Here is a 57,182-nt window from a genome sequence, read left to right as displayed (position 1 = left end):
CGGAACCCCTCCGGCGTCGCGGCCTGCCCGTTGTGGGGAACCTGCGGGGGCAGCAGCGAGACGGTGCCGAGCGGCGTCCCGTGCTCGTGCCGCTCCAGGTCGTAGCGGACGGCGCCCTCGTCGACGATGAGCAGCGTCCAGGTGTCGTGCACGTGCATCGGGTAGGCGTGCCGCGTGAAGTGGGCGTGGAAGACCTCCGTGACGCCCGGTACGCGGGGCCGCCACGCGGTGATCTCCTCGCCCGCAGGACCGCCGACTGCCATGCAAAAAACGTACAAGACCAGGTGGGGAAACGGGCGGCAGTCTCAAGGCATGAGCACCGAGACCACCACCACTCCCGCCCCCGCCCCCGTCCGCTTCGACACGAAGATCGCCGTGCTGCTCCGGGACGACCTGGAGACCTGGCAGCGCCTGAATGTCACGGCGTTCCTGGTCAGCGGCCTCGGCACGCAGCTGCCCGAGGTGATCGGCAAACCGTACGAGGACGCGGACGGCACCCCGTACCTGCCGATGCTGCGGCAGCCGGTGCTGGTCTTCGAGGGCGGCAAGGAACTCCTGAAGACCGCCCACGAACGCGCACTGCGCCGCGCCCTGCCCCGCGCCGTCTTCACGTCCGACCTGTTCGCGACCGGCAACGACACGGACAACAGGGCGGCCGTACGAGCCGTGGGAACGGCCGACCTCGACCTGGTGGGCCTCGCCGTGTACGGCGCGCGCAACGCGGTGGACAAGGTGCTGAAGGGTGCCCGGATGCACCCGTGAGGATCGACGGGACATGGGGCGGGGAGTTCGGAGACGGCCTGGACGGGGTTACGGAAGCCCCGCCAGCCGCAGCAGCCCCGTGACCGCCGCCGCCCCCACGACCACCACCGCGAACGGCGCCCGCCGCCACGCGAGCACCCCACCCACCAGTACGCCGGCGGGCCGCGCCCATCCGGCGAACTCGTGCCCCTCCATCAGGGCGCCGGTGGCGAGCAGCGCGACGAGCAGGACCGTCGCGCCGTCGGTCAGCAACTTCTGTACGCGTACGGGGAGTTGGACCCGGCCGTGCAACAGTGGCCCGGCCAGCCGGAAGACGTAGGTTCCCGCCGCGAGCGCGAGTACGGCGATGAGCTGGGCGTTCACACGGGCCTCCCGGCGGGCTCCCCGGCGGTCTCCGCAGGTGACAGCGTGCACAGCAGCCCGGCGAGGGCGAGCAGCACCGGCACCCCCGCCGGCAGTAACGGTGTGGCGGCGACCGCGAGCACGGCGCCCGCCGCCGCGGCCCGCCGCACCCCGCGCCCGTCCCGCAGCGCGGGCAGCACCAGGGCGAGCAGCACCGCGGGGAACGCGGCGTCGAGCCCGAACCGGTTGGTGTCCCCGAGGGCGGATCCGGCGACGGCGCCGAGCGCGACACTCACGTTCCAGGCGACGAAGAGGCCGACGCCCGAGACCCAGAAGGCGGTGCGCCGGCGGGCCGGATCCTTCTCCGCCATCACGAACGCGGCCGTCTCGTCGGTCACCAGGTGTGCCCCCACGAGCCGCGCGAACCAGGACGTGCCGAGCGCGTCGGCGATCGCGAGGCTGAAGGCGGCGTTGCGGGTGTTGAGCACCAGCCCGGTGACGGCCGCGGCGAAGGGCCCGCCCCCTGCGGCGAACACTCCTACGGCGCTGAACTGCGCGGATCCCGCGAACACGAGCAGCGACATCGCCACGGGCACCCACACGGGCAGCCCGCTCGCGACCGCCACCGCGCCGAACGACAGCCCGACGACGGTGTCGGCGAGCCATACGAGGGCGCAGTCACGGAGCAGTCGGGGCTCGATGGAGAGTGTTCGGAGTGGCGGACTGAATGTTCGGTCTGGCGAACGCATGACAGGAGGATGCGCGCGCCCGTGGGCGTTCGTCAAGCCGAACGATAGGCTCGCTACAGCGAACGCCGCGACCGACCGAGGACAGGAGTACTCATGGGCAAACAGAATGAAGCCCCAAATCCAGCCCCGCCGGCGTTTGAGGCGCGGGGTCCGGGGCGGAGCCCCGAGACGTCAACCACGACCCGCCTACCACTCGACCGCATCGCCGCGGCCCTCCGCCGCGAACGCACCCGCGCCGGCCTCTCCCTCTCCGAGCTGGCCAAACGCGCCGGCATCGCCAAGTCCACGCTGTCCCAGCTGGAGGCCGCGAACGGCAAACCGGGCCTGGAGACCTTGTGGGCGCTGAGCGTCGCCCTGGACGTTCCGCCGAGTGTCCTGCTCGACCCGCCGCGCGCCACCGTCCACGTCATCCGCGCGGGCCAGGGTCCGGCCGTCCCCTCCGAAGTGGCCAACTACAGCGCCGCGTTGCTCTCCGCGAGTCCGCCGGGCGCCCGCCGCGACCTGTACTTCCTCCAGGTGGAGCCGGGCAGTCCGCGCGACTCGGACGCGCATTCGCCCGGCACCACGGAACACCTGATCGTCGCGACGGGCCGGGTCCTCGCCGGCCCGACGGAGGACCCCGTCGAACTCGCCCCCGGCGACTACCTCTCGTACCCCGGTGACGCACCCCACACCTGCCGGGCCCTGGAGCCGGGCACGACCTGCGTACTGGTGATGCAGCACACGTAGTTGGACCTGGGAGGCGCACGTAGTGGGATCCAGAAGGCCTACTTCTTCTTCGGCCGCAGCAACTGCTCCCGCAACACCGTGAGCTGGTGCGACGTCGCCACGGCGCGCGCCTCGTCCAGCGTCGTCATCGCCAGCAGCAGCGCGTCCGCCACCACCAGCGCCGTCAGCGCCTCCGTGGTGATCCCCGTGGGTGTGTGCGGGGCGGTGAGCACCGCGTCGACCTGATCCCCGTACCGCTCGGCCAGCTCGTCCGTGACCAGGACGACCCGCGCGCCCACCGCCCGCGCCCGGTCGATCAGCACCGTCAACTCGGGCAGATCGCGGCCCGGTTGGAAGATGACGACCGCGTCCCCCTGGCGCAGCCGCAGCAGGTGGTCCGCGAGCGCGAAGCCCGTGGCCCCGACGTACTGCGCCCTGCGGCCGACCCTGCCGAGCGCCAACGCCAGGTGTCGCGCCGCGAGTTCGGACGCCGCCACCCCGTAGCAGTGGATCTCGCCGGCCTCGGCCAGGGCCCCGACAGCGTCCCGTAGCGCCTCGCCGGGCGTCAGCCGCCGAGCGTGGTCGATGCGCTCGGCGGCCTCGTCGAACACCTCGCCCCAGATGCCGTCCAGGTCTCGGCCGACATGGTCGATGCGCTGCTTGAGCCGCACCTCGGGGGCCACCGCGGAGGTGAGGTCCGAGGCCAACTCCCGCTTGAGCGCGGGCAGTCCCGCGTACCCGAGCCGCTGGAGTGTCCGGACCACGCTCGCGTTGCTGGTGCCGCTCGCCGTTCCCAGCTCCTGCGCGGAGGCGAAAAGGAGGGATTCGGCCGGGGCGCTGACCAGGTACTGGGCCACCGCCCGCTCGGACGCGGACAGCTCGTCCCAGTGCTCGCGCACGGCGTCCCGCAGTCGGGCTGCCCCATCGGTAATTTCCATTACAGCTATTGACTCTCGTGTGACGGCCGTTACTCTCCTGGGCAACGCATTCCAAGTGGAGAGCATCTCGTAATCGACGTTACAGCACGGTTTCGGGAGACGGACCCTCTCCGTGGCGAGGAGAACAATGGCACCCCGCACCATGGCACCCCGGACCCTCCCGGTCATCGGCATCAGCGGCACCCCCCTGGAGCGCGGCCGCCAGTACGGCGAGGCCGTCAGGCCCCAACTGGACGCCGCCATCGGCTACTACGAGCAGGCCTTCGGCCAGTCGGCCGGCCTGACCTGGGACCGGGTCACCGCCCGCGCGGCCCGCTGGCTGGAGCCGGTGCGCTCGTACGCCCCCGAGCTCCTCGACGAGATGCGGGGGATCGCCGACGGCGCGGGCGTCGACGTCCTGGACGTCCTCGCGCTCAACGCCCGCGGCGAGGTCATCTACGACCGCTCGTTCAAGGACATGGCCGCCGCCAAGGAGGAACCGGAAGAGCCCGCCGAGGGCTGCACCTCCTTCGCCGCGTACGGCGAGGCCAGCGGCGACGGCCACGTCTGGGCCGGGCAGAACTGGGACTGGCGGGCAGGCGTCGCCGACACCGTCGTCATGATCCGGATCGAGCAGCCGCCCAAGCCCACCGTGATCATGCAGGTGGAGGCGGGCCAGATCGGCCGCCAGGGCGCCAACTCCGCCGGAATCGCGCTCAACGCCAACGGCCTCGGCGGCCGGTTCAGCGAGGCGATCGGCCTCCCGCAGACCGTCATCCGCCGCAGCGTCCTCGACACCCACACCGTCACCGACGCCCTCGACATCCTGTGCCGCACCCGCGCCCACATCGCCAGCAACGCCCTGCTGACCTGCCGCGAGGGCTTCGCGATCGACCTGGAGACGACCCCGGCGGGCATCGGCTGGCTGCACCCGACGAACGGCCTGCTCGTGCACGGCAACCACTACCAGGCGGGCGTCCCCGCGGCCCTCGCCGCCGACTACCGCCCGATGTCCTCCGACTCCCTGGTCCGCGTCCCCCGCGCCGAACAAGGCCTCGCCGCGCTGCGGGAGTCCGGCGGCCCCGACGAGTCCCGCAAGCTGATCAAGCAGGCGATGTCGGACCACCTGGGCCTGCCCGAATCCCTGTGCACCCACCCCGACGCCCGAAAGCCCGAGGTCAAGCACTGGATGACGCTCGTCTCCTCCTGCGTCGACCTGACGACCGGCGACTACCACGTCACCGCCGGCACCCCCTGCGACCGCGACTACCAGCACCTGCCCTGGAACCTCTACGACGGCCCGTACGGAGACGCCCGATGACGACGAAGCCCCGAAGAGCGCGGCCCGCAAAAGTGGCAGCGGCCCTGCTCGCCACGGCCGCCCTCCTCGCCACCACCGGCTGCGCGGGCGCCGACCGCCCCGAGGGCGAAGCCGGTGGCACGCCCGCCGCCGACCTCAAGCTCGACGCCACCACTCCCGCCGCCAACAGCCCCGTAAAGAAGGCGAATTGGCTCCTGGAGGACGAGCCCGACTCCCTCGACCTCGACGCGCAGGGCACCAGCGCGGGCCGCGTCGTCCTCACCAACGTCTGCGAGCGCCTCTACCAGCTCCAGCCCGACATGACGACGAAGCCGCAGCTCGCCGAGAAGACCGAAACCTCCGACGGCGGACGGAAGATGACCTTCACCGTCCGCGACGGCGTCACGTTCCACGACGGCACGAAGCTGACCGCAGACGACGTGCTCTGGTCGCTGAAGCGGCACGCCTCCAAGGACATGGAACAGTCCGACGAGTTCGGCAACGTCACCTCGATGAAGAAGACGGGCGCGCACCGCGTCACCGTCACCTTCAAGGAACCCGACGCCATGTTCCTCAAGGCCATGGCCGGCGACGCGGGCATCGTCTGGAACAAGAAGCAAGTCACCAAGGCGGGCACGGAGTTCGGCACGCCGGGACACCCGGACGCCTGCTCGGGACCCTACGAACTCGCCCGCTGGAAGTCCGGTGACTCGATCACGATCCGCGCCTACGACGACTACTGGGGCAAGAAGCCCCTCACCCGCGAGGTCGTCTTCCGCTGGGCCTCCGACAGCGCGCTGGTCAACGCGCTCAAGACGGGCGCTGCCGACGGCGCGTACGCGGAGGCCCCGAACACGGCGGCGGCGCTGCGCGCGGACAAGGACCTGGGGCAGTACTACGGCCCCTCGACCGCGTCCCTCGCCCTCATCCCCACCGACCGCGGCGGCCTCACGGACCCGAAGATCCGCCGCGCCCTCTCGCTCTCCCTCGACCGCAGGGGCATAGCCGACTCCGGCTACGGCGGCCTGGTGCAGCCGTGGGCGTCACCGGTCGGCTCGGGCGCCTGGGGCTACGAGAAGGGTGAATTCGCCGCCGCGCAGAAGAAGTTGAACCGCCTCGCGCCCGCCTCGCCCACCGCCTCCGACATCGCCCGCGCCAAGAAGCTCGTCAAGGAGGCCGGCGCCCCCACCGGCCCCGTCGTCATCGGCACCGACGCGAGCCAGGGCCGCACCGTCGTCGCGAACGCCACCCGCGCCGCCCTCCAGCGCGTCGGAATCCGCGCGGAGATCAAGACGGTGCCGACGGCCCAGTTCGAGGAGTTCTACAGCGACCCGACGGCCCGCGCCGACATCGACGTGCTCGTGGGCGACTGGTACATCTCCAAGGCCGACCCGATGGGCTTCTACGACAACGGGCTCTCCGACTCCCCGAACAACTGGGTCGGCTTCAAGGACGCCACGTACGACCGGCAGGTCAAGCAGGCGCTCGGCACCCTCGACGACGCGGCCCGCGCGAAGCTCGCCGTCGACGTCCAGCACACCTTCGTCGCATCCGCGGTGTGGGTCCCGGTCGCGCAGGTGCCCACGATCCTCGTCCTCGACAAGAAGCTGACCGGCCCGACCGCCTCCCAGGCGTACCTCTACTACCCGTGGGCCGCCCAACTCGGCGCGCGGAAGGGGTGATCGGCGTCATGAAGCTGCTTCCCACGCCCCTGAGTTCGCTTCCCCTGCGTGCGCTGACGCACCTCTCACGCCGCCTGGCCGGTCTTGTCGCGACGCTCGTCGCCGCGTCGTTCGTCATCTTCGCCGCCGTGTACGCGGCGCCCGGCGACCCCGCGGTCTTCCTCGCGGGCGGCCGCGACAAGCTGACCCCCGAACGTCTCGCCCAGGTCCGCGCCCAGTACCACCTCGACGAACCGCTCGTCGTCCAGTACGGCCGCTGGCTGTGGGACACCGTCCACCTCGACCTCGGCCGCTCCTTCAAATACGGCGACCAGGTCGCGGACCTGATCTCCTCCCGCCTCGCCACCACCCTCGAACTCGTCGCGTACGCAACGGTGTTGTACGTGATCCTCGGGGTCGGCGCCGGGATTCTCGCGGCGGTGCGGCGCTCCACATGGGTCGACTCGGCGGTGGTCGGCGGCACGACGCTCGCCGCGTCCGTGCCCTCGTTCGTGGCCGCGATCGCGCTGGTCTCGCTGTTCGGCGTGCAGCTCGGCTGGTTCCCGGTGACGGGCTCCGGTGATGGCTTGGCGGGCACGCTCCACCACCTCACGCTGCCCGCGGTCTCCCTCGCACTCGGCGCGCTCGCCATCATCAGCCGCGTCACCCGGCAGGCCATGGCGGACGCCGCCGCGTCCGACCACGTCGAGGCGGCCCGCGCCTCCGGCGTCCCCGAGCGCGAGATCGTCCGACGGCACGTCCTGCGCAACGCGCTCGGGCCCATCGTCACCATGTGCGGCCTGGTCATGGCGGGCATGCTCGCCGGCACGGTCGTCGTCGAGACGGCCTTCGGCATCAGCGGCATCGGCTCGCTGCTCGTGGGCGCGATCAACACCCACGACTTCCCGGTCGCCCAGGCCGTCCTGCTGCTGATGGTCACCGGATACGTGGTCGTGACGACGCTCGTCGACCTCGTGCACCCCCTCCTGGACCCGAGAGTGAAGGAGGCCCACGCATGACGGCGGCCCTCACGCTGACCCCGGTCGGCACCAAGCGGCGCCCCCTCGGCGTCACGCTCGCCGGAGCGGTGCTCGCGCTCGTCGTGCTCGCGGCGCTCGCCGCGCCCCTGCTCGCGCCCTACGCACCCGACACCATCGACCTCTCCGCCTCCCTCGTCGGCACCGGCGCCGAGCACCTCCTCGGCACCGACTCCTCCGGCCAGGACCTGCTCTCCCGCGTGCTCTACGGCGCCCGGTCCAGCCTCGTCGCACCGGTCGCGCTGCTCGCGGTGGCGGCGGCGCTCGGCGTCACGCTCGGGGTGCTCGCCGCGTGGCGCGGCGGCTGGGTGGACACGCTCGTCTCCCGTCTCACGGACGTGATGTACGCGTTCCCCGGCCTGCTCTTCACCGTCCTGATCATCGCGGTGTTCGGCGCCGGCATGACGACGGCGATCCTCGCCCTCGGCCTCGCCTTCACCCCGACCATCGCCAAGTACACGCGCTCCCTCGCGCTGTCCGAGGCCCGCAAGCCGTACGTCGACGCGTACCGGATCCAGGGCATGGGCGGCGCCCGGATCTGCGCGCTGCACCTGGTCCCGAACCTCGGCCGGTCGATCCTCGGCTACCTGGTCGTCCTCTTCGGCGAGGCCCTGATGTCGCTCGCGACCCTCTCCTACCTGGGCTTCGGCGCCCAACCGCCGTCCTCCGACTGGGGGTTGATGGTCCAGGAGGGCCAGGCGGCGATCGTGCAGGGCGCGCTCCTCCCCGCCATGGTCCCCGGCACGGCCATCGCCCTGGTCGTCGTCTCCTTCAACGTCGTCGGTGTGTGGGCCGCCGACCGCCTCGGAAAGCAGGACCGATGACGAAACTGCTCTCGATCGAGGACCTCACGGTCACGGTCCCCGGCGCCGCCCGCCCCCTCCTCGACTCGGTCTCCCTGAACGTCGCCGAGGGCGAAGTCGTCGGCCTGGTGGGGGAGTCGGGCTCGGGCAAGTCGACGACGGCGAAGGCGGCGCTCGGGCTGCTGCCGGAGGGGTCGACCACCACGGGGACGGTGCGGGTCGACGGCGCGGACGTGCTGTCGCTGAGCGGTGAGGAGTTGCGGCGGCACAGGTCGGCCACGGTCGCGATGATCCACCAGGACCCCCGCGCCGCCCTGAACCCGGTCCGCCGCATCGGCGACTTCCTGACGGAACGCGGCGCGACGAAGGAAGCGGCGCTGGACCTGCTCGCGGCAGTCGGCCTGCCCGACCCCGCCCGACACCTGCGCCAACGCCCGCACGAACTCTCGGGCGGGATGCTCCAACGTGTCGTCATCGCGGGCGCGTTGGCGGCCCGGCCCCGGCTCCTCCTCGCCGACGAGGCGACGAGCGCGCTCGACGTCACGACCCAGGCGGAGATCCTCACGCAGCTCCGCAAGGCCCGGGAGTCCCGGGGCGCCGGCCTCCTCTTCATCACGCACGACCTGCATCTGGCGGCGGCCTACTGCGACCGGGTCCACGTCATGTACGCGGGCCGCGTGGTGGAACACCGGACGGCGAACGCCCTGTTCACGGCTCCGGCCCACCCGTACACCCGGGGTCTCCTGGCCTGCTCCCCGACGCTGGACGAGCCCGGCCCCCTGTCCCCGATCCCGGGCCGCCCACCGTCCCTTTCGGACACGTTCGCGGGTTGCCCCTTCGTTGACCGGTGCGGTGAGGCGGACGACGCGTGCGCCACGTGGCACCCGGCTCCACGTCCTCTGCCGGATGGCGGCTCAGCCACGTGCCGCCGCACCGCGCCTCAATCGCCGGCGGGGCTTGATCTGGTGCCGCGCAACGACAACGAGGGGACGGGCCCCAAGTGACCACGCAAGCACCGCTCCTGGAGGTCACGGACCTCCGTAAGACGTACCCGCTACCCGGTGGCGGCAGCCACATCGCCGCGGAGGGGATCACGTTCGACCTCACCCCCGGCGGGGCGATGGGAATCGTCGGCGAGTCCGGTTCCGGGAAGACCACCGTCGCCCGCATGCTCGTCGGCCTCGTCCGCCCGGACCACGGCACGATCAAGGTCGACGGCACCCCACGCACCGGCAAACAACCCCGCGGCAAGGCGCCCCGCCTCGCCCGAGCCCGCCAGATCCAGATGGTGTTCCAGGACCCCTACGTCTCCCTGGACCCCCGCCTCACCGCGGAACAATGCCTCCGCTCGGCCCTCCACCTGCACGGCCGCGACGAATCCACCGCCGCGGAACTCCTCGACCAGGTGGGCCTGGGGGAGCGGGAGGCCGCGGCCCGCCCCCGCCACCTCTCCGGCGGCCAGCGCCAACGCCTCGCCATCGCCCGCGCCCTCGCCGTCGACCCCCGCGTCCTCGTCCTCGACGAGGCCGTCGCCGCGCTCGACGTCTCCATCCAGGCGCAGATCCTGCGGCTCCTCGACGAGATCCGCCGGGACACCGGAGTGGCCCTGGTCTTCGTCAGCCACGACCTGGCCGTCGTCCAGCACGTCACGGACGAGGTCCTGGTGATGCGGCGCGGCAAGGTGGTCGAACGGGGGCCCACGCACCGCGTCCTGAGCGAGCCCACCGACCCGTACACAAGGCTGCTGCTCGCCTCGGTGCCGGGTCGTGGCTGGGATCCGGCGGACGCGGTCGCCACCCGCGCCGCACTCGCGTAAAAAGGCAGGAGCCCCGCTGCCATAAGGCGCGGGGCTCCTTGGGTACTGCGCTAGGTTCCGGATCAGATCACGGCAACTACCACCGTGTGATCGCGAACGATCAGACGGGGGTGACGTTCTCCGCCTGCGGGCCCTTCGGGCCCTGCGTGACGTCGAAGCTCACGGCCTGGTTCTCCTCGAGGGAGCGGAAGCCGCTTGCGTTGATCGCGGAGTAGTGGACGAACACGTCCGGGCCGCCGCCTTCCTGGGCAATGAAGCCAAAGCCCTTTTCAGCGTTGAACCACTTCACGGTTCCGGTAGCCATAAGCCCTCCTATGGGCCATAGGGTCGCCCTGCTCCAGAACCTGCAAATGCACTTGCGAACAACTGCAAAAGTCTGAAAACGACGAGAGCCCGCGGTCACATGCTCCGCAGGCTCTGTACTGCAAGGGAAACCAAACTGCAACTTGCGGCGAGCCTAGCACGCAGGCAGCCGAATGCAATAGAGGGCAAGATCACGTCACCCGCAGGTTTGAAGGGGTCCCGGTGAGGGTTGACCCGAGGACGTGGCTGACCCGGATCCTGCACCGTACCGCATGGGGTTTAGTGTCGCGATGTGGACAATTCTCCCGAGACCATGAAGGCCGCGCGGCGCACCCGTCCGCGAGTGGGCCACATCCAGTTCCTGAACTGCATGCCCCTGTACTGGGGGCTTGCCAGGACGGGCTCGCTCCTGGACTTCGAGCTGACGAAGGACACGCCGGAGAAGCTGAGCGAGCAGCTGGTGAACGGTGACCTCGACATCGGTCCCATCACCCTCGTCGAGTTCCTCAAGGCGGCCGACGACCTCGTCGCGTTCCCGAATCTCGCCGTGGGCTGCGACGGCCCCGTGATGTCCTGCGTGATCGTCTCGCAGGTCCCCCTCGACCAGCTCGACGGCCGGCGCGTGGCCCTCGGGTCCACCTCCCGTACGTCGGTCAGGCTGGCGCAGCTGCTGCTGGCCGAGCGCTTCGGCGTACAGCCCGACTACTACACGTGCCCGCCCGACCTGGGCCTGATGATGCAGGACGCGGAGGCGGCCGTGCTCATCGGGGACGCGGCGCTGCGGGCCAATCTGCACGACGCCCCGCGGCTCGGCCTCCAGGTGCACGACCTGGGCGCGCTGTGGAAGGAGTGGACGGGGCTGCCGTTCGTCTTCGCGGTGTGGGCGGGGCGCAAGGAGTACGTGGAGCGCGAGCCGGAGATCACCCAGAAGGTGCACGAGGCGTTCCTGGCCTCGCGCGACCTCTCCCTGGAGGAGGTCACCAAGGTCGCCGAGCAGGCGGCGCGCTGGGAGGTCTTCGACGAGAAGATCCTCGAGGAGTACTTCACGACGCTCGACTTCCGCTTCGGGCCCGCGCAGCTGGAAGGCGTCACGGAGTTCGCGCGGCGGGTCGGCCCCACGACGGGATTTCCCGCGGATGTACGGGTCGAGCTGCTGACGCCGTGAATTCCGGCGCGGGATTCCCGGAACCTTGTACGGGAATTCCGCGCCGGTGGGTGAATTCGGTATGAATTCACGGTGATCGGCCCTGTGGTCCCGATGTGTTCCGGATGTGTTCCGGTGCGTTCCGGTGCGTTCCGGTGCGTTCGAGAGGCGTGTGCGCGGGTGATGCGCGGGGCTACGCTGCTGGTGCGTGCGTGCACATTGGGGGAGGTCCGCATCATGCAGCCGCTTCAGACCGGCGAACCCACGGCTGTGGGGCCCTACCGGTTGCTCGGCAGGATCGGTTCGGGCGGCATGGGCCGGGTGTATCTGGGCCGCAGCGCCGGAGGGCGCACCGTCGCCGTGAAGATCGTGCACCCGCACTTCGCGCTCGACGACGAATTCCGGGCGCGCTTCAAGCGTGAGGTGCAGGCGGCCCGCAAGGTGGGCGGCGCCTGGACGGCGCCGGTGCTCGACGCCGACCCGGACGCCGAGGTGCCGTGGGTCGCGACGGGATACGTCGCGGGCCCCTCGCTCACCCAGGCCGCGGGCGACGGCGTGGGCCTGCCCGAGCACTCCGTACGGGTCCTGGGGGCCGGCCTCGCCGAGGCGCTCGCGGCGGTGCACGGCCTGGGGCTCGTGCACCGCGACGTAAAACCCTCGAACGTGCTGCTGACCCTGGACGGGCCGCGGCTCATCGACTTCGGCATCGCCCGCGCCACCGACGGGACGGCCTCGCTCACCTCCACCGGCGTCTCCATCGGCTCGCCCGGCTACATGTCGCCCGAGCAGATCCTCGGCAAGGCCGTCACGGGCGCCGCGGACGTCTTCTCGCTCGGCGCGGTCCTCGTGTACGCGGCGTCGGGGTCGTCCCCCTTTCCCGGTGACTCGTCGGCCGCGCTCCTCTACAAGGTCGTCCACGAGCAGCCCGAACTGGGCTCGCTGGCCGGGGAGCTGCGCGAGGTCGCCGCGGCCTGCCTCTCGAAGGACCCGGCCGCGCGACCCACCCCCGAGGAGGTCGCCCGGCGCCTCGCCCCGGAGGGCGCGGCGCGTCTCGTGCAGGCGGGGTGGCTGCCGGGCCCGATGGTGGAGGAGGTCTCGCGCGGCGCGGTACGGCTCCTGGACCTGGAGGGCACACCGGCCGACGTCCCGCACTCGGGTCCGACGGAGTTCAGCAGCCCTGCGGTGTCCGGGAATTCGGGTCCCGCAGGTGTCTTCGGGCCGCCGGATCCCGCGTACGCGTCCGTGCCCACGCCTCGTACGGAGGGGGCACCCACCGAGGGGGCGCCGCGGGACGCCGTGCCGGGGCGTCTGTCGATGTCCGTGACGGCGACCTCGTCCCCCGACAAGCCGAACGGCCGGGGCCGCCGGGTCAGTTGCACGCTGGCGCTCTCCGTGGCGGGCGCGCTGGCGGCGGTGACCGTCGGCGGCGTCGTCCTGCTCAACGTGCTGCCGGGCGACGGCGGCGGTGACCAGGGCAGCGCGAGCGACGCCAGGCCCACCGCGTCCGCCGCGTCGAAGGCACCGGGTGTCCCGAAGTTCTACGTGGGGTCGTGGAACGGGCCGGCGAAACAGGCGGGGGTCTCCTTCGGCACGTTCCGCGTCGACCTGAAGCAGGCCCGGGCCGGCAAGCAGGTCGGCAGGGTGACGTCGACGGACCCACTGGGCATCCAGTGCGTCGACGTACTCACCCTGACGTCCGCCGACGACAGGGCACTGGTCGCCGACGGCAAGGCCGCACCCGGCAACCCGGGCACCTGCGCGACCGGCCCGCACACCGTGCGCCTCACCCGGCACGGCGCGTCCCTCGAGTACACCTCGCAGTACCCGGCCGCCGGGAATCCCACGGCGGACCTCGACCGGGTCAAGAGCGGCTGAGACGGCGCGGGGGACAGGGGACAGGGGAACGTGGTGCAGGGGGACGTACTGATCGCCACCGAGGCCGGTGCTCCGGTCGTGCTGGTCGCGCTCGCCGCACTGTGGGGCGCGGCCTGCGGGCTGCTCCTGCCGCGGCCCGCGTACCGGCTGTCCGTCGAACCGGGGGAGCCGTGGCGCCCGGCCCGCGGCTGGCTGGGGGCCCTGCCGGGGCCGAGCGCGCCCGGGCTCGCCGTCGTCACCGCGCTCGTCTGCGCGCTGCTCGCCGTCGCCACCGGCACCCGCCCCGAACTCGGCGCGTGGCTGCTGCTCGCGCCGCTCGGCGTGCTCCTGGCCACCGTCGACTTCGCGGTGAAGCGGCTGCCGGACGTGCTCACGCTGCCGCTCGCCGGGCTCACCCTGCTCGCGCTCGGCGGGGCGGCGCTGCTGCCGGAGGCCGGCGGATCGTTCAGCGGCGCGCTGTGGGGCGCGCTCGGGCTCGGCGGCGGATATCTGCTGCTTCTGCTCGCCTACCCGAAGGGGATGGGCTTCGGGGACGTGAAGCTGGCGGTGGGGCTCGGCGCGGCGCTCGGCTGGTACGGGTGGGGCGTGCTGTTCCTGGGGGCGTTCGCCGGGGTGCTGTTCAACGGCCTGTACGCCCTGGTGCTCGTCGTCGCGCGGCGGGCGGGGCGCAAGAGCGAGATCCCTTTCGGCCCCTTCATGATTCTGGGCGCCCTCGCGGGGGTTCTGCTGGGTGGCCTGGGGGCCTGACGTACGCTGAGATTTCAGCTCAGACTCGTCGAGATTCCGGCTCGGACTCGGCAGAATCCTCCGAAAGGGGCTCGCCCGGTGACCGAGAAGGCCGCGCTTCAGTCCGTCCTCGACCGCGCCGCCGACGGTGGGCGGATCACCCCCGAGGAGGCCGTCGCCCTCTACCGCGACGCCCCGCTGCACGCGCTCGGCGCCGCCGCCGACGCGATCCGCCGCCGTAAGTACGCGGGCATCGAGCACATCGCCACGTACATCATCGAGCGGAACATCAACTACACGAACGTGTGCGTCACGGCGTGCAAGTTCTGCGCCTTCTACGCGGCGCCCAAGGACACCAAGAAGGGCTGGAGCCGCGACCTCGACGACATCCTGCGCCGCTGCGCCGAGACCATCGAGCTCGGTGGCACGCAGATCATGTTCCAGGGCGGGCACCACCCGGACTACGGGGTCGAGTACTACGAGAAGCACTTCGGTGCCATCAAGAAGGAGTACCCGGAGCTCGTCATCCACAGCCTGGGTGCTTCCGAGGTCGAGCACATGGCGCGGATCAGTGGCGTGTCGGTCGAGGAGGCCATCACGCGCATCCACGCCGCCGGGCTCGACTCCTTCGCGGGCGCCGGCGCGGAGCTGCTGCCCGCGCGGCCGCGCAAGGCGATCGCCCCGCTGAAGGAGTCCGGCGAGCGCTGGCTGGAGATCATGGAGACCGCGCACCGCCTCGGTGTCGAGTCCACCTCCACCATGCTCATGGGCACCGGCGAGACGAATGCCGAGCGCATCGAGCACCTGCGCATGATCCGCGACACCCAGGACAAGACGGGTGGCTTCCGCGCCTTCATCCCGTACACGTACCAGCCGGAGAACAACCACCTGAAGGGCCGCACGCAGGCGACGCTCTTCGAGTACCTGCGGATGATCGCGATCGCCCGGATCTTCCTGGACAACGTCCAGCACATCCAGGGTTCGTGGCTGACCACCGGCAAGGAGGTCGGCCAGCTGTCGCTGCACTACGGAGCCGACGACCTCGGCTCGATCATGCTGGAGGAGAACGTCGTGTCCTCCGCCGGTGCCAAGCACCGCTCCAACCGCATGGAGATCATCGAGCTGATCCGCAAGGCGGGCCGCGTCCCCGCGCAGCGCGCCACGACCTACGAGCACCTCGTCGTGCACGACGACCCGGCGAACGACCCGGTCGACGACCGCGTCACCTCGCACATCTCGTCGACGGCGATCGACGGCGGGACGGCTCACCCCGAGCTGAAGCTCGTCTCCACCAACTGAGCGCGTCTTGCTGACACTTCACGTCGACGGCGACGGGTTCTCCGTTCTCGTCGAGGGCGAGTCCGTCAAGGCGCTCGGACCGTACGAGGAGCTGGCCGACGCGCTTCCCCAAGCTCTCGGCTCCGCTCGAGCAGGGGAGACCCCATTGCAGGCGCGGGTGCGGCGCTGGCCCGGCATCCTGACGCCGGGTCTCCTCAACCCGTACGGTCCCGAGATCCTCGAGCACACGTACCACCCGGATCCGCGTGAGGCGGACACGTACGGGACGGTGCCGATCGGGGGCGAACGGGCGCGGGAGATCTTCCGCGCCGATCCGTCCCGGCTGGGTGCGAGTGCCCGGCGGGGCGTGCAGCGGCTGTTCGCGCACGGGACGGTGGCCCTCGCGGGCGAGCTGCGCTCCAAGGCGGTCCTCGAGGTGGCCCGGCGCTCCGGGCTCGCGTTCGGCGGCCGGCCCGAGCGGCTGCCGGGGCCGGTGTCCCTGTCCCCGAGGCCGATGGTGCTGTTGCCTGCGCTGGCGGTGGGCGGGGCGGCGCGCTTCGCGGTCTTCGACGTCGCGGACCGCGCGGAGCTCGTGGCCAAGGGGGCGTCCACGTGCGTGGCGACGGTGGTCGCGGGCCGCTTGGTGTACCGGGTCCGGTAGCCGGGCCACGGGGCGCTGCCCTGGCCCCGTCCGGCCCTACGCCACGGGGCTCCGCCTGGACCACGGCCGGTCCTACGCCACGGGGCTCCGCCCCGGACCCCGCGCCTCAAGCGCCGGCGGGGCTGGAAATGCCCACCCTCCGCAGGGGCTTGGACGACCCGTCCACTCGCAGGCGATCGCCCGGCTCCCGCCCATCTCCCACCGCCCGCCCCCTCCAGGGGCGTCGGCCCGACGGGGTGCCACACCCGACTTGGGCGATCCCCCAGCCACGTCTCCCCACCCGAGACGGCAAGGGGCGCCCCCCTTGGGCAATCTGCCGCCGACACGGCTCCCCGCCCGTTGCGGTCGACCGCCTTCGCCTTGGGCAACCTCCGCCGGCCGCGGCTCCCCGCCCGTCGCGGTCGACCGCACGCGCCTTGGGCAATCTGCCGCCTGGGGCGGCAGGGTGGGCAAGGCGGCGCCCCGGTGCCGCGTGAGCAGGACGGTGGGCGTCGGCCCCGGCGCGGTCCGCGGGCGGCCCCGGTACCGTCCGACGGTGACCGGGGACCGCCTGCCACAATGGCCAAGTGACCCGTGCATCCCTGGACAAGCAGCCCCACGAAGTCGCCTCGATGTTCGACGACGTGGCGGAGAAGTACGACCTCACCAACGACGTGCTGTCCCTGGGACAGACCCGGCTGTGGCGCAAGGAGGTCGCCAGGGCCGTCGACGCCCGCCCCGCGCAGAAGGTCCTCGACCTCGCCGCCGGCACCGCCACCTCCTCGCAGCCCTTCGCGCAGGCCGGCGCCTACGTCGTGCCCTGCGACTTCTCCCTCGGCATGCTGCGCGTGGGCAAGCAGCGCCACCCGTGGATGCCGTTCACGGCGGGCGACGGCACGAAACTGCCGTTCAAGGACGACACGTTCGACGCCGTGACGATCTCCTTCGGGCTGCGCAACATCCAGGAGACCGAGGCCGCGCTGAGCGAGATGCACCGCGTCACCAAGCCGGGCGGCCGCGTCGTCATCTGCGAGTTCAGCCACCCGACGTGGGCCCCCTTCCGCACCGTGTACACGGAGTACCTGATGCGCGCCCTGCCGCCGGTCGCGCGCGCGGTGTCCTCGAACCCGGACGCGTACGTCTATCTCGCCGAGTCCATCCGCGCCTGGCCCACGCAGCCCGAGTTGGCGACGCTGATGCAGAACGTCGGCTGGCAGCAGGTGGCCTGGCGGGACCTCACCGGCGGCATCGTCACGCTGCACCGCGGCTACAAGAAGGCGTGACGCGAGAGGGGCACAGGGTTCAAGCAGCCCGCCCCCCGGCGGCCTACCGACACGGACTGAACGACCCCGTACGCGCCGGCGGCTCCTCCGGCTCGCCGAGTTCCCTGCGCATCCCGCCGCCCCGCGGCCCCGGCGCCCGCGGCACCCGCACGCCCGCGCCGCCCCCACCCTCGCCCTCCCCGAAGTCGAACCAGACCGTGACGACGGCGTCCCGCGGCACCTCGACGCCGGGCAGCGGGTACTGGCGCACCACGTACTCCACCGCTACCCGGTCGAAGTCGTCCCGGTCCGCCGCCGCGATCAGCACGCCGTGCTCACGCGCCGCCTGCCGCGCGTCGACCGCCATCAGCCCGACGAGCTTCGGCACGGGCACGTCCGGCGGCCCGGCATCCGGCATCTTGGGCGTCTTGGGTGTCTTCACCACAGATGTCACCCCCAGGAGGTACCGGGAGGATAGCCCTTGGGATGTGGTGTCCGGAAGGTTCCGGTCCCGGCTCCGGGAGGCCCCAGAGCCGGGACCGGCCCCAGAAGCGGGACCGGCCCCAGAGCCCCGGGCGGCCCCAGAGCCGGGTCCGGCCCCAGAGCCGGGACCGGACTCAGAGCCCCGGGCGGATCCAGAGCCGCGGGCGGACCCAGACCTCCGGGCGGCCCCAGAGCTCCGGGCGGCCCCAGAGCTCCGGGCGGCCCCAGAGCCGAGTCCGGACCCAGAGCCGGGACCGGCCCCAGAGCCCCGAGCGGCCCCAGAGCCCCGAGCGGCCCCAGAGCCCCGCCCGGACCCAGATCCCCGCCCGGACTCACAGCTCCAGGCGGAAGCAGTGCCCCTTCTTCCCGGTCGGCGTCACGAACGTCTCGGCCAGCTCCATGCCGAGCCGCCGGGTCACCGCGATCGAGCGCTCGTTGCGGGCGTCGACCATCGCGACGACGCTGCGCAGGCCCGCCGCCCGTACGTGATCCAGCGTCAGGCCCGCCGCCGCCGTCGCGTACCCCTGCCCCCAGTACGCCCGCCCGAGCCGCCAGCCGATCTCGATCTCGCCGGTGGGCCCCCACTCCCGCTCCCAGGGCTGCGCGCCCGTGAACCCGATGACGTCCCCCGCGCCGTCGGTCATCGTCCACAGGCAGAAACCGTGCTCCGCCTCGTGCCTGCGCTGCCGCGCGGTCAGCTCCTCGTACACGGAGAGCTCCGCCGACGCGCCTCCGTGGAACTCCATGACATCGGGGTGGTCGAACACCCTGTGCCAGGCGAGCGCGTCCTCATGGGTGGGGACGCGCAGATCCACGGCGGGCAGAACTCGACTCATGGGCTGGCCCTTCGGCTGAGTGGTCACGGTCGCTGAATAGACTGCCCATGTCCGTGCCGGACGGCACACCGTTTTCGAGCCTGGGGAGAACCCGCCGTGACCGAGCAGCTCAAGCGACTCGCCGACAACGCTGAGCACAGCGCGGACGTGATCGTCGTCGGGGCCGGACCCGCCGGTTCGACCACCGCCTACTACCTCGCCAAGGCCGGCCTCGACGTCCTGTTGCTGGAGAAGACGGCGTTCCCGCGTGAAAAGGTGTGCGGCGACGGCCTCACCCCGCGCGCCACGAAGCAGCTCGTCTCCATGGGGATCGACATCTCCGAGGAGGCCGGCTGGCTGCGCAACAAGGGCCTGCGCATCATCGGCGGCGGCGTCCGCCTCCAGCTCGACTGGCCCGACCTCGCCTCGTACCCGGACTACGGTCTGGTTCGCAAGCGCGACGACTTCGACGAGCAGCTCGCGCGCCAGGCCCAGAAGGCGGGCGCCCGCCTGTACGAGCGGTGCAACGTCGGCGCACCGATCACCGACGATCGCACCGGCCGCATCACCGGCGTGCACGCGAAGCTGGGCGAGGAGAAGCGCGAGGTGACCTTCCACGCGCCGCTCGTCGTCGCCGCCGACGGCAACTCGACCCGCCTCTCCCTCGCCATGGGCCTGCACCGCCGCGAGGACCGCCCCATGGGCGTCGCCGTCCGTACGTACTTCACGTCCCCGCGCCACGACGACGACTACCTGGAGTCCTGGCTGGAGCTGTGGGACCGGCGCGGCGCCGAGGACCGCCTCCTTCCCGGTTACGGATGGATCTTCGGCATGGGCGACGGCACGTCCAACGTCGGCCTCGGTATCCTCAACTCCTCGAAGGCCTTCCGCGAGTTGGACTGGCGCGAGGTCCTCAAGGCCTGGTGCGCGTCGATGCCCGAGGACTGGGGGTACACCCCGGACAACATGACGATGCCGATCCGCGGCGCCGCCCTCCCCATGGCCTTCAACCGCCAGCCGCACTACACCAAGGGCCTGCTCCTGGTCGGCGACGCGGGCGGCCTGGTCAACCCGTTCAACGGTGAGGGCATCGCGTACGCCATGGAGTCCGGCCAGATCGCGGCCGACGTCATCGTGCAGGCGCACGCGCGTGCCACCGACGCCCAGCGCGAACTGGCCCTGCAGCGCTACCCGAAGGTCCTCAAGGACACCTACGGCGGCTACTACACGATGGGCCGCGCCTTCGTGAAGATGATCGGCAACCCGAAGATCATGAAGATCGCGACGCAGCGCGGTCTGACCCACCCGATGCTGATGAAGTTCACGCTGAAGATGCTCGCGAACCTGACGGACCCGACCGGCGGCGACGCGATGGACCGGATCATCAACGGACTGAGCAAGGTCGCCCCGAAGGCCTGACCGGGGCCCCGCGCCCGGCCCGACTTTGCCGGGCCGGGCGGCTCGGGGCAGGGTGGACCCATGATTTTCATCGCCGTGAAGTTCACCGTCCGCCCCGAGCACGCCGACTCGTGGCTGGAGAAGACCGCCGCGTTCACCGCGGCCACCCGCGCCGAGGAGGGCAACCTCTTCTTCGACTGGTCCCGCAGCGTCGAGGACCCGAACCAGTTCGTGCTCCTGGAGGGCTTCCGGGACGGCGACGCCGGCGCCGCGCACGTCGGTTCCGACCACTTCAAGGCGGGCCTGGACGCCATGGCTCCGCTCATCGCCGCCACCCCGGAGATCATCAACGCCGATATCCCGAACGAGGGTTGGGGCGAGATGGGCGAGCTGTCGCCGCAGTCCTGAGCCGCCGTTCCGGGGCCACCGTGCCCCGTTTTTTCCTGACATACACCGAAGGCCGCCGCACCCCGTGAGGGGAGCGGCGGCCTTCGGCCTGCGCGCTGTGGAGTCGCCGTTAAGGCCCCGAGGGGCTTCAGGCGGCTGTGTGCGGCCCGTGAGGGCCGCAGGGTCCCCTGTAGGCCCGGGAGTTCACCCGAGCCTCACAGAGGCGCTCAGAGAACGCGCACGGCTCCGGTCGGCTGGTCGTAGGAGAGCGGCTTCTCGACGACACCGGTCGAGGAGTTCTGCGCGCCGACGAAGTTGCCACCGCCCACGTAGATCGCGACGTGGTAGGCGCTGCCGGAGCCGCCCCAGTACAGGATGTCGCCCGGCTGGAGGTTGTCCAGGCCGACCTGGGTGCCCTGCGTGGACTGGTCCTGCGAGACGCGCGGCAGGTCGACACCGGCCTGCTTGTACGCGGCCTGCACCAGACCCGAGCAGTCCCAGGAGCTGGGACCCGTGCCACCGGACACGTAGGCGTCGCCGATGTGCGACTTCACGAACGACACCACGGCGGCGGCGGAGCCGCTGGCCGGGGCGGGGGCCTCGTCGGAGGAGGACGCGGTGGTCGCCTGGAGCGTGGTGCGCTCGCTGGAGCGGGAGGCGGCGGCCTTCTCGGCGGCCTCGCGCTTGGCGGCGGCCTCGGCCTTGGCCTTCGCTTCGGCCTTCTTCTTGGCCTCGGCCTTCTTCTCGGCGGCGACCTGGTCCTTCTTCGCCTGGTCCGCGGCCTTGTCGAAGGCGGCCTGGCGCTCGGCCTGGACCTGGTAGTTCGCCGCGGCCTGCTGGGTGGCGTCCGCGGACTGGGCGACCTGCGAGGACAGGTCGGTGGTGAGCGTGGGCATCTCCATGGTCTGCGTCACCGGCTCGGCGGCGTTGGCCGAACCAGCCGCACCAGCGACTGCCAGGGTGCTGAGGACGCCACCGGTAACTCCGGCGCGCAGGGCCATCTTCGAGGCGCTGCGACGGGGCTTCCGGTGGCTGGGTATGTGAGCGGTGTGGGACATGAGACCAACCGGTATCAGGGCCTCCCCGATCCCTTCAAGAAACGTGTGGTGCGCCACAGTTGTGAAGCGCGGGGGTGAAACCCCGGCCCGACAGGCTTTATTGACGCCGTAACGGGCAAAGCGGACAGCCCTCCGCGAGGCCCTGAGCATGGGTTTTCCGCGATACGCCCGAATTGCCCCACGCTTACCACCCGTTGAGGCGGTTGGCCAAGCCCGGTTTCTGACGGTGTGACGGCTGCGTGATGCAGGTCACAAGTGGACCCCTAGGGGATGCGATGCACACGCGATGGACACATCTCGCGTCCACTTCCATTCACGCTCGTCCCACCAACGTGTGAACGGCGTCCACTATCAGCCAAGTGCGTCCAGCACCAATTTGCTTGCAGTCTCCACGTCTTGATAGTGGGCGCACCCCTGCGACCAGGGGTAACGCACCAAGTTGTCACCACTGGTGATCACTCAGGTGCTTCGCGTGTGAAGATCACCGCTCATCCGACTTCATGATCCTTCGTCAGGTGGTGGAGATCACAAAGTAGTTGGCGCACCCCGTGTCGCAGATCACAGAGTTGCAGGCATAGGATGCGGGGCAAGTTGGGCTTGTGACCCGCTTCACATGTAGGCGATCTTCGACTGTTCGCAGGACGTGGGAGGCGGGGCGCGAGCTCATGCAACCGCCAGCAGTCAGTGCCGACTGAGAGGAGCGAGGAGCGGTGAACGCCTATGCGCCCATCCTCGTACTGGGAGCCCTCGGGGCAGGCTTTGCGATCTTCTCCGTGATCATGGCCTCCCTGACCGGCCCGAAGCGGTACAACCGGGCCAAGCTCGAGGCCTATGAGTGCGGGATCGAGCCCACCCCCACGCCGGCCGGTGGCGGGCGCTTCCCCATCAAGTACTACCTGACGGCGATGCTCTTCATCGTCTTCGACATCGAGATCGTCTTTCTCTACCCCTGGGCCGTCACCTTCGACGCCCTGGGGGTGTTCGGGCTCGTAGAGATGCTGCTCTTCGTGCTCACCGTCTTCGTCGCGTACGCGTACGTATGGCGGCGCGGCGGCCTGGAATGGGACTGAGCCCCGTATAGGGGAGACCAGGAGCCACAGACCAATGGGACTCGAAGAAAAGCTGCCGAGCGGATTCCTGCTGACCACCGTCGAGCAGGCCGCGGGCTGGGTGCGCAAGTCGTCCGTCTTTCCTGCCACGTTCGGCCTCGCCTGCTGCGCCATCGAAATGATGACGACGGGCGCGGGCCGCTACGACCTGGCACGGTTCGGCATGGAGGTCTTCCGCGGATCGCCCCGCCAGGCGGACCTGATGATCGTGGCCGGGCGGGTGAGCCAGAAGATGGCGCCCGTCCTTCGCCAGGTCTATGACCAGATGCCGAACCCCAAGTGGGTCATCTCCATGGGCGTCTGCGCCTCGTCGGGCGGGATGTTCAACAACTACGCGATCGTGCAGGGCGTCGACCATGTCGTCCCGGTCGACATCTATCTGCCCGGCTGCCCGCCCCGGCCCGAGATGCTGATGGACGCGATTCTCAAGCTCCATCAGAAGATCCAGTCCTCCAAGCTCGGCGTGAACGCCGAGGAGGCGGCCCGTGAGGCGGAGGAAGCGGCGCTCAAGGCGCTCCCGACGATCGAGATGAAGGGGCTGCTGCGGTGAGCGACGCGCACAGCGACAAGGGATCGAACGGGGTCAACCCCGAAAAGGACCTCAGCGCTGCCAACCTCCCGGGCCAGCGCGGGGACCAGGGCGAGGAGATCCGCGTCCAGCGCGGCATGTTCGGCGCCAACAACGGCGGCGACACCTCCGGCTACGGCGGCCTCGTCCGCTCGGTCCGGCTCCCCGGCGAATCCTCCCGCCCCTACGGCGGCTGGTTCGACGAGGTGGCGGACGAGCTGGAGGGCGCCCTGGAGGAACAGGACCTCGTCCCCGAGAACGCCATCGACAAGACGGTCGTCGACCGCGACGAGCTCACCTTCCACATCGAGCGCGAGCACCTGGTCCGCGTCGCCCGCACCCTGCGCGACGACCCGGCCCTGCGCTTCGAACTGTGCACGGGGGTCTCGGCGGTGCACTACCCCGGGGACAAGGGCCGCGAGCTGCACGCCGTCTACCACCTGCGCTCGATCACCCACAACCGGCTGATCCGCCTCGAGGTCTCCGTGCCCGACGCGGACCCGCACATCCCGTCCCTGGTCCCGGTGTATCCGACGAACGACTGGCACGAGCGCGAGGCCTACGACTTCTTCGGGCTCATCTTCGACGGCCACCCCGCGCTGACGCGGATCATGATGCCGGACGACTGGCAGGGCTTCCCGCAGCGCAAGGACTATCCCCTCGGCGGCATCCCCGTCGAGTACAAGGGCGCCCAGATCCCGGCTCCGGACCAGCGGAGGTCGTACTCGTGACAACTCCCCACGCAACCCCGCGCGCGACCACGGAAGGCACCGTCTACACGGTCACCGGAGGTGACTGGGACGAGATCGCCGAGGCCGCGGTCAAGTCCGACGACGAGCGCATCATCGTCAACATGGGCCCCCAACACCCGTCCACACACGGTGTGTTGCGCCTGATCCTGGAGATCGACGGCGAGACGGTCACCGAGGCCCGCTGCGGCATCGGCTACCTCCACACCGGCATCGAGAAGAACCTCGAGTACCGCACGTGGACGCAGGGCACCACGTTCGTGACGCGCATGGACTACCTGACGCCGTTCTACAACGAGACGGCGTACTGTCTCGCCGTCGAGAAGCTCCTCGGCATCGAGGACGAGATCCCGGACCGCGCCAACATCATCCGCGTGCTCCTCATGGAGCTGAACCGGTTGTCCTCGCACCTGGTGGCCATCGCCACCGGCGGCATGGAGCTCGGCGCGACCACGATCATGATCTACGGCTTCCGCGATCGTGAACTCGTTCTCGACATCTACGAGTTGATCACCGGCCTGCGCATGAACCACGCGTACATCCGGCCCGGCGGACTCGCCCAGGACCTGCCGCCCGGCGCGGTGGACCAGCTCCGCGAGTTCGTGAAGAAGATGAAGAAGAACCTTCCCGAGTACGACAAGCTCGCCACCGGGAACCCCATCTTCAAGGCCCGTATGCAGGACGTCGGCTACCTCGACCTCGCGGGCTGCATGGCCCTCGGCGCCACAGGACCGATCCTGCGCTCCGCCGGCCTGCCGCACGACCTGCGCAAGGCGCAGCCGTACTGCGGCTACGAGAACTACGACTTCGACATCCCGACCGCCGACACCTGCGACTCCTACGGGCGCTTCCTGATCCGCCTGGAGGAGATGCGCCAGTCGCTGCGCATCGTCGAGCAGTGCCTGGACCGCCTGGAGCCGGGCCCGGTCATGGTCGGGGACAAGAAGATCGCCTGGCCCGCCCAACTGGCCCTCGGCCCGGACGGTCTCGGCAACTCGCTCGACCACATCAAGAACATCATGGGCACCTCCATGGAGGCCCTCATCCACCACTTCAAGCTGGTGACCGAGGGCTTCCGCGTCCCGCCCGGACAGACGTACGCGGCCGTGGAGTCGCCCAAGGGCGAGCTCGGCGTGCACGCGGTGTCCGACGGCGGCACCCGCCCGTTCAGGGTCCACTACCGCGACCCGTCCTTCACCAACCTTCAGGCCATGGCGGCGATGTGCGAGGGCGGCCAGGTCGCCGACGTCATCGTCGCCGTCGCGTCCATCGACCCCGTGATGGGAGGCGTCGACCGGTGACCACCAGTTCTTCGGAGCAGGGCGTAAGTCTGGGCATGCCACAGCTGCCCGCGCCCGCGTACCCGGACGACGTCCGAACCCGCCTGGAGGCCGACGCGAAGGAGATCATCTCCCGCTACCCCGGCTCCCGCTCGGCGCTGCTTCCGCTGCTGCACCTCGTGCAGTCGGAGGAAGGCCATGTCACGCGCACCGGAATGCAGTTCTGCGCGGACATGCTCGGCTTGACCACCGCCGAGGTCACGGCCGTCGCGACCTTCTACACGATGTACCGCAGGAAGCCGAGCGGCGACTACCAAGTGGGCGTCTGCACCAACACGTTGTGCGCCGTCATGGGCGGCGACGCCATCTTCGAGTCGCTCCAGGAGCACCTCGGCGTCGGCAACAACGGCACCACGGACGACGGCAAGATCACGCTGGAGCACATCGAGTGCAACGCAGCTTGTGACTTCGCTCCCGTGGTGATGGTCAACTGGGAGTTCTTCGACAACCAGACGCCCGAGACCGCCAGGCAGCTCGTCGACGACCTGCGCACCGGGTCCGAGGTGTCACCCACGCGCGGCGCTCCCCTGTGCACCTTCAAGGAGACCGCGCGCATCCTGGCCGGGTTCCCCGACGAGCGCCCCGGCGCCGTCGACGCCGGCGGCAGCGCCGGGCCCGCCTCGCTGATCGGGCTCCGCCTGGCCAAGGGCGAGACGGAGCCCGCGCGCGTGGTCCACCCGCGCGGCGAGGGCATCGAGGGCGAAGCGCCCCACGACCCGTCGCCCACCGAGCACTTGAGCTCGCACGACGCGCCGCAGGACACATCGGCCTCCGACCCGTCCCACCCAGCGGGACCGACCGCCGAGGAGGGGGAGTGATGACCTTGGCAGCCGAAGTCGAGAACAACGACACCAGCCCGGAGAAGCTGCTCTCTCCGGTCCTGTCGGCTTTCTGGGACCAGGACAAGTCCTGGTCTTTGGATGTGTATCGCCGGCACGAGGGATACGAGGGGCTGCGAAAGGCCCTCGCCATGGCACCGGACGACCTGATCGCGTATGTGAAGGACGCGGGGCTCCGCGGGCGTGGTGGCGCCGGATTCCCGACGGGGATGAAGTGGCAGTTCATCCCGCAGGGAGACGGCAAACCGCACTATCTAGTTGTCAACGCCGACGAATCGGAGCCGGGGACCTGCAAGGACATCCCGCTCCTCTTCGCCAATCCGCATAGCCTCATCGAGGGCATCGTCATCGCCTGTTACGCGATCCGTTCGGAGCACGCGTTCATCTACTTGCGCGGTGAAGTGGTCCCCGTACTGCGGCGCTTGCACGAGGCCGTGCGCGAGGCCTACGCCGCGGGGTATCTCGGGCAGAACATCCTCGGCAGCGGTCTCAACCTTGAACTCACCGTGCACGCCGGCGCGGGCGCGTACATCTGTGGTGAGGAGACCGCACTCCTGGACTCGCTCGAAGGCCGCCGTGGTCAGCCGCGACTCCGTCCCCCTTTCCCTGCGGTCGCGGGCCTCTACGCCTGCCCCACTGTGGTGAACAACGTCGAGTCCATCGCGTCGGTTCCCGCAATCATCAATCGGGGCAAGGACTGGTTCAAATCGATGGGGAGCGAGAAGTCCCCGGGCTTCACGCTCTACTCGCTGAGCGGCCACGTCGCGAGCCCCGGCCAGTACGAGGCCCCGCTCGGCATCACGCTGCGCCAGCTGCTCGACATGAGCGGCGGCATGCGGCCGGGCCACCGCCTCAAGTTCTGGACCCCCGGCGGCAGTTCGACGCCGATGTTCACCGAGGAGCACCTCGACGTACCCCTTGATTACGAGGGTGTCGGCGCCGCCGGGTCGATGCTCGGCACCAAGGCGTTGCAGTGCTTCGACGAGACGACCTGCGTCGTGCGCGCGGTCACAAGGTGGACCGAGTTCTACGCCCACGAGTCCTGCGGCAAGTGCACGCCGTGCCGTGAAGGAACGTACTGGCTCGTGCAGTTGCTGCGGGACATCGAGGCCGGCAAGGGCACGATGTCCGACCTCGACAAGCTGAACGACATCGCCGACAACATCAACGGCAAGTCGTTCTGCGCCCTCGGCGACGGCGCCGCCTCGCCGATCTTCTCCTCGCTCAAGTACTTCCGCGACGAGTACGAGCAGCACATCACGGGCAAGGCCTGCCCCTTCGACCCGGCCCGGTCGACGCTCTGGGCCGACAAGCACCGCACGGAGGTGAACGCATGACTGTGACCACTAGCGCTCCCTCCGGGGGCGGCGAGGCGGCGATCCCGCCGGAAGACCTCGTGTCCCTGACGATCGACGGCATCGAGATCAGCGTCCCGAAGGGGACCCTGGTCATCCGGGCCGCCGAGATGCTCGGCATCGAGATCCCGCGCTTCTGCGACCACCCGCTGCTCGACCCGGCCGGCGCCTGTCGGCAGTGCATCGTGGAGGTGGAGGGCCAGCGCAAGCCGATGGCGTCCTGCACCATCACCTGCACCGACGGCATGGTGGTCAAGAGCCAGCTCTCCTCCCCGGTCGCCGAAAAGGCGCAGAAGGGGGTCATGGAGCTGCTGCTCATCAACCACCCCCTCGACTGCCCGGTCTGCGACAAGGGCGGCGAGTGCCCGCTGCAGAACCAGGCCATGTCGCACGGCCAGGCCGACTCGCGCTTCGAGGGCAAGAAGCGCACCTACGAGAAGCCGGTCCCGATCTCGAAGCAGGTGCTGCTCGACCGTGAGCGGTGCGTGCTGTGCGCGCGCTGCACCCGGTTCTCCAACCAGATCGCGGGCGACCCGATGATCGAGCTGATCGAGCGCGGCGCGCTCCAGCAGGTCGGCACGGGTGAGGGCGACCCCTTCGAGTCGTACTTCTCCGGGAACACCATCCAGATCTGCCCGGTCGGCGCGCTGACCTCGGCGGCGTACCGGTTCCGCTCCCGCCCCTTCGACCTGGTGTCGTCGCCGAGCGTGTGCGAGCACTGCTCCGGCGGCTGCGCGACCCGCACCGACCACCGGCGCGGCAAGGTGATGCGCCGGCTCGCGGCCAACGACCCCGAGGTCAACGAGGAGTGGATCTGCGACAAGGGCCGCTTCGGTTTCCGTTACGCGCAGAAGCCCGACCGGCTCACCAACCCCCTCGTACGGGACGCGGAGAGCGGTGAACTGCGGCCCGCTTCCTGGCCGGAGGCGCTGGAGACCGCCGCGCGCGGGCTCGCCGCCGCCCGTGGCCGCACCGGTGTCCTCACCGGTGGCCGCCTCACCGTCGAGGACGCCTACGCGTACAGCAAGTTCGCACGCGTCGCCCTCGACACGAACGACATCGACTTCCGCGCGCGCGTGCACAGCAGCGAGGAAGCCGACTTCCTGGCGGCACGCGTCGCCGGTCGCGGCCGCGACCTGGACGGCAGTGGGGTCACGTACAAGGCGCTCGAGAAGGCGCCCGCGGTCCTCCTTGTCGGGTTCGAGTCGGAGGAGGAGGCGCCCGGCGTCTTCCTCAAGCTCCGCAAGGCGTGGCGGGGACACGGACAGAAGGTCTACTCGCTTTCTACGTATGCGACGCGCGGCCTGGAGAAGGCGGGTGGCACGCTGCTGCCCGCCGCTCCCGGCACCGAGCCAGAGTGGCTGGACGCCCTCGCCTCCGGTGTCGGCCTCGAAGGCGCCGGAGCGGACGCCGCGCAGGCGCTGCGCGGCGAAGGCGCCGTGATCGTCGTCGGTGAGCGGGTCGCGGCCGTGTCGGGCGGTCTCACCGCCGCCGTACGGGCCGCGTCCGCGACGGGGGCCGAGCTGGTGTGGATCCCGCGCAGGGCGGGTGAGCGCGGCGCCGTCGAGGCGGGCGCGCTGCCGTCGCTGCTGCCGGGCGGCCGGCCCGCGACCGACCCGCGCGCGCGGGACCAGGTCGCCGCCGCCTGGGGTGTGGCCGAACTGCCGCACCGCTTCGGGCGGGACACCGGGCAGATCGTGGAGGCCGCGGCCACCGGTGAACTGGGGGCCCTTGTGGTGGCCGGGGTCGAGGTCGCCGACCTGCCGTCCCCGGCACGCGCGCGTGAAGCCCTTCACGAGGTGGGCTTCCTGATCTCCCTGGAGCAGCGGCCCAGCGAGGTCACCGACCACGCAGACGTCGTCCTTCCGGTGGCCGCGGTCGCCGAGAAGGCGGGCACGTTCCTCAACTGGGAGGGGCGCGCCCGGATGTTCGAGGCCGCGCTGAAGCCCGACCAGATGACGCGGCGGGTCGCGCCCACGGACGCGCGCGTGCTGCAGATGGTGGCGGACGCCATGGACGTCCACTTGGGGCTCCCCGATCTGCGCTCGCTGCGCGGCGAGTTGGACCGCCTGGGCAACTGGGACGGGCCGCACGCCACGGAGCCCCTGGAGACGTCGGGCCAGCTGCCGCGCCCCTCCTCCGGAGAGGCGGTCCTCGCAGGACACCGGCTGCTGCTCGACCTGGGCCGCCTCCAGGAGGGCGACGACGCGCTCGCCGGGACCCGGCACGCCGCCCTCGCGCGCGTGTCCGCCACGACCGCCGCGGAGGCGGGCGTGAAGGACGGCGACGTGCTGACGGTCACCGGGGCGCTGGGCAGCGTCGCGTTCCCGCTCCAGGTCACCGAGATGCCCGACCGCGTCGTGTGGCTGCCGCTCAACTCCGAGGGCGGCGGCGTCGCTTCGGACACGGGGGCCGTCCCCGGCGACCTGGTGAAGATCGGCCCGGCCGTCGCCGCCGGATCCCCGGAGGTGCAGTCATGAGTCCCATGGCACTGAGCCCGACACTGAGCCCACTGGCGCTGGAAGACCTCTCCATGTTCGGCCGCGACCCCTGGTGGCTCGTCGTCGTCAAGGCGGTCTTCTGCTTCGCCTTCCTGATGGTGACCGTGCTGTTCTCCATCGTGTGGGAGCGCAAGGTCGTCGCCTGGATGCAGCTGCGCATCGGCCCGAACCGGCACGGCCCCTGGGGCATGCTCCAGTCGCTCGCCGACGGCATCAAGCTGATGCTCAAGGAAGACGTGGTCGTCAAGCGTGCGGACAAGGTGGTCTACATCCTTGCTCCGGTCGTCGCGGCGATCCCCGCCTTCATGGCGATCGCCGTGATCCCGTTCGGACCGGCGGGCAACGAGATCTCGATCTTCGGCCACCGCACGACGATGCAGCTCACCGACCTGCCGATCGCGATGCTCTACATCCTCGCGGTCGCCTCCGTCGGCATCTACGGCATCGTCCTCGCGGGCTGGTCGTCCGGGTCGACGTACCCGCTGCTCGGCGGCCTGCGGTCCTGCGCGCAGATGATCTCGTACGAGATCGCGATGGGCGCGGCCTTCGCGTCGGTGTTCCTGTACTCGGGCTCGATGTCGACCTCGGAGATCGTCGCCCAGCAGCACGACCGCTGGTACATCGTCCTGCTGCCCGTCTCGTTCCTGATCTACATCGTGACGATGGTCGGCGAGACGAACCGCGCACCGTTCGACATGCCGGAGTCCGAGGGTGACCTCGTCGGCGGCTTCAACACCGAGTACTCGTCCATCAAGTTCGCGATGTTCATGCTCGCCGAGTACGTGAACATGGTGACGGTCTCGGCGGTGTCGGTGACGCTCTTCCTGGGCGGCTGGCGGGCACCGTGGCCCATCTCCACGTTCTGGGAGGGCGCGAACCACGGCTGGTGGCCGATGCTCTGGTTCGTCATCAAGGTGCAGCTGCTGCTGTTCTTCTTCATCTGGCTGCGCGGCACGCTGCCACGCGTCCGCTACGACCAGCTGATGAAGCTCGGCTGGAAGGTCCTCATCCCGGTCTCCGTGGTGTGGCTGATGCTGGTGGCGACCGTACGGACGCTGCGCAACGAGAACTACGACTTCACCACCATCGCCTTGTACGTCGGCGCCGCGATCCTTGTGGTCCTGGTCCTGTCGTTCGTCGTGGACATGTACCGCGACCGCGGGGCCAAGCAGCGGGAGGCCGCCGAGGAGCCCGCTGCCTTCGACCCGATGGCGGGCGGGTTCCCCGTGCCGCCCCTGCCCGGACAGACGCTGCCGCCCGTTCCGCGCAGGCGCTCCCGTCGGGAGCGGGAGCTGATTGTCAGTGGTGGCCCCGATACTCAGAGTGACGAGTCGCTTGGCGGATCTCACGATGGAAAGGAGGCGTCCGATGGCTGACGAGACCGACTCCGGCCAGCAGAAGGACACCGAGCCGGGGTTCCAGAACCCCGTCGCCGGCTTCGGCGTGACCTTCAAGGCCATGTTCAAGAAGCGGCTGACCGAGCAGTACCCGGAGCAACCGAAGACCACTGCTCCCCGCTTCCACGGCAGGCATCAGCTCAACCGCCATCCGGACGGCCTGGAGAAGTGCGTCGGCTGCGAGTTGTGCGCCTGGGCCTGCCCGGCGGACGCGATCTACGTGGAGGGCGCGGACAACACCGAGGAGGAGCGCTACTCGCCGGGTGAGCGCTACGGCCGCGTCTACCAGATCAACTACGCCCGCTGCATTCTGTGCGGACTGTGCATCGAGGCGTGCCCCACGCGCGCGCTGACGATGACGAACGAGTTCGAGCTGGCCGACAGCAGCCGCGCCAACCTCATCTACACCAAGGAGCAACTGCTCGCCGGGCTCGAAGAGGGCATGGTCGACAGCCCGCACTCGATCTTCCCTGGCATGGACGAGCAGGACTACTACCGGGGTCTCGTCACCGAGGCGGCGCCCGGCACGGAGCCCCAAGTGGCCGTCTCCAAGGGCGAGAAGCCCGACGAGGCGGCCTCTGAAGAGGCAGAGGAGGTGGATGTATGAGTGCGCAGCTCGCGGCCTCGGTCACGTCCACCGGTGAGGCCTTCCAGTTCTGGATCCTCGGCACGGTCGCCGTCATCGGCGCCCTGTGCACGATCCTGATGAAGAAGGCCGTGCACAGCGCCCTGTGCCTGGCCGGCACCATGATCATCCTGGCGATCTTCTACCTCGCCAACGGGGCGTACTTCCTGGGCATCGTGCAGATCGTCGTCTACACGGGCGCGATCATGATGCTGTTCCTCTTCGTGGTGATGCTCGTCGGCGTCACCGCGGCCGACTCCCTGACGGAGACCATCAAGGGGCAGCGCTGGCTCGCCGCCCTGTGTGGGCTCGGCTTCGGGGTGCTGCTCATCGCGGGCATCGGCCAGGCCTCGCTGAAGCAGTTCAACGGACTCGGCAAGGCGAACGCCGGGGGGAACGTGGAGGGCCTGGCGGCCCTCATCTTCTCCAAGTACGTCTTCGCCTTCGAGATCACCGGCGCCCTGCTGATCACGGCCACTGTCGGCGCGATGGTGCTCACGCACCGCGAGCGCACCGAACGGGCCAAGACTCAGCGCGAGTTGGCGGAGGAGCGCGTGCGCGAGGGCAAGCACCTCCCGCCGCTGCCCGCCCCGGGTGTCTACGCCCGGCACAACGCGGTGGACATCGCAGGCCTGCTGCCCGACGGCACCCCCTCGGAGCTCACGGTCATGCAGACGCTGCGCGAGCGCGGTCAGATCCGGGATGTCTCCGGTGAGGCGATGAGCGATCTGAAGGCTCTGGAGCAGCGGTCGTCCGACCGCCTGGAGCGCTCGGACCGCGACCGGGCCGAGGAGGCTTCGAAGTGAATCCGGTCAACTACCTGTATCTCGCCGCCCTGTTGTTCACGATCGGCGCCACCGGCGTGCTCATCAGGCGGAACGCGATCGTCGTGTTCATGTGCATCGAGCTGATGCTGAACGCGTGCAACCTCGCGTTCGTCGCGTTCTCCCGGATGCACGGCAATCTCGACGGCCAGATCATCGCGTTCTTCACGATGGTCGTCGCCGCCGCCGAGGTCGTGGTGGGGCTCGCGATCATCGTGTCGCTGTTCCGTTCCCGCCACTCGGCCTCGGTCGACGACGCCAGCCTGATGAAGCTGTAAGGGGTCGCTGAATCGTGGAGAACCTGATTGCGCTGCTCGTCGCAGCGCCACTGCTCGGAGCGGCCGTACTGCTGTGCGGCGGGCGGGCGTTGGACCGGGTGGGTCATCTGCTCGGCACACTGCTCGCGGCCGTCTCCTTCGTGATCGCCGTCGTGCTCTTCACCGACATGCTCGGTAGGGGCCCGGAGGATCGCACGCTCAGCCAGCACCTGTTCAGCTGGATCCCCGTCGAGGGTTTCCAGGCGGACGTCGCCTTCCAGCTGGACCAGCTGTCGATGACGTTCGTCCTGCTGATCTCCGGCGTGGGCACGCTGATCCACCTGTACTCGATCGGCTACATGGAGCACGACGAGCGGCGCCGCCGCTTCTTCGGCTACCTGAACCTGTTCGTCGCAGCGATGCTCCTCCTGGTCATCGCCAACAACTACCTGCTGCTGTACGTCGGCTGGGAGGGCGTGGGCCTCGCCTCGTACCTCCTCATCGGCTTCTGGCAGCACAAGCCCAGCGCGGCCACGGCCGCGAAGAAGGCGTTCCTGGTCAACAGGGTCGGCGACATGGGCCTGTCCATCGCCATCATGTTGATGTTCACGACCTTCGGGACGTTCGCCTTCAAGCCGGTGCTCGACAGCGTCGGTGGCACCTCCGAGGGCAAGCTCACCGCGATCGGTCTGATGCTGCTGCTCGCCGCGTGCGGCAAGTCGGCGCAGGTGCCGCTGCAGTCCTGGCTCGGGGACGCGATGGAGGGCCCGACCCCGGTCTCGGCCCTCATCCACGCCGCGACCATGGTGACCGCGGGCGTCTACCTGATCGTGCGCTCCGGGGCCATCTTCAACGGGGCGCCGGACGCACAGCTCGTCGTCACCATCGTCGGCGCGGTCACGCTGCTGTTCGGTGCGATCGTCGGTTGTGCCAAGGACGACATCAAGAAGGCGCTCGCCGGCTCGACGATGTCGCAGATCGGCTACATGATCCTCGCCGCGGGCCTCGGCCCCATCGGCTATGTGTTCGCGATCATGCACCTGGTCACGCACGGCTTCTTCAAGGCGGGCCTGTTCCTCGGCGCCGGTTCGGTCATGCACGGCATGAACGACGAGGTCGACATGCGGAAGTTCGGCGGCCTGCGGAAGTACATGCCGGTCACCTTCGTGACGTTCGGCCTCGGGTATCTGGCGATCATCGGCTTCCCGGGCCTGTCCGGCTTCTTCTCCAAGGACAAGATCATCGAGGCGGCGTTCGCCAAGGGCGGCACGGAGGGCTGGATCCTCGGCTCTGTCGCCCTGCTCGGCGCGGCCATCACCGCGTTCTACATGACCCGCGTGATGATCATGACCTTCTTCGGCGAGAAGCGCTGGCAGCCGGACGCCGAGGGCCACGAGCCGCACCCGCACGAGTCGCCCTCGTCCATGACGATCCCGATGATCGTGCTCGCGGTCGGCTCGGTCTTCGCCGGTGGCTTCTTCTCCATCGGGGACCGCTTCCTGCACTGGCTGGAGCCCGTCACCGGGCACGACCACGGGCACGCGCCCATCAGCGCGGGCGTGGTCACCGGAGCCACCATGGTGTGCCTGGTGATCGGTGTGGCGCTCGCCTGGGTCCAGTACGGGCGCCGCGAGGTTCCCGCCGTCGCCCCGCGCGGCTCGCTGCTCACCCGCGCCGCACGGCGTGACCTGCTCCAGGACGACTTCAACCACGTCGTCCTGGTGCGCGGCGGTGAGCACCTGACGCGCTCCCTCGTATACGTCGACCACACCTTGGTCGACGGGGTGGTCAACGGGACGGCGGCCTCGGTCGGCGGCCTCTCCGGTCGGCTGCGCAAACTCCAGAACGGCTACGTGCGCTCGTACGCCGTCTCGATGTTCGGCGGCGCGGCGGTCATCGCCGCGGTGACCCTGCTGATGAGGGCGGTCTGATACCGATGTCCTTTCCTCTGCTGACAGCGACGGCGGTACTGCCGGCCGTGGGCGCGATCGCCACGGCCGCCGTGCCGGCGAAGCAGCGCACCGCGGCCAAGTGGCTCGCGCTGCTGTTCTCGCTCGCCACCCTGGTGCTCGCGGCGGTGGTCGCGGTCCGCTTCGACCCGGGCGGCGGCCGCTTCCAACTGACCGAATCCCACGCGTGGATCGCGGACTTCGGCGTCCGCTACGAACTGGGTGTGGACGGCATCGCGGTGGCGCTCATCGCGCTGACCGCGCTGCTGATCCCGTTCGTGATCCTCGCGGGCTGGCACGACGCCGACCCGCAGGAGACCGGAAACACCCGGTGGCGGCCGACCCAGGGCTTCTTCGCCCTGATCCTCCTCGTCGAGGCGATGGTGATCATCTCCTTCGAGGCCACCGACGTCTTCCTCTTCTACATCTTCTTCGAAGCCATGCTCATCCCGATGTACTTCCTCATCGGCGGCTTCGGGGACCGGGCCGGCCGGCACGGCGAGAAGGAGGCCGCGACCCAACGCTCGTACGCGGCCGTCAAGTTCCTCCTCTACAACCTGGTCGGCGGCCTCATTATGCTGGCGGCCGTCATCGGCCTCTACGTAGTGGCGGGGAACTTCTCGCTCCAGGAGATCGCCGCCGCGCGGGCCAACGGCTCGCTCGACATGGCGACCAACACCGAGCGCCTGCTCTTCCTGGGCTTCTTCTTCGCCTTCGCGGTGAAGGCCCCGCTGTGGCCGCTGCACACCTGGCTGCCGAACGCGATGGGGGAGGCCACCACCCCGGTCGCCGTACTCATCACGGCAGTCGTCGACAAGGTCGGCACGTTCGCGATGCTCCGCTTCTGCCTCCAGCTGTTCCCGGAGGCGAGCAAGTGGGCGACGCCGGTGATCCTGGTGCTCGCGCTCATCAGCATCGTCTACGGGGCGCTGGTCGCGGTCGGCCAGCGCGACATCAAGCGCCTGATCGCCTTCGCGTCGATCTCGCACTTCGGCTTCATCATCATGGGCATCTTCGCGATGACCAGCCAGGGCCAGTCCGGCGCGACGCTCTACATGGTCAACCACGGGATCTCGACGGCGGCGCTGATGCTGGTCGCCGGCTTCCTGATCTCGCGGCGCGGCTCGCGGCTCATCGCGGACTACGGAGGCGTGCAGAAGGTCGCCCCGGTGCTAGCCGGTACGTTCCTGATCGGCGGCCTCGCCACTCTCTCGCTGCCGGGCCTCGCGCCCTTCGTGAGCGAATTCCTGGTCCTGGTCGGCACGTTCACGCGCTACCCGGTGATCGGCATCATCGCCACCTTCGGCATCGTGCTCGCCGCGCTCTACACGCTGGTCCTCTACCAGCGCACCATGACGGGCCCGGTGAAGCCGTCCACCGAGGGCATCGCGGATCTGCGGGTGCGTGAACTCGCGGTCGTCGTCCCGCTGATCGGCGTACTGATCTTCCTCGGCGTCTACCCGAAGCCGCTCACCGAGCTGGTGAACCCGGCGGTCAAGCACACCCTGTCCGACGTCCACAAGAAGGACCCGAAGCCGGAAGTGGAGGCGGCTCACAAGTGACCACGTCAGCCGTCCACAGTCTGTGGACAACAGTCGCCGCCGCACCTGTTCAGGAGGGGATCTCCAAGATTCCCTCACCGAAGATCGAGTACGCGCAATTGTCGCCGACCTTGATCGTCATCGGTGCCGCCGTCCTGGGGATCCTGGTCGAGGCCCTGGTGCCGCGCCGGTCCCGCTACTACGTGCAGGTGTTCCTCTCGGTCGTCGCGCTCGCGGCCGCCTTCGCGGCGGTCGTGGGGCTCGCGGCCGGCGGGTACGGGACGACGAAGGCGCACATCGCGGCCATGGGCGCGATCGCCGTCGACGGCCCGGCGCTGTTCCTCCAAGGGACCATCCTGCTGTCCGGGCTCGTCGCGATCTTCACGTTCGCCGAGCGGCGGCTCGACCCGGAGGCGCACGGCAACCGCGTCGACTCGTTCGCCGCGCAGGCCGCCTCCGTGCCCGGCAGCGACAGTGAAAAGGCCGCCATAAAGGCCGGGTTCACCACCACCGAAGTGTTCCCGCTGGCGCTCTTCGCGATCGGCGGCATGCTGGTCTTCCCGGCGGCGAACGACCTGCTGACGCTGTTCATCGCCCTGGAAGTCTTCTCGCTGCCGCTGTACCTGCTGTGCGCCGTGGCCCGCCGCAAGCGGCTCATGTCGCAGGAGGCCGCGGTCAAGTACTTCCTGCTCGGCGCCTTCGCGTCCGCCTTCACCCTGTTCGGCATCGCGCTCCTGTACGGCTACGCGGGCTCCGTCTCGTACGCCACGATCGCGAGCGTCGTCGACGGCTCGATCCAGAACGTGGACCCGGCCCTCGCCGACACCATGGGCAACGACGCGCTGCTGCTGATCGGCATGGCGCTGGTCGGCATGGGCCTGCTGTTCAAGGTCGGCGCCGTCCCGTTCCACATGTGGACGCCGGACGTGTACCAGGGCGCGCCGACGCCGGTGACCGGGTTCATGGCGGCGGCCACGAAGGTCGCGGCCTTCGGTGCGCTGCTGCGGCTGCTGTACGTCGTCCTGCCGGGGATGCGCTGGGACTGGCGGCCTGTCATGTGGGCCGTCGCCATCGTCACGATGCTGGGCGGCGCGATCGTCGCGATCACGCAGACCGACATCAAGCGGCTCCTCGCGTACTCCTCGATCGCGCACGCCGGCTTCATCCTGGCCGGTGTCATCGCGACGACGCCCGACGGGGTCTCGTCCGTCCTCTTCTACCTGGCCGCGTACTCCTTCGTGACCATCGGCGCCTTCGCCGTGGTGACGCTGGTGCGCGACGCGGGGGGCGAGGCGACGCACCTGTCGAAGTGGGCGGGGCTCGGGCGCAGGTCGCCGCTGGTGGCGGCGGTCTTCGCGGTGTTCCTGCTGGCCTTCGCCGGTATCCCGCTCACCTCCGGGTTTGCGGGCAAGTTCGCCGTGTTCAAGGCGGCGGCCGAGGGCGGCGCGGGCGCGCTCGTCGTGGTCGGTGTCGTGTCCTCGGCGATCGCCGCGTTCTTCTACATCCGCGTGATCGTCCTCATGTTCTTCAGCGAGCCGAAGACGGACGGCCCGACCGTGGCCGTGCCCTCGCCGCTGACCATGACGACGATCGGGGTGGGCGTCGCGGTCACGATCGTGCTGGGGCTCGCGCCGCAGTACTTCCTGGATCTGGCGAGCCAGGCCGGGGTGTTCGTGCGGTAGCGGGCGGTACAGCCGCCGTCGCGCATGGTGGAGGCCCGGTCCCTGAGAGGGGGCCGGGCCTTCATGTGTCCCGGGAATGCCCCCAGCCTGTGGATAACTTTCCGGGGTGTCAGTCCGGACCCCTATCGTTACTGGAGAAGTCGAGACGAGCTGGACGCACGGGGGCAGGGCGATGGACGGGACACAGGGTATGAGCGAGGTGACCGGGAGCGAGGCGCTAGCCACGCTCCACCGGGTCTTCGGGTACGACGCTTTCCGCGGCGAGCAGGAAGCGATCATCGATCACGTGGTGGGCGGTGGGGACGCCGTCGTGCTCATGCCGACCGGTGGCGGCAAATCGCTCTGCTACCAGATCCCGGCGCTGGTCAGAGCCGGTACGGGGATCGTCGTCTCGCCGCTGATCGCGCTGATGCAGGACCAGGTGGACGCGCTGCGGGCGCTCGGCGTGCGCGCCGGATTCATGAACTCGACGCAGGACTTCGAGGAGCGCCGCCTCGTGGAGGCCGAGTTCCTCGCGGGCGAGCTCGACCTGCTCTATCTGGCGCCCGAGCGGCTGCGCCTCGACTCCACGCTCGGACTGCTCTCCCGCGGCAAGATCTCCCTCTTCGCGATCGACGAGGCGCACTGTGTGGCGCAGTGGGGCCACGACTTCCGTCCCGACTACCTCACCCTGTCCGTGCTCGGCCAGCACTGGCCCGACGTGCCGCGCATCGCCCTGACCGCCACGGCGACGCACGCCACGCACCAGGAGATCACCCAGCGCCTCGGCATGCCGGACGCCAAGCACTTCGTGGCGAGCTTCGACCGGCCCAACATCCAGTACCGGATCGTCGGCAAGTCCGACCCGAAGAAGCAGCTGCTCAGCTTCCTCAAGCAGGAGCACGAGGGCGACGCGGGCATCGTCTACTGCCTGTCCCGCAAGTCCGTGGAGGCGACCGCCGAGTTCCTCAGTCGCAACGGGATCGAGGCGGTGCCGTACCACGCGGGCCTGGACGCGGGCACGCGTGCGAGGCACCAGTCGCGGTTCCTGCGCGAGGAGGGCCTCGTCGTCTGCGCGACCATCGCGTTCGGCATGGGCATCGACAAGCCGGACGTACGGTTCGTCGCCCACCTCGACCTGCCGAAGTCCGTCGAGGGCTACTACCAGGAGACGGGCCGCGCCGGGCGTGACGGACTGCCGTCGACGGCGTGGATGGCGTACGGGCTGCAGGACGTGGTGCAGCAGCGGAAGCTGATCAACATGGGGGAGGGGGACGAGGCGTTCCGGCGCCGCGCCTCCGCCCACCTCGACTCGATGCTGGCGCTGTGCGAGACGGCGCAGTGCCGCCGGGCCCAGCTGCTCACCTACTTCGGGCAGGAGGGCGCCGAGTCCTGCGGCAACTGCGACACGTGCCTGTCGCCGCCCGAGACGTGGGACGGCACGGTCGCCGCGCAGAAGATCCTGTCGACCGTGGTGCGGCTGGAGAGGGAGCGGCGACAGAAGTTCGGCGCGGGCCAGATCATCGACATCCTGCTCGGCAAGCGCAGCGCCAAGGTCATCCAGTTCGACCACGACCAGCTCTCCGTCTTCGGCATCGGCGAGGAGCTGGCCGAGACCGAATGGCGGGGCGTGGTGCGGCAGTTGCTGGCGCAGGGGCTCATCGCCGTCGAGGGCGAGTACGGGACGCTGGTGCTCACCGAGGAGAGCGGTTCCGTGCTGGGGCGGCAGCGGGAGGTGCGGCTGCGCAAGGAGCCGAAGCCGGCGCCTCGGGCGGCGGTGGCCCGTGAGCGCAAGGGCAAGTCGCCCGCGGTCGACCTGCCGGCGGAGGTGGCGCCGGTCTTCGAGGCGCTGCGGGCCTGGCGCGGGGCGCAGGCGAAGGAGCACGGCGTGCCGGCGTACGTCATCTTCCAGAATGCGACGCTCAGCGAGATCGCGCTTCAACAGCCCACGTCTCTGGCCCAGTTGGGCACGATCGGTGGGGTCGGCGAGAAGAAGTTGGCGACGTGGGGGGAAGGGGTTCTTGGGGTTTTGGCGGGTCTTAGGGGTGACGCGGCGCCGGGTACCTCCCAGGAGGCCGGGCCCTCCGGGGTGGGGCGGGGCGACGAGCCCTGGCCCGATTATGTGGGCCAGGAGCCGCCGCCGGAGGATGAGCCGGTGCCGGAGGATGTGGACTGGTAGCACGGGGTGGGGGTCGCGGGGCTCTGCCCCGGGCCCCGCGGGCTCTCGTCCGAAGAGCGGGGCTCAAATGGCCCGGCCCTCGCTGCTCGCCCGTCGCAGGGGCTTGAAGGCCGGTGTCAGGCCCCCGGCACGATGCGGCCCGTCACTTCGCCCAGTTGGACCCTCGCGCCGTTCGGGCCGGGGGCCCAGGCAGAGAGGGTGACCACGTCGCCGTCTTCCAGGAAGCCGCGTTTGCCGTCGGGGAGGGGGAGGGGCTGTTGGCCGTTCCACGTGATTTCGATCAGGGAGCCGCGCTCGTTGTCCTCCGTGCCGCTGATCGTGCCTGAGCCGTAGAGGTCGCCGGTGCGCAGGGAGGCGCCGTTGACCGTCATATGGGCGAGCATCTGGGCGCCCGTCCAGTACATGCCGGAGAAGGGGGGTTCGGAGATGACCTGGCCGTTGAGGGTGACCGAGATACGCAGGTCGTAGCCTGCGGGGTCGGCGGTCGACTCGGAGCCGCTGTCGTCCAGGTAGGGGAGCAGCGGCACCGTCCGCTCGGGCGGGGGGACGCGGGCCTCGTCCAGGGCCTCGAGCGGGGTGATCCACGCGGAGATCGACGTCGCGAACGACTTGCCGAGGTGCGGGCCGAGCGGCACCGTCTCCCAGTTCTGGATGTCGCGCGCCGACCAGTCGTTGAGGAGACAGAGGCCGAAGACGTGGTCCCGGTAGGAGGAGAGCGGGACCGGTGTGCCCTGCCGCGACGGGACGCCGACCACGTAGCCGACCTCCGTCTCGATGTCGAGGCGGACGGACGGGCCGAAGACCGGGGCCGGGTCGGTCGGGGCCTTGCGCTGGCCCGAGGGGCGCACCACGTCCGTGCCGGAGACGACGACCGTGCCGGAGCGGCCGTGGTAACCCACCGGCAGGTGCTTCCAGTTGGGCTTCAGGGGCTCCTCGTCGGGGCGGAAGAGGCGGCCGAGGTTCGAGGCGTGGTTCTCGGACGCGTAGAAGTCGACGTAGTCCGCGACCTCGAACGGGAGGTGCAGGGTGACCGAGGAGAGGGGGTGCAGGAAGGGGCGGACGACCTCGCGGTGGGCCGGGACCGTGACCCAGGCCGTGAGGGCGCGGCGCACGTCGGACCAGGTCGTACGACCGGCCGCCAGAAGGGGGTTGAGGGTCGGGCGGGCCAGGAGCGCGGCGTACGGGGAGCCGAGGGCCGCGGCGGCGCCGCCCGCGTCCAGGACGTGATCCCCTATCCGGACGCCCACCGAGCGCCCGGCGCCGCCTGAAGCGCCGCCCGAAGCGTCGCCCGATTCACCGGAGTTGTCGGAGGCGGCGTCGGTGAGGGAGAAGACTCCGTACGGAAGATTGTGCGGGCCGAAGGGGTGGCCTTCGGGAAGGTCGAGTGGGTCGAGACGGTCGAGCGGGGTGGGCTCGGACGCGGACTCGGACTCGGAGGTGGCTGCGGGTGCCATGCCTGCGGGCCTCACTTTCCATTCGGGTGCGCCACACGTTACGTGGGAGACGCCGGTTCGCGACGGGGGAGACGACAGTTCGCCGCAGTGCCTAAAGAGTTCGCAATGTCCGAATGACCCGTTGATGGAGTGGTGGGTTCCGGCTTAGCGTCATTGTCCGGTGGGCACGGACGGGGCTGAGCCCTGTATCTAGGTCCGGGTCCAAGGGGGGACACGTGGGGGGACCCGTGGCCAGGAGCACCGGGAGTGACGGCAGCGCCGGAGGCATGCCGTTCGCCGTGGACAGTGATGTCCCGGGCCTGATCGTCAAGTTCGGCGACTATCCGCTGCACCACGGAGGAGTGGGCGCGATCCGCAGTCTGGGGCGCCTCGGCGTGCCGATGTACGCGATCACGGAGGACCGGTACACGCCTGCGGCGGCCTCGCGCTATCTGTGCCGGGCCTTCACCTGGCGCACGACGGGCACGGAGGAACCGGAGCGGCTCGTCGAGGGGCTGCTGCGCGCCGCCCGCAGGATCGGCCGGCCGACGGTACTGATCCCGACGGACGAGGAGGCGGCCGTCCTCATCGCCGAGCACCAGGACCCGCTCGCCGGTGCGGGCCTGCTCTTCCCGCGGGTGGAGCGGGAGTTGCCGCGCCGCCTCGCGAGCAAGCAGGGGCTGCACGAACTGTGCGTGGAGCACGGCATCCCGTCGCCGACGGCCGCGTTCCCGGCGTCGTACGCGGACATCGAGGAGTTCGCGGTGAAGGCCCGGTTTCCGGTCGTGGCGAAGAACCGGGAGGCGTTCACACGGCGCTCGCGGCCCGCCGTCAACGGGACCACGAGGATCGCGACCCCGGACGGACTGCGTCAACTCGCCCTCGGCTGGGGCGAGAAGCCCGGCGTGATCCTCCAGGAGTATCTGCCGCGCGAGGACGCCGAGGACTGGATCGTGCACGCGTACTTCGACCAGGATTCCACGCCGCTCGCGATGTTCACCGGGGTCAAGGTCCGCTCCTGGCCGCCGCACGCGGGCATGACGGCGAACGCGTACGTCGTCGACAATCCGGAACTCGCGGACATCGCCGCACGTTTCATCAAACAGATCGGCTTCACCGGAATCATCGACCTCGACCTGCGCTTCGACCGGCGCGACGGACAGTACAAGCTGCTCGATTTCAATCCGCGGATGGGCGCCCAGTTCCGCCTCTTCGAGAACGAGGCGGGCGTCGACGTCGTCCGTGCCATGCACCTCGCACTCACCGGCCGCACCGTTCCGGAGGGGGAACAGCGGGCGGGACACCGCTACGTCGTCGAGAACATCGACCTGCCGGCCCTGCTGGCGTACCGGCGCAGCGGCTATACGACCCCGCACGCCCCGTCCCGCGCGAGCGGCACGGAGCTGGCGTGGTGGGCGGCCGACGATCCGCGGCCGTTCTTCACGATGCTCGCCCGGCTCGCACGGCCAGGGGCGAAGCATCTGTACCAGCTGTGGCGGACCAACCGCCGCGGCAGCAGCACCGGTTCGGTCGCCTAGTACGCCCGGCGGCCGGGCCGGAACGAAGTGGACGAAGTACGCGACACGGCGTCGTCCTGGGGAGGGGCTTCGTGAATCATCCGGTAGCAGTCATTGGGGCGGGTCCCTACGGCCTGTCCACCGCGGCGCACTTGAGGGCGCGCGGGATACCCGTAAGGGTCTTCGGGGAACCCATGGTGAGCTGGCGCTCGCACATGCCCGAAGGCATGATCCTCAAGTCGGTGCCGTCCGCGTCGAACATCGACGCGCCGCAGCGCGGACACAAGCTGGTCGACTACTGCGACGCGGCGGGGATCAAGCGGCTCGTCACGGACGAGGACCTGATATCCGCCGACACCTTCGTGGCGTACGGCGACTGGTTCCAGAAGAGGCTGGTGCCCGAGCTCGAGCGGGTGCGGGTCGTCTCCGTGGACCGGCGCGGGCGCGAGGGCTTCGAGCTGAAGCTGGACTCGGGCGAGCAGTTCACGGCGCGGGCGGTGGTCGTCGCGACCGGCCTGTCCGGCCTCGAGCACCTGCCCGGGGAATTCGCCGCGGCCGTGCCGGACGGACCCGCCCCCACGGGCCCTGTCTCGCACAGCGCGCAGCACCACGACCTGTCGCGGTTCGCGGGCAAGGAGCTGATCGTCGTCGGCGCGGGCCAGTCCGCGCTGGAGACGGCGGCGCTCGCGGCGGAGGCGGGCGCGAGCGTGAAGGTGGTCGCGCGCGGCGAGGGCCGGGTGCGCTTCGGGGCGCCGCCGTGGCAGCAGCCGAAGTTCCGCCCGGAGACCCCGTTCGGCAACGCGTGGTCGCTCTACGCGCTCACGTACTACCCGCATCCGTACCGCCATCTCCCGCCGCAGGCGCGGCACTTCCTGGTTCGGCGGGTGCTCGGGCCGCTGGGCGCGTGGTGGCTGAAGGAGCGGTTCGAGGGCAAGGTCGCGGTGCGCGACGTCGCGGCGATCGAGCGGGTGACGGTGTCCCAGGGGGCGCCCGTCCTGAGCGTGCGCACGCTCGGTGGCCGCGCCGACGAGCTGTCCGCCGACCATGTCATCGCGGCGACGGGGTATCGGGTGGACCTGGCGGCGATGCCGTTCCTGGGGGAGGGGCTGCGCACGCGGCTCGCCACCAGCCGGGGCACGCCGCGGCTCGGCGCCGGCTATGTGTCGTCCGTTCCCGGCCTGTACTTCACGGGCATGCTGGGCGGGTCCTCGTACGGTCCTGTCATGCGCTTCGTCTGCGGTACGGAGTTCGCCTCGCCGCGGCTCGCCCGGCATCTGGCGTCGGCGCACGGTTGACGGGTGTCACCCGCAACTACCGGTGTGCACGCTCCGGTTGACCGATCCGGGGCGTAACCCGAACAGATGACACGACCACGTCGTGACCGGCCGCATCCTGCCAGGGTGGCCGGTACTCGACGGGTCGGGGGCACGGCCGGTCCGTATTCTTCGGATCATGTCCGCACCCGCATATGCACTCATCGCCACTGACCTGGACGGCACGCTGCTGCGCGCCGACGACACGGTCTCCGACCGGACCCGCGACGCCCTGGCGGCGGCCGTCGCCGCGGGCGCCCGGCACATCGTGGTGACGGGGCGGCCCGCGCCCCGCGTGAAGCCGATCCTCGACGACCTCGGCGGGAGCGGACTCGCCGTGTGCGCGCAGGGGGCGCAGCTGTACGACGGCGTACGGGACCGGCTGCTGTGGTCGCTGACGATCGACCGGGACCTCGCCGAGCAGGCCCTCGGGAAGATCGAGGCCGAGGTCGGACAGGTGTACGCGGCCGTCGACCAGGACGGGGTGGAGGGCCTCACGCTCATCGAGCCCGGCTACCTCATGCCGCATCCGACGCTGCCGGCGGTACGGGTCCGGGGGCGGGCGGCGCTCTGGGCCGAGCCGATCAGCAAGGTGCTGCTGCGCCATCCGTCGCTGTCCGACGACGAGTTGGCGGAGGTGGCGAGGGCCGCGGTGGGGCCGCTCGCCACCGTCACGATGTCCGGGCCCGGGACGGTCGAGCTGCAGCCGCGGGGCGTGACGAAGGCGACCGGGCTGAGCCTTGCGGCGGGGCGGCTCGGGGTGGGGGCCGTCGACACGGTTGCCTTCGGCGATATGCCGAACGATGTGCCGATGTTCGCTTGGGCGGGGCGGGGGGTGGCCGTGGCCAACGCGCATCCTGAGCTCAAGGCTGTCGCCGACGAGGTGACTTCGTCGAACGAGGAGGACGGGGTGGCGGCCGTCCTCGAGCGGATCGTCGGCTGACGGCTCCCCGCCCGTGGCGGTAGGCCGCCCCCACGCCACGGGGCTCCGCCCCGGACCCCACGCCTCAATCGCCGGCGGGGCTGGAAAGATCGGGGCTCCGCCCCGGACCCGCTCCTCAAACGCCGGAGGGGCTGGAATTGCCGCCTTGGGCAATCTGCCGCCAAGGGCGGCAGGGTGGGCAAGGCGGCACCCCGGCGCCGGGCGCCGGTGCGACGGCCTCAGCCACGGTGCCGCCCCGCCCGGCTAACCGGCCGTTCGCGGGATGCGATGCTCCCACGTCCGGTGGAAGACGACCTCGTCCCCGTCCCGGCACACCACCTCGCTCGACGTGAGGAACTCCGTTTCCGTGCAGGTGATTTCGGACCGGGTCGACACCCGCGCGTCCCAGCCCCGGTCCGGACGGTGCAGGCGGATCGTCCAGTCGGAGCGGGTGCGGGCCGACAGGGGGTCGGACTCGTTGATGACGTACGTCTCCAGCGCGTCCTCGGTGAACTCCAGGCCGTCCGGGTACAGGCGCGTGCCGCCGTAGCGCGGGTCGACCTCAAGCCGCCACTCGCCCGCCGCGACGTCCCGTACGACGAGCCGCTCGGGCCGCGGCCCCTCCAGCGTCTCCGGATAGACCACCCCGAGCGGCTCCGACTGCTCCGGAGCACCAAAACCGATCTCGCCGCCCGGCTCAGCGCCCCGCACCGGGAGTTCGAGCGCGCTGCCCACCGGGTCGAGCGTGAACCCGGCCTCCGAACCGGCCTGCGGCCAGATCCACGGCCAGTACGCGGACGAGACCGCGAGCCGGATGCGGTGACCGGCCGGGAAGGCGTGGCCGATGCCGTTCAGCTCGAACGTCACGTCCTCCGTGGTGTCCGGCTCCCACGGCACGTTCCGATCGCGTCCGTGTCGCGAGGACAGGTTGAGGACACCACGCGTGACCAGCGTCGAGGAGCCGTCCGGCGCCACGTCGCACACCCGCGCCACGACCTGCCCGCGCTCCACCGGGCACGTCAGCCGCAGCGTCACGCGCGGCCGGCCGAGCACCCGTACCTCCTGCGGCACCTCGAACTCGAAGCACGCCGACTTCGCGTCCTCCTCGCGCTGGTCGGGCGGCAGGTCCGCGTCGTTCCCGAACGGGAAGAAGCGGCCCGCGTCCAGGCCCGTGTGCTGCGGCGAACGCACGATCTGGGGCGGGCCCTGGAGTGCGTACGAGACCTTCTCGACGTTCGGCGAAGGCCAGGACGGGTCGCCGACCCAGCGGCCGGGCAGCTGCTCGTAGACGGTCGCCGGCGGGTGCGAGTCGCTGATGTACGAGCGGAGCTTGGGCTCGGCCATGACGCCCGTGTCCTCGCCCTTCAGCCAGTGGTCCCACCAGCGCAGCGTCTCCTGGAGGAAGCCGATCGCCGGGCCCGGCGGCAGCCCGCGGTCCGGGTACTGGTGCGACCAGGGGCCGATGATGCCGCGCATCCGGTCGTCGGGAAGGTGCTCCGCGAGCCGCAGCACCGTGTCCCGGTACGGGTCGTGCCAGCCGCCGACCGCGAGCACGCCCGCCTTGATCGCGGAGTAGTCCTCGCAGACGCTGCCGTGCCGCCAGTAGTCGTCGCGGGTCTGGTGGTCGAGCCACGTGTGGATGAACGGGTCGACGGCGTCGAGACGCTTCGTCCACATGTCCTTCCAGGCGTCCCCGACGTACTGCGGGTCCGGCGGGCGCGACACGAACGCGAGCATCGTCGCCGCCCACGCGTGCATGTCCACGGCGAGTACGGAGCCGCCCATGTAGTGCACGTCGTTGTCGTAGCGGTCGTCCGCCGAGCAGACCGTCACGATCGCCTTCAGCGGCTCGGGGGCGAGGGCCGCGATCTGGAGGGAGTTGAAGCCGCCCCAGGAGATGCCGAACATGCCGACCTTGCCGGAGGACCAGGGCTGCGCGGCGAGCCAGTTCACGACCTCGACGCCGTCGGCGAGCTCCGTCTCGGAGTACTCGTCGGTCGGCATGCCCTCGCTGTTGCCGTGCCCGCGCACGTCCACGCGGACGGAGGCGTAGCCATGACCCGCGTACCAGGGGTGCCGCTGCCAGTCGCGCGGCGCCGTCCAGTCGGAGGCCCGGTACGGGAGGTATTCGAGGAGGACCGGCACGGGATCGTCGGTCACGGGACGCCATATGCGGGCGAAGAGCGTCGTCCCGTCCGACAGGGGTACGCGGATGTCCTCGCGGACCGTTCCGAACGGGAACTCGGTCCGGATCGACGGCGAATTCGGCAGGGGGGTCGTGGAAGTCATGGGGGAAACCTCAGTGAACGGGGTGCATGGTGCGGCGCAGCCACGGCGCCAGGGCGATCACGGCGATACCGACCGCGACCGCGATCGCGCCGTTGACGCCGAAGTAGGCGGGGTTCGAGACCTCGCCGTAGAGCTTGACGACCTGCGCCTGGATCCCGTTCGCAAGTGCGAGCGAGAGGAACCACAGGGCCATGGTCTGGCTGGCGAAGGCCTGCGGGGCGAGCTTGGTCGTCGCGGACATGCCGGACGTCTCGACGAGGATGTCGCCGAGCCCGAGCAGCAGATACGAGCCGACGATCCACCAGGCCGCCATCTTGTACGTGTCGCTGCTGTGGCCGGACGTCGGCAGCGCCATCAGCAGGAACGACAGGCCGCCCAGGATCACACCGATGGCGATCTTGTTGGAGGCGTGCGGCTGGCGCTTGCCCATCCGCACCCACAGGCCCGCCACGACCGGCGCGAGCAGTACCTCGAAGGCGCCGAGCGCGGAGGCGTACCAGCTGGTGGGGAAGTCGAAGCCGAGGATGGTCGACTCGGCGTTCGTCGAGGCCAGCAGCATCATCGTCGAGTACGCCTGGAACAGGATGAAGTTGAAGGCGACCGAGGCGATGAAGAGGACCAGATAGGGCCTGAGGCGGCCGCGCTCCTCCGCCGTGACCCGGGGGCTCTTGAACATCACCACGAAGTACACGACCGGTGCGATCACCGAGATGTACGTGAGGATGTCGACGAAGCGGCCCATGGTCAGCCATCCGGCCAGGGCCAGGACCACCGCGAGCGCGGCCACCACGATGGCGCCCACGATCATCAGCCGCACCGCCCTGCGCATCCCCTCGGGCGGCAGCGCGTACTCGGCGGCCTCCGTGCGACCGGCCAGGTGACGGCGGCCGGCGACGTACTGGATCAGGCCGAGCGTCATGCCGATGGCGGCGGCCGAGAAACCCCAGTGCCAGCCCTTGTGGTCGCCGAGCCAGCCGGTGATCAGCGGTCCCGCGAAGGCGCCGATGTTGATGCCCATGTAGTACAGCGCGAAGCCGGCGTCGCGGCGCTCGTCGGCGGTCCGGTACAGCTTGCCGACCATCGAGGCGACATTCGGCTTGAGCAGGCCCGTACCGGCGCTGATCAGGCCGAGCCCGACCCACGTCATCGTGGGTGTCGGCACCGCCATCGAGTAATGTCCGCAGGCGATGAGGATGCCGCCCCACAGGACGGCGCGGTACGAGCCGAGGATCCGGTCGGCGAGCCAGCCTCCCGCGACCGAGACGAGGTAGACGAGCGTGCCGTACGCCGCCGAGACCGAGGCCGCGTTGCCCGGGTCCATGCCCATGCCGCCGTGCGCGACGGTGTCGGCGAAGTACAGGACGAGGATGGCCTGCATGCCGAGGAACGAGAACCGTTCCCAGACCTCCAGGCCGGAGAGCGTCAGCAGGCCCCTCGGCTGGCCGAAGAAGGCCGTGTCGTCGCCAGGGGGCGGCGCGGTGCCCGTGTCGTTCTCGGTGTGGGACAAAGTGCGTACTCCAGGTCGTCTGTGCTGATCAAGAACATACCGGTGGTGTCGTCAAGCCGCCTGGTCCGGGTTGTTCGGGCAGGTGCCACCTGTGATCGAAACGCGACCGGATACGCTGACTTGAGTGATGGCAGCGACACATCGACAAACCGTGTCATCGACCGAATGATCGACCGAGTTCGCCATGTGAGCGTCGTGATCGTCAGCAGACAGGAGAACCTCTCGTGACCGTCGTCGGGACTTTCGGTCTGAGCGTGCGGGACCAGGCCCTCGAGGCTGATGTTCAGGCTGGTTTGGCGGCTGTCGAGGAGGGACTGCTCGAAGCCACCAAGAGCGAGGTTCCCTTCATCACGGAGGCCGCCCAGCACCTGGTGCGCGCCGGGGGCAAGCGGTTCAGGCCGCTGCTCGTGACCCTCGCGGCCCAGTTCGGCGACCCGTACGCACCGGGCATCGTGCCCTCCGCCGTCGTCGTCGAGCTCACGCACCTCGCGACGCTCTACCACGACGACGTGATGGACGAGGCGGACGTGCGGCGCGGGGTGCCGAGCGCCAACCAGCGCTGGGGCAACTCGGTGGCCGTGCTCACCGGGGACTTCCTCTTCGCGCGCGCCTCGCACATCCTCGCCGACCTCGGCCCGGACGCGGTGCGCATCCAGGCGGAGGCGTTCGAGCGGCTGGTCACCGGCCAGATCCTGGAGACCGCGGGACCGGCCGACGGGCGGGACCCGGTCGACCACTATCTGGACGTGCTCAGCGGCAAGACCGGCTCGCTCATCGCCGTGGCCTGCCGCTTCGGCGCGATGATGTCCGGGGCCGACGAGACCGTGGTCGACGTGCTGACCCAGTACGGGGAGCGGCTCGGCGTCGCCTTCCAGCTGGCGGACGACGTGCTCGACATCGCCTCCGACTCGCACGAGTCCGGGAAGACGCCCGGCACCGATCTGCGTGAGGGCATCGCCACGCTGCCGGTCCTGCGGCTGCGGGAGCGGGCGGAGCGGCTCGGGCTCGCCGAGGACAAGGAGCTGGTCGAGCTCCTCGACTCCGACCTCGGTGACGACGACCGGCTCGCGGAGGCGGTCTCGCGGCTGCGGGTCCACCCGGCGCTGGAGCAGGCCCGCCGCGACACGGTTCGCTACGCGGAGGAGGCGCGGTCGGCGTTGGCGCCGTTGCGCGAGTGCGAGGCGAAGGCGGCGCTGGTGGAGCTGTGCGACGCGGTGGTGCATCGGGCGGGCTGAATCCGCCGGTTGCGGGGCTCTGGCCTGAATTGGCTGAGCGCGAGCCGGGCCCCGGCCGTATCTCCCCCCGAAGGCCGACGCGGAAGGCGTCGGGTCGACAGGGGGAGAACTGAACATGGGCACACTGGGTACACGCATGATCGCGGTCTCCGCGGTCGTCGGCGCCGCCGCCGTCACCGGGCTCGCCGCACCGCAGGCCCTCGCCGCGGAACCGGGGGCCACCGAGACCGTCCTCGCCACCAGCCTCAACGGCGCCAACGAAGTGCCCGCCGGCGACAGGGACGGCGCCGCCCTGGAGTTCGTACGGGTCAAGGGTGATCAGGTGTCCGTGGCCGTGAAGTGGCGGGGCGTCGGGAAGCCGACGGCCCTGCACCTGCACGAGGGCGCCAAGGGGGCCAACGGCGACGTACGGGTCGACTTCACCAAGGTGCTCGGGGACGCCAAGGGGCACCGCGTCACGGGCACCGTCACCGTCAAGGACGCCGCGCTCCTCGGCAGGCTCACCACCGACCCCGGTGGCTTCTACGCCAATCTGCACACGGACGCGTTCCCCAAGGGCGCGGTCCGCGGTCAGCTCCACCGGGTCAGCGAACCGACCGACTTCGGCCACGCCCTGGAGAACTTCCAGGCGTCCGTGGTGCGCGGCCGGCAGATCTACGAGTGCAGGACGGACGCCGCCACCGGAAAGGCCGCCTTCGCGCAGCGCGACGTGAGCGCCGTGCTCGCGGGGCACATCCGGCACTCGTTCACCGCGCCTAACTCCGGTGTCCCGCAGTGGGTGGCTCCCGACGGCAGCGCCGTGACCGGGGCGGTCGTCTCCCGGACGCCGAACGGCGTCGGCAACATCGCCGAACTGGACCTCAAGGCCACGCAGTCCGGGAAGGCGCGCGGGCTGCTCGCGGACACCGTCGAGATCCTGCGCCTCAACACCGTGGGCGGCGTGGCCCCTTCGGGCAGCTGTGACCTCGGGGCGATCGTGGGTGTGCCCTACAGGGCGGACTACGTGTTCCTGAACGGCTGAGCACGCCCGATCCACGTACAGCGGTCGGCGGCGTCACCCCCTACGGGTCGGGGGTGGCGCCGCCGCGATGTGTCATCCCGTAGGTGTACGCGGAGTTGATCCCGGGGTCTGACGCTTCCTTGTGGCCGGTTTGGTCAGATTGGGTACACCACTCCAGACCAATCCGGGTGAGAATGGCGGCTTGGGGTGGACGCAGACTGGACGAGTGCACAGGACGGTAAGCCGCCGCCGATCACGGAGGTAGGGCAAGAAGATGGCACCGTACGCATCCGAAGACAGCGAGAGTGGCGCGCGCCGCCGCAAGGCCGTGCGCTACGCGGTCCCCGTGGCCGTGGTGGGGGTGGCCGCGGCGACGATCGGGCTCGTTCCGGCCCTCGCCAGCTCGGGCGACCCGGACCTTCCCGACATCACCGCGCGACAGCTCATCGAGAAGATCGCCAAATCGGACACCGAGCAGCTTTCCGGCACCGTGAAGATCACGACGGATCTGGGCCTGCCCTCGATCGGCGGCGCCGCGGGCGGCGGACTCATGGGCGGCGGCGAGCGTGGCGGCGAGGGCGGCTCGTCGGCCGACCCGCAGTCGAAGCTGACCGAGCTGGCCACCGGCTCGCACACGCTGCGTGTCGCGGCGGACGGCGCGGACCGGCAGAAGCTGTCGGTCCTCGACGACGCCTCCGAGTACAGCGTGATCCACAACGGCGACGACGTGTGGGCCTACGACAGCAAGTCGGACGAGGCGTACCACGCGAAGCAGAAGCAGGGCGCGCACTCCGACGGCTCGGGCGAGCACGCGAAGAAGGCCCCGAAGGGCGTTCCGGCGACGCCGAAGGAGCTCACGGACGAGATCCTCAAGGCCGGCGGCGACACCACGTCGTTCTCGGTCGACGGCACCTCGCAGGTCGCCGGCCGGGATGCGTACCGGCTCCAGATCAAGCCGAAGCAGTCCGGTTCGACGGTCGGCGCGGTCACCGTGTCCGTGGACGCGAAGACCGGTACGCCGCTCAAGTTCAGCCTGACCCCGGCGGGCGGCGGCGCGGCCGTGGTCGACGCGGGCTTCACCAAGGTCGACTTCGCGAAGCCGGCCGCCTCCACCTTCGACTTCAAGCCGTCGAAGGGCACGAAGGTCACCGAGGCGGACGAGCTCGCGAAGGCGCAGCGCGGCGAGCGCGGGGCCCTGCCCAAGGACCTCAAGGCCGATGAGCTCAAGGCCGGCGGGCTCGACGACCTGAACGTCATCGGCAAGGGCTGGACCTCGATCGCCGAGCTGAAGCTGCCGAAGGAGGCCGGTGGCCTGGCCGCGGGCAAGGGCTCGGCCGAGATGCCGCCCGACGCGCAGAAGTTCCTCAGCTCTCTGGGCGACCAGGTGAAGGGCGAGTTCGGCTCCGGCACCGTGTACTCGACCCGCCTCGTGAACGTACTGGTCACCGAGGACGGGAAGGCGTACGCGGGTGCGGTCACCAAGGACGCGCTCGTGAAGGCGGCGAACGCGGGCTGAGTCAGCGGTGTTTCACGGTGAGGGGGCGGTGCGCACCGCCCCCTCACCCGTATGCATAGGAGGGGCATGGCGGAGCAACCGGGCACGGAACAGCCGGACACCGGGCCACCGGACACCGAGCAGCCGGTCATCGAGACGCGGGAGCTCAGCAAGCGGTACCGGGGCGGGCAGTTGGCCGTCGACGGACTCAGCCTGAGCGTTCCGCGCGGCGCCGTCTTCGGCTTCCTCGGGCCGAACGGCTCCGGCAAGACCACCACCATCCGGATGCTGATGGGCCTGATCGAGCCGACCTCGGGGGCCGCCCGCGTCCTCGGCCGGCCCATGCCGCGCGCGGTGCGGACCGTGCTGCCGCAGGTGGGCGCGCTGATCGAGGGGCCCGCCCTGTACGGCTTCCTCAGCGGCCGGGACAACCTGCTGCGCTACGACTCCGCCGATCCGACCGCCGACCCCCGCACCCGTAAGGAGCGGGTCGGCGAGGCCCTCGACCGGGTGGGCCTGACGGCCGCGGCGGGCAAGAAGGCGAAGGCGTACTCGCTCGGCATGAAGCAGCGGCTCGGCCTCGCCTCGGCCCTGCTCACACCGCGCCGGCTGCTCGTGCTCGACGAGCCGACGAACGGCCTGGACCCGCAGGGCATGCGTGAAATCAGGAGCCTGGTACGGGAGTTGGCCTCCGACGGCACCACCGTCTTTCTGTCGTCCCACCTGCTCGACGAGATCGAGCAGGTCTGCACGCACGCCGCGGTGATGGCGAAGGGCCGCCTCCTCACCCAGGGCCCTGTCGCCGAACTGGCCGCCGGCGTACGCGGAAAGCTCGCCGTCACCACCCCGGACCCGGCCGACGCCGCCCGCGTCCTCAAGGAGCACGGCCTCACGGTCCTCGACCTGGAGGACGAGCGCGTCACGGCCGAACCACCGCCGCCCGAAACGGACTTGGCGGATCTGAACACGGCACTGGTCACCGCGGGCGTACGCGTGCGCGGCTTCGGCGTCGAGCGGGCCTCTCTTGAGGACGCGTTCGTCGCGCTGACGGGGGAGGGCTTCGATGTCGCGGGTTGAGACGATGGACGCGGCGCCGGCGAACCCGCTGTGGACGCTCGGCCTGCTGCGCAGCGAGCTGACCGTGACCCTGCGCCGCTGGCGCACGCTCGCGCTGCTCGCCGTCCTCGCCGGGGTGCCGATCCTGATCGGTGTCGCCGTGAAGATCGAGACGAGCGGGGACGGGACGGCCGGCGGGGGCGGGGGTCCCGCGTTCATCGCGCAGATCACCAACAACGGCCTGTTCCTGGTGTTCACGGCGCTCGCCGCGACGCTGCCGTTCTTCCTGCCCATGTCGGTCGGCGTCGTCGCGGGCGACGCCGTGGCGGGCGAGGCGAACGCCGGGACGCTGCGCTATCTGCTGGTCGCCCCCGCGGGCCGGACCCGCCTGCTGCTCACCAAATACGCGACCGTGCTGGCCTTCTGCCTGCTGGCGACGCTGGTGGTGGCGGTCTCCGCGCTCCTCACCGGACTGCTGCTGTTCCCGCTCGGCGACGTGGTCACCATCTCCGGCACCCGGATCGGCTTCGGCGAAGGGCTGTGGCGGGCGTTCCTGATCGCGCTCGTGGTCGCTGCGTCCCTGGTCGGCATCGCGGCCGTCGGGCTGTTCATCTCGACGCTCACCGGCAGCGGGATCGCGGCGATGGCGACGACGGTGGGCCTGCTGATCACCGTCCAGATCCTCGACCAGATCCCGCAGCTGCACGCGATCCAGCCCTACCTCTTCTCGCACCAGTGGCTGTCCTTCGCCGACCTGATGCGAGCGCCGGTCTACTGGGACGACGTCGTCAAGAACCTTGAACTCCAGGCCCTGTACGCGGCGGTGTTCGGCTCGGCCGCGTGGGCGCGGTTCACGGCGAAGGACATCACGTCGTGAACCGCGCCGGGGGCTCCGGTCAGCCGGCCCTGGTCGGGAAGGGGGCCGCGGCCCGGTCCCGGGCCGCGGCGGCGCCCCGCGTCGGGCGGTCGCCGCGCCGCGGCCGGGCGAGCAGGAAGCCGACGGGCGCGCCCACCAGCACGGAGGAGTGGAACGGCCAGAAGTTCCAGTCCAGGCCGGGGAAGAGCGCGTACGGGGTGCCGGAGACCGAGGGGGAGAAGAAGGTGACGAGCAGGATCGCCGCCGTGCTCCCGTAGACGCAGCGCTTCATGGCCGCCGCGGTCATGGGGCGGTCGCTGCGCAGCCCGTGGATGACCAGCGGGAGGACCGTCGAGGTCGTCACGGTGTAGGACAGGATCAGCCAGAACTGCGGGGTGACGTCGGGGGTGAGGGCGGCGAGCAGAATGCTCACGCCGCCGATGGTGACCATGGTGAGCCGGGCGCGGCCCGCGCTGACGCTCTTCGTGCCGTCGGCCTTGAGCCCCTCCGGCTTGGCCACCGCACCGCTCGCACTGAGGTCGCGGACGACGGAGGCGGCCGCGGCGAGCAGCAGGACGGCGGCAGCGGCGAGGACCATCAGGAAGGTGGCGCAGAGCACGAACAGCAGCCACTTGCCGAGCCCGTCCTCCCCTCCGTCCAGGGCGATGGCGAGGCGGGCGATGATGTTTCCGCCGAACTGCCCCTGCGCGATCAGCTTCTCGTGGGGCACGAGGGCCGCCGCGCCGAAGCCGATGAGGGCGGCCATCGCGCACATCGGGCCGATGACGGCGAAGCCGACGCCCGCGACGCGGCGTGCGTCGGCCGGCTTCGAGGCATCGGTGAAGCGTGCGATGAGGTACGGCATGAAGGCCGCGCCGGTCAGCACGCAGAGGCAGAACGCGGCGAGATCGACGAAGCCGACGGGGCCGTCGCCGAAGAGCCGGCCCAGCTCCAGATAGCCGGCCGAGCCCGACTGCTGCCGGTCGGCGGCGTCGAAGATCGCGCCGAAGCTGCCGTTGAACCTGATCAGGACGAGCAGGCCGAGGAGCGGGGCGATGATCACCAGGCCGGCCATCTTGGCCATCTGCAGCATGCTCGCGCCGCGGGTGGCGCCGATCGCCGCGCAGGAGACGATCAGCGCGCCCATGAGCACGATGAGCAGCTGCCGCGTCCCGAGGTCGGTGATGCCGACCATCTGGGCCGTGTCGCCGAGCGGCTGGAACTGGGCGGTCAGCAGCGGCACCGTCGCGGCCAGCATGGCGAAACCGGCGGCGCGGCGGCCGGGCCCCGGCGGCAGATGGCGGGCGACGGTCTCGCCGAACGAGCGTCCGCCGACGCCCGCGAGGCGCTTCGCCAGCCACTGCCGCATCAGCAGCGGGGACAGCGCCGCGGCCAGGGCGACGATCAGGCCGTCCCCGCCGGCCACGGCGACGACCCCGACGAGGTACATGACGGCGGCGGCGTTCGCGATGTCGCCGGCGTAGGCGAACCCGGTCATGCGGGCGCTGAGCCGCTTGCTCTCGCCGACGCGGAAGAACTCGTCCCCGACGCGGAGATCGGGGCTTGCCCACATCGACAGGAACAGGCAGGCGCCGATGAAGAGAAGGAACAGGAGCAGGGCGATCACGAGCCCGCCCATCACGCACCGCCCCCCTGGGCCGGGCGCGGTGCGGTACGGGCGCCCAGGAGGCGTGCGTAGGTCAAGGCTCCTCCAGGAGCAGAACGTGCGGCTCAGGCGCGGGCGGGACGCGAGATCGGCATCGACCGCCCAAACGGTCGAACACACGTTACCGGCGGTTAGGAGGAGCGCTACGAGGTGAACAGGGGGGATTCCGCGAAGAGTTGGTGACCGACCGCCCGCCGGGTCGACGGGCGGTCGGCGGGTCTCACCGGGTCACTTGAGTCACTGGACGCAGAACTCGTTCCCCTCGGGGTCGGCCATCAGCACCCACTCCCCGCCCGGCGTCTTCACCTCGTCCAGGACGCGCGCGCCGAGGCCGGTGAGCCGCTCGGCCTCGGCCGCCCGCTGCCCGGCCTCGGCGTGTACGTCGAGGTGCAGCCGGTTCTTGCCGCTCTTGGCCTCGGGCACCCGCTGGAACAGGATCCGGCGGCCGAGCCCGGTGCCGGTGTCCGCGTCCACCGGGTCGTCGGGGTGGCGCACGGCGACCAGGTCGCGGAAGGCGTGGCGCCCCCACCGCGTC

Annotated in this window: 52 protein-coding genes (2 of these 52 running past the window's edge); 39 read left to right on the top strand and 13 right to left on the bottom strand. The window is 70.5% G+C overall.

The genetic code is table 11. From position 1 onward, the window contains the following. Window positions 1–263, bottom strand: the 5' portion of a protein-coding gene (locus ACOKM3_RS19325; protein WP_426902048.1) for a helix-turn-helix domain-containing protein. 571 nt of this gene lie to the left of the window's left edge; only the first 263 of its 834 coding nucleotides appear in the window; the start codon lies at window positions 261–263; the stop codon falls past the left edge of the window. Between the two features lie 49 nt (window positions 264–312). Here ACOKM3_RS19325 and ACOKM3_RS19320 point away from each other — a divergent pair, with 49 nt between their 5' ends. Beyond that, a complete protein-coding gene (locus tag ACOKM3_RS19320) occupies window positions 313–762 on the top strand; it encodes a DUF2000 family protein (RefSeq protein WP_426902047.1) in 450 nt (149 codons plus the stop codon). Window positions 763–810: 48 nt separating this feature from the next. Here ACOKM3_RS19320 and ACOKM3_RS19315 read toward each other — a convergent pair whose 3' ends face one another. After that, entirely contained in the window at window positions 811–1,125 is a 315-nt protein-coding gene (locus ACOKM3_RS19315) for an AzlD domain-containing protein (protein WP_426902045.1), read from the bottom strand. Continuing rightward, window positions 1,122–1,853: an AzlC family ABC transporter permease gene (locus ACOKM3_RS19310; RefSeq protein WP_426902043.1), complete on the bottom strand. Its 732-nt coding sequence runs from the start codon at window positions 1,851–1,853 to the stop codon at window positions 1,122–1,124. Before ACOKM3_RS19310 ends, ACOKM3_RS19315 begins: the two co-directional genes overlap by 4 nt. 93 nt (window positions 1,854–1,946) lie before the next feature. Here ACOKM3_RS19310 and ACOKM3_RS19305 point away from each other — a divergent pair, with 93 nt between their 5' ends. Next, window positions 1,947–2,582, top strand: coding sequence for a helix-turn-helix domain-containing protein (locus ACOKM3_RS19305; RefSeq protein ID WP_426902041.1), 636 nt, complete (start codon window positions 1,947–1,949; stop codon window positions 2,580–2,582). 38 nt (window positions 2,583–2,620) lie between these two features. Here the strand turns inward: ACOKM3_RS19305 and ACOKM3_RS19300 are convergent, their stop codons facing one another. Further along, window positions 2,621–3,499, bottom strand: a complete 879-nt coding sequence (locus ACOKM3_RS19300) for a MurR/RpiR family transcriptional regulator (protein ID WP_426902039.1) — start codon at window positions 3,497–3,499, stop codon at window positions 2,621–2,623. 142 nt (window positions 3,500–3,641) lie between these two features. Here ACOKM3_RS19300 and ACOKM3_RS19295 point away from each other — a divergent pair, with 142 nt between their 5' ends. From ACOKM3_RS19295 to ACOKM3_RS19270, 6 genes are read left to right on the top strand one after another with little or no spacing between them, the layout of a single operon-like run. Next, on the top strand, window positions 3,642–4,799 hold the full coding sequence (locus ACOKM3_RS19295; protein ID WP_426902037.1) for a C45 family autoproteolytic acyltransferase/hydolase: 1,158 nt from the start codon (window positions 3,642–3,644) through the stop codon (window positions 4,797–4,799). Beyond that, complete coding sequence (locus tag ACOKM3_RS19290; protein ID WP_426902035.1) at window positions 4,796–6,460, top strand: ABC transporter substrate-binding protein; 1,665 nt, start codon at window positions 4,796–4,798, stop codon at window positions 6,458–6,460. Before ACOKM3_RS19295 ends, ACOKM3_RS19290 begins: the two co-directional genes overlap by 4 nt. Window positions 6,461–6,468: 8 nt before the next feature. Next, entirely contained in the window at window positions 6,469–7,458 is a 990-nt protein-coding gene (locus ACOKM3_RS19285) for an ABC transporter permease (protein WP_426902033.1), read from the top strand. Further along, entirely contained in the window at window positions 7,455–8,300 is an 846-nt protein-coding gene (locus ACOKM3_RS19280; protein ID WP_426902031.1) for an ABC transporter permease, read from the top strand. The genes ACOKM3_RS19285 and ACOKM3_RS19280 overlap by 4 nt, the downstream gene beginning before the upstream one ends. Further along, window positions 8,297–9,283, top strand: coding sequence for an ABC transporter ATP-binding protein (locus ACOKM3_RS19275; RefSeq protein ID WP_426902029.1), 987 nt, complete (start codon window positions 8,297–8,299; stop codon window positions 9,281–9,283). Before ACOKM3_RS19280 ends, ACOKM3_RS19275 begins: the two co-directional genes overlap by 4 nt. Continuing rightward, window positions 9,280–10,095, top strand: coding sequence for an ABC transporter ATP-binding protein (locus tag ACOKM3_RS19270; protein WP_426902027.1), 816 nt, complete (start codon window positions 9,280–9,282; stop codon window positions 10,093–10,095). Before ACOKM3_RS19275 ends, ACOKM3_RS19270 begins: the two co-directional genes overlap by 4 nt. A gap of 100 nt (window positions 10,096–10,195) precedes the next feature. Here the strand turns inward: ACOKM3_RS19270 and ACOKM3_RS19265 are convergent, their stop codons facing one another. Then, on the bottom strand, window positions 10,196–10,399 hold the full coding sequence (locus tag ACOKM3_RS19265) for a cold-shock protein (protein WP_003998944.1): 204 nt from the start codon (window positions 10,397–10,399) through the stop codon (window positions 10,196–10,198). 312 nt (window positions 10,400–10,711) lie between these two features. On the opposite strand from ACOKM3_RS19265, the gene ACOKM3_RS19260 reads away from it, so the two are divergent. The 6 genes from ACOKM3_RS19260 to ACOKM3_RS19235 all read left to right on the top strand — a co-directional run bounded on the left by ACOKM3_RS19260 (window position 10,712) and on the right by ACOKM3_RS19235 (window position 17,344). Next, window positions 10,712–11,563: a menaquinone biosynthetic enzyme MqnA/MqnD family protein gene (locus tag ACOKM3_RS19260; protein ID WP_426906833.1), complete on the top strand. Its 852-nt coding sequence runs from the start codon at window positions 10,712–10,714 to the stop codon at window positions 11,561–11,563. A gap of 216 nt (window positions 11,564–11,779) precedes the next feature. Beyond that, window positions 11,780–13,417 (top strand): serine/threonine-protein kinase, encoded by a 1,638-nt coding sequence (locus tag ACOKM3_RS19255; RefSeq protein ID WP_426902025.1) that lies wholly within the window; start codon window positions 11,780–11,782, stop codon window positions 13,415–13,417. A gap of 33 nt (window positions 13,418–13,450) precedes the next feature. Beyond that, the gene (locus tag ACOKM3_RS19250) at window positions 13,451–14,164 is read left to right on the top strand and encodes a prepilin peptidase (protein WP_426902023.1); all 714 of its coding nucleotides are present in this window, start codon (window positions 13,451–13,453) and stop codon (window positions 14,162–14,164) included. 78 nt (window positions 14,165–14,242) lie between these two features. Continuing rightward, entirely contained in the window at window positions 14,243–15,442 is a 1,200-nt protein-coding gene (mqnC, locus tag ACOKM3_RS19245) for a cyclic dehypoxanthinyl futalosine synthase (protein ID WP_426902021.1), read from the top strand. A 7-nt stretch (window positions 15,443–15,449) separates the two neighbouring features. Then, entirely contained in the window at window positions 15,450–16,082 is a 633-nt protein-coding gene (locus tag ACOKM3_RS19240; protein ID WP_426902019.1) for a hypothetical protein, read from the top strand. A 566-nt stretch (window positions 16,083–16,648) separates the two neighbouring features. Beyond that, window positions 16,649–17,344, top strand: a complete 696-nt coding sequence (locus ACOKM3_RS19235) for a demethylmenaquinone methyltransferase (RefSeq protein WP_266712899.1) — start codon at window positions 16,649–16,651, stop codon at window positions 17,342–17,344. Between the two features lie 43 nt (window positions 17,345–17,387). Here the strand turns inward: ACOKM3_RS19235 and ACOKM3_RS19230 are convergent, their stop codons facing one another. After that, complete coding sequence (locus ACOKM3_RS19230) at window positions 17,388–17,741, bottom strand: PASTA domain-containing protein (protein WP_426906832.1); 354 nt, start codon at window positions 17,739–17,741, stop codon at window positions 17,388–17,390. A gap of 397 nt (window positions 17,742–18,138) precedes the next feature. Further along, entirely contained in the window at window positions 18,139–18,642 is a 504-nt protein-coding gene (locus ACOKM3_RS19225) for a GNAT family N-acetyltransferase (protein ID WP_328632670.1), read from the bottom strand. Window positions 18,643–18,738: 96 nt separating this feature from the next. Here ACOKM3_RS19225 and ACOKM3_RS19220 point away from each other — a divergent pair, with 96 nt between their 5' ends. Together ACOKM3_RS19220 and ACOKM3_RS19215 are read left to right on the top strand one after the other, a co-directional pair. After that, window positions 18,739–20,040: a geranylgeranyl reductase family protein gene (locus tag ACOKM3_RS19220; RefSeq protein WP_426902016.1), complete on the top strand. Its 1,302-nt coding sequence runs from the start codon at window positions 18,739–18,741 to the stop codon at window positions 20,038–20,040. Between the two features lie 60 nt (window positions 20,041–20,100). Next, on the top strand, window positions 20,101–20,427 hold the full coding sequence (locus tag ACOKM3_RS19215) for a putative quinol monooxygenase (protein ID WP_426902014.1): 327 nt from the start codon (window positions 20,101–20,103) through the stop codon (window positions 20,425–20,427). A 206-nt stretch (window positions 20,428–20,633) separates the two neighbouring features. Here ACOKM3_RS19215 and ACOKM3_RS19210 read toward each other — a convergent pair whose 3' ends face one another. After that, the gene (locus ACOKM3_RS19210; protein ID WP_426902012.1) at window positions 20,634–21,464 is read right to left on the bottom strand and encodes a C40 family peptidase; all 831 of its coding nucleotides are present in this window, start codon (window positions 21,462–21,464) and stop codon (window positions 20,634–20,636) included. Between the two features lie 710 nt (window positions 21,465–22,174). Here ACOKM3_RS19210 and ACOKM3_RS19205 point away from each other — a divergent pair. The 15 genes from ACOKM3_RS19205 to recQ all read left to right on the top strand — a co-directional run bounded on the left by ACOKM3_RS19205 (window position 22,175) and on the right by recQ (window position 40,358). Further along, on the top strand, window positions 22,175–22,534 hold the full coding sequence (locus ACOKM3_RS19205) for an NADH-quinone oxidoreductase subunit A (protein ID WP_266712909.1): 360 nt from the start codon (window positions 22,175–22,177) through the stop codon (window positions 22,532–22,534). 34 nt (window positions 22,535–22,568) lie between these two features. Further along, window positions 22,569–23,123, top strand: a complete 555-nt coding sequence (locus ACOKM3_RS19200) for a NuoB/complex I 20 kDa subunit family protein (protein ID WP_006133126.1) — start codon at window positions 22,569–22,571, stop codon at window positions 23,121–23,123. Next, window positions 23,120–23,872 (top strand): NADH-quinone oxidoreductase subunit C, encoded by a 753-nt coding sequence (locus ACOKM3_RS19195; protein WP_426902010.1) that lies wholly within the window; start codon window positions 23,120–23,122, stop codon window positions 23,870–23,872. Before ACOKM3_RS19200 ends, ACOKM3_RS19195 begins: the two co-directional genes overlap by 4 nt. Further along, window positions 23,869–25,191 carry an NADH-quinone oxidoreductase subunit D gene (locus tag ACOKM3_RS19190; RefSeq protein WP_426902008.1) on the top strand — a complete coding sequence of 441 codons (1,323 nt, stop codon included), beginning with the start codon at window positions 23,869–23,871 and terminating at the stop codon, window positions 25,189–25,191. The genes ACOKM3_RS19195 and ACOKM3_RS19190 overlap by 4 nt, the downstream gene beginning before the upstream one ends. Then, window positions 25,188–26,048 carry an NADH-quinone oxidoreductase subunit NuoE gene (nuoE, locus tag ACOKM3_RS19185; protein ID WP_426902006.1) on the top strand — a complete coding sequence of 287 codons (861 nt, stop codon included), beginning with the start codon at window positions 25,188–25,190 and terminating at the stop codon, window positions 26,046–26,048. Before ACOKM3_RS19190 ends, nuoE begins: the two co-directional genes overlap by 4 nt. Beyond that, on the top strand, window positions 26,048–27,406 hold the full coding sequence (gene nuoF, locus ACOKM3_RS19180) for an NADH-quinone oxidoreductase subunit NuoF (RefSeq protein ID WP_426902004.1): 1,359 nt from the start codon (window positions 26,048–26,050) through the stop codon (window positions 27,404–27,406). Before nuoE ends, nuoF begins: the two co-directional genes overlap by 1 nt. Further along, window positions 27,403–29,904 carry an NADH-quinone oxidoreductase subunit G gene (locus tag ACOKM3_RS19175; RefSeq protein ID WP_426902003.1) on the top strand — a complete coding sequence of 834 codons (2,502 nt, stop codon included), beginning with the start codon at window positions 27,403–27,405 and terminating at the stop codon, window positions 29,902–29,904. Before nuoF ends, ACOKM3_RS19175 begins: the two co-directional genes overlap by 4 nt. Window positions 29,905–29,927: 23 nt before the next feature. Continuing rightward, on the top strand, window positions 29,928–31,301 hold the full coding sequence (gene nuoH, locus ACOKM3_RS19170; RefSeq protein WP_426906831.1) for an NADH-quinone oxidoreductase subunit NuoH: 1,374 nt from the start codon (window positions 29,928–29,930) through the stop codon (window positions 31,299–31,301). Further along, entirely contained in the window at window positions 31,294–31,929 is a 636-nt protein-coding gene (nuoI, locus tag ACOKM3_RS19165) for an NADH-quinone oxidoreductase subunit NuoI (protein WP_426902001.1), read from the top strand. Before nuoH ends, nuoI begins: the two co-directional genes overlap by 8 nt. Then, window positions 31,926–32,753 (top strand): NADH-quinone oxidoreductase subunit J, encoded by an 828-nt coding sequence (locus ACOKM3_RS19160; RefSeq protein WP_426901999.1) that lies wholly within the window; start codon window positions 31,926–31,928, stop codon window positions 32,751–32,753. Before nuoI ends, ACOKM3_RS19160 begins: the two co-directional genes overlap by 4 nt. Beyond that, a complete protein-coding gene (gene nuoK / locus ACOKM3_RS19155) occupies window positions 32,750–33,049 on the top strand; it encodes an NADH-quinone oxidoreductase subunit NuoK (RefSeq protein ID WP_003974374.1) in 300 nt (99 codons plus the stop codon). The genes ACOKM3_RS19160 and nuoK overlap by 4 nt, the downstream gene beginning before the upstream one ends. 14 nt (window positions 33,050–33,063) lie before the next feature. Continuing rightward, window positions 33,064–34,959 (top strand): NADH-quinone oxidoreductase subunit L, encoded by a 1,896-nt coding sequence (gene nuoL, locus ACOKM3_RS19150; RefSeq protein ID WP_426901998.1) that lies wholly within the window; start codon window positions 33,064–33,066, stop codon window positions 34,957–34,959. Window positions 34,960–34,964: 5 nt separating this feature from the next. Further along, on the top strand, window positions 34,965–36,539 hold the full coding sequence (locus ACOKM3_RS19145; RefSeq protein WP_426901996.1) for an NADH-quinone oxidoreductase subunit M: 1,575 nt from the start codon (window positions 34,965–34,967) through the stop codon (window positions 36,537–36,539). Beyond that, window positions 36,536–38,200, top strand: coding sequence for an NADH-quinone oxidoreductase subunit NuoN (gene nuoN / locus ACOKM3_RS19140; RefSeq protein WP_426901994.1), 1,665 nt, complete (start codon window positions 36,536–36,538; stop codon window positions 38,198–38,200). Before ACOKM3_RS19145 ends, nuoN begins: the two co-directional genes overlap by 4 nt. 190 nt (window positions 38,201–38,390) lie before the next feature. Then, entirely contained in the window at window positions 38,391–40,358 is a 1,968-nt protein-coding gene (gene recQ, locus ACOKM3_RS19135; RefSeq protein WP_426901992.1) for a DNA helicase RecQ, read from the top strand. Between the two features lie 116 nt (window positions 40,359–40,474). Here recQ and fahA read toward each other — a convergent pair whose 3' ends face one another. Continuing rightward, window positions 40,475–41,812: a fumarylacetoacetase gene (gene fahA / locus ACOKM3_RS19130; RefSeq protein ID WP_426901991.1), complete on the bottom strand. Its 1,338-nt coding sequence runs from the start codon at window positions 41,810–41,812 to the stop codon at window positions 40,475–40,477. A gap of 266 nt (window positions 41,813–42,078) precedes the next feature. On the opposite strand from fahA, the gene ACOKM3_RS19125 reads away from it, so the two are divergent. The 3 genes from ACOKM3_RS19125 to ACOKM3_RS19115 all read left to right on the top strand — a co-directional run bounded on the left by ACOKM3_RS19125 (window position 42,079) and on the right by ACOKM3_RS19115 (window position 45,564). Further along, the gene (locus ACOKM3_RS19125) at window positions 42,079–43,329 is read left to right on the top strand and encodes a carboxylate--amine ligase (RefSeq protein ID WP_426906830.1); all 1,251 of its coding nucleotides are present in this window, start codon (window positions 42,079–42,081) and stop codon (window positions 43,327–43,329) included. A 71-nt stretch (window positions 43,330–43,400) separates the two neighbouring features. Then, window positions 43,401–44,603: an FAD-dependent oxidoreductase gene (locus ACOKM3_RS19120; RefSeq protein ID WP_426901989.1), complete on the top strand. Its 1,203-nt coding sequence runs from the start codon at window positions 43,401–43,403 to the stop codon at window positions 44,601–44,603. Between the two features lie 157 nt (window positions 44,604–44,760). Further along, on the top strand, window positions 44,761–45,564 hold the full coding sequence (locus tag ACOKM3_RS19115; RefSeq protein WP_426901988.1) for an HAD family hydrolase: 804 nt from the start codon (window positions 44,761–44,763) through the stop codon (window positions 45,562–45,564). Between the two features lie 243 nt (window positions 45,565–45,807). Here ACOKM3_RS19115 and ACOKM3_RS19110 read toward each other — a convergent pair whose 3' ends face one another. Next, window positions 45,808–47,832: a CocE/NonD family hydrolase gene (locus tag ACOKM3_RS19110; protein ID WP_426901986.1), complete on the bottom strand. Its 2,025-nt coding sequence runs from the start codon at window positions 47,830–47,832 to the stop codon at window positions 45,808–45,810. Between the two features lie 10 nt (window positions 47,833–47,842). Continuing rightward, entirely contained in the window at window positions 47,843–49,339 is a 1,497-nt protein-coding gene (locus ACOKM3_RS19105) for a peptide MFS transporter (RefSeq protein ID WP_426901984.1), read from the bottom strand. 224 nt (window positions 49,340–49,563) lie between these two features. Here ACOKM3_RS19105 and ACOKM3_RS19100 point away from each other — a divergent pair, with 224 nt between their 5' ends. The 5 genes from ACOKM3_RS19100 (at window position 49,564) to ACOKM3_RS19080 (ending at window position 55,002) form a co-directional block, all read left to right on the top strand. Beyond that, a complete protein-coding gene (locus tag ACOKM3_RS19100; protein WP_426901983.1) occupies window positions 49,564–50,574 on the top strand; it encodes a polyprenyl synthetase family protein in 1,011 nt (336 codons plus the stop codon). A gap of 115 nt (window positions 50,575–50,689) precedes the next feature. Further along, window positions 50,690–51,595, top strand: coding sequence for a CHRD domain-containing protein (locus ACOKM3_RS19095; RefSeq protein WP_426901982.1), 906 nt, complete (start codon window positions 50,690–50,692; stop codon window positions 51,593–51,595). Window positions 51,596–51,848: 253 nt separating this feature from the next. After that, the gene (locus ACOKM3_RS19090) at window positions 51,849–53,090 is read left to right on the top strand and encodes a LolA family protein (protein WP_426901981.1); all 1,242 of its coding nucleotides are present in this window, start codon (window positions 51,849–51,851) and stop codon (window positions 53,088–53,090) included. Window positions 53,091–53,156: 66 nt separating this feature from the next. After that, window positions 53,157–54,146, top strand: coding sequence for an ABC transporter ATP-binding protein (locus ACOKM3_RS19085; RefSeq protein ID WP_426901980.1), 990 nt, complete (start codon window positions 53,157–53,159; stop codon window positions 54,144–54,146). After that, the gene (locus ACOKM3_RS19080) at window positions 54,133–55,002 is read left to right on the top strand and encodes an ABC transporter permease (RefSeq protein ID WP_426901979.1); all 870 of its coding nucleotides are present in this window, start codon (window positions 54,133–54,135) and stop codon (window positions 55,000–55,002) included. The genes ACOKM3_RS19085 and ACOKM3_RS19080 overlap by 14 nt, the downstream gene beginning before the upstream one ends. A 19-nt stretch (window positions 55,003–55,021) precedes the next feature. Here the strand turns inward: ACOKM3_RS19080 and ACOKM3_RS19075 are convergent, their stop codons facing one another. Together ACOKM3_RS19075 and ACOKM3_RS19070 are read right to left on the bottom strand one after the other, a co-directional pair. Beyond that, window positions 55,022–56,620 carry an SLC5/6 family protein gene (locus ACOKM3_RS19075; RefSeq protein ID WP_426901977.1) on the bottom strand — a complete coding sequence of 533 codons (1,599 nt, stop codon included), beginning with the start codon at window positions 56,618–56,620 and terminating at the stop codon, window positions 55,022–55,024. A 264-nt stretch (window positions 56,621–56,884) separates the two neighbouring features. Next, a protein-coding gene (locus ACOKM3_RS19070; RefSeq protein WP_426901976.1) for a VOC family protein crosses the window boundary here: on the bottom strand, window positions 56,885–57,182 show its 3' portion. Its footprint extends 152 nt past the window's final position; 298 of the gene's 450 nt are visible here — the last part of the coding sequence; the start codon falls outside the window, past its right edge; it ends in the stop codon at window positions 56,885–56,887.

Origin of the sequence: Streptomyces nidicola (genome assembly GCF_050106155.1) — a bacterium.
GTDB lineage: Bacteria > Actinomycetota > Actinomycetes > Streptomycetales > Streptomycetaceae > Streptomyces.
The sequence above is the reverse complement of the archived record's forward strand: the minus strand, read 5'-3'. Positions and strand labels throughout refer to the sequence as shown.

Bases quoted from the DNA above. Each gene is read 5' to 3' on its own strand.
- recQ (WP_426901992.1), top strand. From the start codon at position 38,391: ATGAGCGAGGTGACCGGGAGCGAGGCGCTAGCCACGCTCCACCGGGTC.
- ACOKM3_RS19200 (WP_006133126.1), top strand. From the start codon at position 22,569: ATGGGACTCGAAGAAAAGCTGCCGAGCGGATTCCTGCTGACCACCGTC.
- ACOKM3_RS19230 (WP_426906832.1), bottom strand. From the start codon at position 17,741: ATGCCGGATGCCGGGCCGCCGGACGTGCCCGTGCCGAAGCTCGTCGGG.
- ACOKM3_RS19085 (WP_426901980.1), top strand. From the start codon at position 53,157: ATGGCGGAGCAACCGGGCACGGAACAGCCGGACACCGGGCCACCGGAC.
- ACOKM3_RS19215 (WP_426902014.1), top strand. From the start codon at position 20,101: ATGATTTTCATCGCCGTGAAGTTCACCGTCCGCCCCGAGCACGCCGAC.
- ACOKM3_RS19260 (WP_426906833.1), top strand. From the start codon at position 10,712: ATGAAGGCCGCGCGGCGCACCCGTCCGCGAGTGGGCCACATCCAGTTC.
- ACOKM3_RS19285 (WP_426902033.1), top strand. From the start codon at position 6,469: ATGAAGCTGCTTCCCACGCCCCTGAGTTCGCTTCCCCTGCGTGCGCTG.
- ACOKM3_RS19310 (WP_426902043.1), bottom strand. From the start codon at position 1,853: ATGCGTTCGCCAGACCGAACATTCAGTCCGCCACTCCGAACACTCTCC.
- ACOKM3_RS19295 (WP_426902037.1), top strand. From the start codon at position 3,642: ATGGCACCCCGGACCCTCCCGGTCATCGGCATCAGCGGCACCCCCCTG.
- ACOKM3_RS19080 (WP_426901979.1), top strand. From the start codon at position 54,133: ATGTCGCGGGTTGAGACGATGGACGCGGCGCCGGCGAACCCGCTGTGG.
- ACOKM3_RS19275 (WP_426902029.1), top strand. From the start codon at position 8,297: ATGACGAAACTGCTCTCGATCGAGGACCTCACGGTCACGGTCCCCGGC.
- ACOKM3_RS19145 (WP_426901996.1), top strand. From the start codon at position 34,965: ATGTCCTTTCCTCTGCTGACAGCGACGGCGGTACTGCCGGCCGTGGGC.
- ACOKM3_RS19110 (WP_426901986.1), bottom strand. From the start codon at position 47,832: ATGACTTCCACGACCCCCCTGCCGAATTCGCCGTCGATCCGGACCGAG.
- ACOKM3_RS19305 (WP_426902041.1), top strand. From the start codon at position 1,947: ATGGGCAAACAGAATGAAGCCCCAAATCCAGCCCCGCCGGCGTTTGAG.
- ACOKM3_RS19175 (WP_426902003.1), top strand. From the start codon at position 27,403: ATGACTGTGACCACTAGCGCTCCCTCCGGGGGCGGCGAGGCGGCGATC.
- ACOKM3_RS19320 (WP_426902047.1), top strand. From the start codon at position 313: ATGAGCACCGAGACCACCACCACTCCCGCCCCCGCCCCCGTCCGCTTC.
- ACOKM3_RS19210 (WP_426902012.1), bottom strand. From the start codon at position 21,464: ATGTCCCACACCGCTCACATACCCAGCCACCGGAAGCCCCGTCGCAGC.
- ACOKM3_RS19225 (WP_328632670.1), bottom strand. From the start codon at position 18,642: ATGAGTCGAGTTCTGCCCGCCGTGGATCTGCGCGTCCCCACCCATGAG.
- ACOKM3_RS19290 (WP_426902035.1), top strand. From the start codon at position 4,796: ATGACGACGAAGCCCCGAAGAGCGCGGCCCGCAAAAGTGGCAGCGGCC.
- ACOKM3_RS19255 (WP_426902025.1), top strand. From the start codon at position 11,780: ATGCAGCCGCTTCAGACCGGCGAACCCACGGCTGTGGGGCCCTACCGG.
- ACOKM3_RS19095 (WP_426901982.1), top strand. From the start codon at position 50,690: ATGGGCACACTGGGTACACGCATGATCGCGGTCTCCGCGGTCGTCGGC.
- ACOKM3_RS19125 (WP_426906830.1), top strand. From the start codon at position 42,079: ATGCCGTTCGCCGTGGACAGTGATGTCCCGGGCCTGATCGTCAAGTTC.
- ACOKM3_RS19300 (WP_426902039.1), bottom strand. From the start codon at position 3,499: ATGGAAATTACCGATGGGGCAGCCCGACTGCGGGACGCCGTGCGCGAG.
- nuoF (WP_426902004.1), top strand. From the start codon at position 26,048: ATGACCTTGGCAGCCGAAGTCGAGAACAACGACACCAGCCCGGAGAAG.
- ACOKM3_RS19265 (WP_003998944.1), bottom strand. From the start codon at position 10,399: ATGGCTACCGGAACCGTGAAGTGGTTCAACGCTGAAAAGGGCTTTGGC.
- nuoI (WP_426902001.1), top strand. From the start codon at position 31,294: ATGGCTGACGAGACCGACTCCGGCCAGCAGAAGGACACCGAGCCGGGG.
- ACOKM3_RS19115 (WP_426901988.1), top strand. From the start codon at position 44,761: ATGTCCGCACCCGCATATGCACTCATCGCCACTGACCTGGACGGCACG.
- ACOKM3_RS19075 (WP_426901977.1), bottom strand. From the start codon at position 56,620: ATGGGCGGGCTCGTGATCGCCCTGCTCCTGTTCCTTCTCTTCATCGGC.
- fahA (WP_426901991.1), bottom strand. From the start codon at position 41,812: ATGGCACCCGCAGCCACCTCCGAGTCCGAGTCCGCGTCCGAGCCCACC.
- ACOKM3_RS19280 (WP_426902031.1), top strand. From the start codon at position 7,455: ATGACGGCGGCCCTCACGCTGACCCCGGTCGGCACCAAGCGGCGCCCC.
- ACOKM3_RS19160 (WP_426901999.1), top strand. From the start codon at position 31,926: ATGAGTGCGCAGCTCGCGGCCTCGGTCACGTCCACCGGTGAGGCCTTC.
- ACOKM3_RS19090 (WP_426901981.1), top strand. From the start codon at position 51,849: ATGGCACCGTACGCATCCGAAGACAGCGAGAGTGGCGCGCGCCGCCGC.